The 54,736-nt window shown below is 43.8% G+C and carries 73 protein-coding genes and 2 pseudogenes (1 of these 75 cut by a window edge); 66 read left to right on the top strand and 9 right to left on the bottom strand.

Features of this window, described 5'->3' with window-relative positions; all coding sequences use genetic code 11:
* Positions 1-439: 439 nt before the first annotated feature.
* The 3 genes from PQG66_RS00005 (at position 440) to PQG66_RS00015 (ending at position 2,571) form a co-directional block, all read left to right on the top strand.
* A complete protein-coding gene (locus tag PQG66_RS00005) occupies positions 440-886 on the top strand; it encodes a DUF4279 domain-containing protein (protein ID WP_272033754.1) in 447 nt (148 codons plus the stop codon).
* A 252-nt stretch (positions 887-1,138) separates the two neighbouring features.
* Positions 1,139-1,585 carry an oxidoreductase gene (locus PQG66_RS00010; RefSeq protein ID WP_272033756.1) on the top strand — a complete coding sequence of 149 codons (447 nt, stop codon included), beginning with the start codon at positions 1,139-1,141 and terminating at the stop codon, positions 1,583-1,585.
* Positions 1,586-1,836: 251 nt separating this feature from the next.
* Positions 1,837-2,571 (top strand): barstar family protein, encoded by a 735-nt coding sequence (locus PQG66_RS00015; protein ID WP_272033758.1) that lies wholly within the window; start codon positions 1,837-1,839, stop codon positions 2,569-2,571.
* Between the two features lie 289 nt (positions 2,572-2,860).
* Here PQG66_RS00015 and PQG66_RS00020 read toward each other — a convergent pair whose 3' ends face one another.
* Positions 2,861-3,289, bottom strand: a complete 429-nt coding sequence (locus PQG66_RS00020; RefSeq protein ID WP_272033762.1) for a hypothetical protein — start codon at positions 3,287-3,289, stop codon at positions 2,861-2,863.
* 117 nt (positions 3,290-3,406) lie between these two features.
* Entirely contained in the window at positions 3,407-4,744 is a 1,338-nt protein-coding gene (locus PQG66_RS00025) for a SpoIID/LytB domain-containing protein (protein WP_272033764.1), read from the bottom strand.
* Positions 4,745-5,447: 703 nt separating this feature from the next.
* Between PQG66_RS00025 and PQG66_RS00030 the strand changes: the two genes are divergently transcribed.
* A complete protein-coding gene (locus PQG66_RS00030) occupies positions 5,448-6,089 on the top strand; it encodes a FusB/FusC family EF-G-binding protein (protein ID WP_272033766.1) in 642 nt (213 codons plus the stop codon).
* Positions 6,090-6,291: 202 nt separating this feature from the next.
* Here the strand turns inward: PQG66_RS00030 and PQG66_RS00035 are convergent, their stop codons facing one another.
* On the bottom strand, positions 6,292-6,879 hold the full coding sequence (locus PQG66_RS00035) for an NAD(P)H oxidoreductase (protein WP_272036360.1): 588 nt from the start codon (positions 6,877-6,879) through the stop codon (positions 6,292-6,294).
* A gap of 352 nt (positions 6,880-7,231) precedes the next feature.
* On the opposite strand from PQG66_RS00035, the gene PQG66_RS00040 reads away from it, so the two are divergent.
* The 12 genes and pseudogenes from PQG66_RS00040 to PQG66_RS00085 all read left to right on the top strand — a co-directional run bounded on the left by PQG66_RS00040 (position 7,232) and on the right by PQG66_RS00085 (position 14,240).
* Positions 7,232-7,561 carry a winged helix-turn-helix transcriptional regulator gene (locus PQG66_RS00040; protein WP_272036362.1) on the top strand — a complete coding sequence of 110 codons (330 nt, stop codon included), beginning with the start codon at positions 7,232-7,234 and terminating at the stop codon, positions 7,559-7,561.
* 14 nt (positions 7,562-7,575) lie between these two features.
* On the top strand, positions 7,576-8,052 hold the full coding sequence (locus PQG66_RS00045) for an NUDIX hydrolase (RefSeq protein ID WP_272033768.1): 477 nt from the start codon (positions 7,576-7,578) through the stop codon (positions 8,050-8,052).
* Between the two features lie 440 nt (positions 8,053-8,492).
* Positions 8,493-8,756 (top strand): hypothetical protein, encoded by a 264-nt coding sequence (locus tag PQG66_RS25335; protein ID WP_442954980.1) that lies wholly within the window; start codon positions 8,493-8,495, stop codon positions 8,754-8,756.
* Positions 8,743-9,279, top strand: a pseudogene (locus PQG66_RS00050) (IS1595 family transposase); the annotation flags it as partial. The gene PQG66_RS25335 and the pseudogene PQG66_RS00050, both read left to right, overlap by 14 nt.
* Positions 9,280-9,373: 94 nt before the next feature.
* On the top strand, positions 9,374-9,748 hold the full coding sequence (locus PQG66_RS00055) for an ArsR/SmtB family transcription factor (RefSeq protein WP_272033770.1): 375 nt from the start codon (positions 9,374-9,376) through the stop codon (positions 9,746-9,748).
* A 109-nt stretch (positions 9,749-9,857) separates the two neighbouring features.
* Positions 9,858-10,652 carry an SDR family NAD(P)-dependent oxidoreductase gene (locus PQG66_RS00060; protein WP_272033772.1) on the top strand — a complete coding sequence of 265 codons (795 nt, stop codon included), beginning with the start codon at positions 9,858-9,860 and terminating at the stop codon, positions 10,650-10,652.
* 479 nt (positions 10,653-11,131) lie between these two features.
* Positions 11,132-11,416, top strand: coding sequence for a hypothetical protein (locus PQG66_RS00065; protein WP_272033774.1), 285 nt, complete (start codon positions 11,132-11,134; stop codon positions 11,414-11,416).
* Between the two features lie 189 nt (positions 11,417-11,605).
* Complete coding sequence (locus PQG66_RS00070) at positions 11,606-11,740, top strand: DUF4085 family protein (RefSeq protein WP_272036364.1); 135 nt, start codon at positions 11,606-11,608, stop codon at positions 11,738-11,740.
* A gap of 38 nt (positions 11,741-11,778) precedes the next feature.
* Positions 11,779-12,255, top strand: a complete 477-nt coding sequence (locus PQG66_RS00075) for a hypothetical protein (protein WP_272033776.1) — start codon at positions 11,779-11,781, stop codon at positions 12,253-12,255.
* Positions 12,256-12,301: 46 nt separating this feature from the next.
* Positions 12,302-12,417: pseudogene (locus PQG66_RS25340) on the top strand (DUF2262 domain-containing protein); the annotation flags it as partial.
* Positions 12,418-12,674: 257 nt separating this feature from the next.
* Positions 12,675-13,064, top strand: a complete 390-nt coding sequence (locus tag PQG66_RS00080) for a hypothetical protein (protein ID WP_272033778.1) — start codon at positions 12,675-12,677, stop codon at positions 13,062-13,064.
* Positions 13,065-13,205: 141 nt separating this feature from the next.
* The gene (locus tag PQG66_RS00085; protein ID WP_272033780.1) at positions 13,206-14,240 is read left to right on the top strand and encodes a hypothetical protein; all 1,035 of its coding nucleotides are present in this window, start codon (positions 13,206-13,208) and stop codon (positions 14,238-14,240) included.
* Positions 14,241-14,316: 76 nt separating this feature from the next.
* Here PQG66_RS00085 and PQG66_RS00090 read toward each other — a convergent pair whose 3' ends face one another.
* On the bottom strand, positions 14,317-15,357 hold the full coding sequence (locus PQG66_RS00090; protein WP_272033782.1) for an anti sigma factor C-terminal domain-containing protein: 1,041 nt from the start codon (positions 15,355-15,357) through the stop codon (positions 14,317-14,319).
* A 252-nt stretch (positions 15,358-15,609) separates the two neighbouring features.
* Between PQG66_RS00090 and PQG66_RS00095 the strand changes: the two genes are divergently transcribed.
* From PQG66_RS00095 to PQG66_RS00105, 3 genes are all read left to right on the top strand, one after another.
* Positions 15,610-16,140, top strand: a complete 531-nt coding sequence (locus PQG66_RS00095) for an HAD-IIIA family hydrolase (protein WP_272033784.1) — start codon at positions 15,610-15,612, stop codon at positions 16,138-16,140.
* A 14-nt stretch (positions 16,141-16,154) separates the two neighbouring features.
* Positions 16,155-17,009 (top strand): aminoglycoside phosphotransferase family protein, encoded by an 855-nt coding sequence (locus tag PQG66_RS00100; protein WP_272033786.1) that lies wholly within the window; start codon positions 16,155-16,157, stop codon positions 17,007-17,009.
* Between the two features lie 122 nt (positions 17,010-17,131).
* The gene (locus PQG66_RS00105) at positions 17,132-17,512 is read left to right on the top strand and encodes a VOC family protein (protein WP_272033788.1); all 381 of its coding nucleotides are present in this window, start codon (positions 17,132-17,134) and stop codon (positions 17,510-17,512) included.
* A 173-nt stretch (positions 17,513-17,685) separates the two neighbouring features.
* Here PQG66_RS00105 and PQG66_RS00110 read toward each other — a convergent pair whose 3' ends face one another.
* Complete coding sequence (locus PQG66_RS00110) at positions 17,686-18,669, bottom strand: cation diffusion facilitator family transporter (protein ID WP_272033790.1); 984 nt, start codon at positions 18,667-18,669, stop codon at positions 17,686-17,688.
* Positions 18,670-19,023: 354 nt separating this feature from the next.
* On the opposite strand from PQG66_RS00110, the gene PQG66_RS00115 reads away from it, so the two are divergent.
* The 6 genes from PQG66_RS00115 to PQG66_RS00140 all read left to right on the top strand — a co-directional run bounded on the left by PQG66_RS00115 (position 19,024) and on the right by PQG66_RS00140 (position 24,283).
* Positions 19,024-19,698: a response regulator transcription factor gene (locus PQG66_RS00115; protein ID WP_272033792.1), complete on the top strand. Its 675-nt coding sequence runs from the start codon at positions 19,024-19,026 to the stop codon at positions 19,696-19,698.
* Positions 19,698-21,080, top strand: coding sequence for a sensor histidine kinase (locus tag PQG66_RS00120; protein ID WP_272033794.1), 1,383 nt, complete (start codon positions 19,698-19,700; stop codon positions 21,078-21,080). Before PQG66_RS00115 ends, PQG66_RS00120 begins: the two co-directional genes overlap by 1 nt.
* A gap of 67 nt (positions 21,081-21,147) precedes the next feature.
* A complete protein-coding gene (locus PQG66_RS00125; protein WP_272033796.1) occupies positions 21,148-22,308 on the top strand; it encodes an ABC transporter permease in 1,161 nt (386 codons plus the stop codon).
* Entirely contained in the window at positions 22,305-22,982 is a 678-nt protein-coding gene (locus PQG66_RS00130) for an ABC transporter ATP-binding protein (protein ID WP_272033799.1), read from the top strand. The genes PQG66_RS00125 and PQG66_RS00130 overlap by 4 nt, the downstream gene beginning before the upstream one ends.
* 153 nt (positions 22,983-23,135) lie before the next feature.
* Positions 23,136-23,666, top strand: coding sequence for an NUDIX hydrolase (locus PQG66_RS00135; RefSeq protein ID WP_272033801.1), 531 nt, complete (start codon positions 23,136-23,138; stop codon positions 23,664-23,666).
* Between the two features lie 110 nt (positions 23,667-23,776).
* The gene (locus PQG66_RS00140) at positions 23,777-24,283 is read left to right on the top strand and encodes a DUF4275 family protein (protein ID WP_272033803.1); all 507 of its coding nucleotides are present in this window, start codon (positions 23,777-23,779) and stop codon (positions 24,281-24,283) included.
* A 69-nt stretch (positions 24,284-24,352) separates the two neighbouring features.
* On the opposite strand, the gene PQG66_RS00145 is transcribed toward PQG66_RS00140, so the two are convergent.
* A complete protein-coding gene (locus PQG66_RS00145) occupies positions 24,353-25,177 on the bottom strand; it encodes a DUF2785 domain-containing protein (protein ID WP_272033805.1) in 825 nt (274 codons plus the stop codon).
* 91 nt (positions 25,178-25,268) lie between these two features.
* Between PQG66_RS00145 and PQG66_RS00150 the strand changes: the two genes are divergently transcribed.
* Complete coding sequence (locus PQG66_RS00150; protein ID WP_272036366.1) at positions 25,269-25,556, top strand: RNA polymerase alpha subunit C-terminal domain-containing protein; 288 nt, start codon at positions 25,269-25,271, stop codon at positions 25,554-25,556.
* On the opposite strand, the gene PQG66_RS00155 is transcribed toward PQG66_RS00150, so the two are convergent.
* Positions 25,557-26,501, bottom strand: coding sequence for a hypothetical protein (locus tag PQG66_RS00155; RefSeq protein ID WP_272033807.1), 945 nt, complete (start codon positions 26,499-26,501; stop codon positions 25,557-25,559).
* Between the two features lie 319 nt (positions 26,502-26,820).
* On the opposite strand from PQG66_RS00155, the gene PQG66_RS00160 reads away from it, so the two are divergent.
* The 29 genes from PQG66_RS00160 (at position 26,821) to PQG66_RS00300 (ending at position 44,089) form a co-directional block, all read left to right on the top strand.
* Positions 26,821-27,351: a DUF2569 domain-containing protein gene (locus tag PQG66_RS00160; RefSeq protein WP_272033809.1), complete on the top strand. Its 531-nt coding sequence runs from the start codon at positions 26,821-26,823 to the stop codon at positions 27,349-27,351.
* A 110-nt stretch (positions 27,352-27,461) separates the two neighbouring features.
* Positions 27,462-28,022, top strand: coding sequence for a GNAT family N-acetyltransferase (locus tag PQG66_RS00165; protein ID WP_272033813.1), 561 nt, complete (start codon positions 27,462-27,464; stop codon positions 28,020-28,022).
* 95 nt (positions 28,023-28,117) lie between these two features.
* Positions 28,118-28,831, top strand: coding sequence for an AAA family ATPase (locus PQG66_RS00170; protein ID WP_272033816.1), 714 nt, complete (start codon positions 28,118-28,120; stop codon positions 28,829-28,831).
* 84 nt (positions 28,832-28,915) lie between these two features.
* Positions 28,916-29,404: a cysteine hydrolase family protein gene (locus tag PQG66_RS00175; RefSeq protein WP_272033818.1), complete on the top strand. Its 489-nt coding sequence runs from the start codon at positions 28,916-28,918 to the stop codon at positions 29,402-29,404.
* Between the two features lie 66 nt (positions 29,405-29,470).
* Positions 29,471-29,728: a hypothetical protein gene (locus PQG66_RS00180; RefSeq protein ID WP_272033824.1), complete on the top strand. Its 258-nt coding sequence runs from the start codon at positions 29,471-29,473 to the stop codon at positions 29,726-29,728.
* Between the two features lie 65 nt (positions 29,729-29,793).
* Positions 29,794-30,405: a hypothetical protein gene (locus tag PQG66_RS00185; protein ID WP_272033826.1), complete on the top strand. Its 612-nt coding sequence runs from the start codon at positions 29,794-29,796 to the stop codon at positions 30,403-30,405.
* Positions 30,406-30,416: 11 nt separating this feature from the next.
* Positions 30,417-30,920, top strand: a complete 504-nt coding sequence (locus PQG66_RS00190; protein WP_272033828.1) for a DUF4188 domain-containing protein — start codon at positions 30,417-30,419, stop codon at positions 30,918-30,920.
* A gap of 43 nt (positions 30,921-30,963) precedes the next feature.
* Positions 30,964-31,473 (top strand): hypothetical protein, encoded by a 510-nt coding sequence (locus PQG66_RS00195; protein ID WP_272033830.1) that lies wholly within the window; start codon positions 30,964-30,966, stop codon positions 31,471-31,473.
* A gap of 147 nt (positions 31,474-31,620) precedes the next feature.
* A complete protein-coding gene (locus PQG66_RS00200; RefSeq protein WP_272033832.1) occupies positions 31,621-32,067 on the top strand; it encodes a LytTR family DNA-binding domain-containing protein in 447 nt (148 codons plus the stop codon).
* Entirely contained in the window at positions 32,064-32,474 is a 411-nt protein-coding gene (locus tag PQG66_RS00205) for a hypothetical protein (RefSeq protein WP_272033834.1), read from the top strand. Before PQG66_RS00200 ends, PQG66_RS00205 begins: the two co-directional genes overlap by 4 nt.
* A gap of 15 nt (positions 32,475-32,489) precedes the next feature.
* A complete protein-coding gene (locus PQG66_RS00210; protein WP_272033836.1) occupies positions 32,490-32,672 on the top strand; it encodes a hypothetical protein in 183 nt (60 codons plus the stop codon).
* Between the two features lie 21 nt (positions 32,673-32,693).
* On the top strand, positions 32,694-33,044 hold the full coding sequence (locus tag PQG66_RS00215) for an immunity protein Imm33 domain-containing protein (RefSeq protein WP_442954981.1): 351 nt from the start codon (positions 32,694-32,696) through the stop codon (positions 33,042-33,044).
* A gap of 234 nt (positions 33,045-33,278) precedes the next feature.
* Positions 33,279-33,788: a hypothetical protein gene (locus tag PQG66_RS00220; protein ID WP_272033838.1), complete on the top strand. Its 510-nt coding sequence runs from the start codon at positions 33,279-33,281 to the stop codon at positions 33,786-33,788.
* Between the two features lie 161 nt (positions 33,789-33,949).
* Positions 33,950-34,135: a hypothetical protein gene (locus tag PQG66_RS00225; protein ID WP_272033840.1), complete on the top strand. Its 186-nt coding sequence runs from the start codon at positions 33,950-33,952 to the stop codon at positions 34,133-34,135.
* The gene (locus PQG66_RS00230) at positions 34,132-34,623 is read left to right on the top strand and encodes an NUDIX hydrolase (protein WP_272033842.1); all 492 of its coding nucleotides are present in this window, start codon (positions 34,132-34,134) and stop codon (positions 34,621-34,623) included. The genes PQG66_RS00225 and PQG66_RS00230 overlap by 4 nt, the downstream gene beginning before the upstream one ends.
* A gap of 11 nt (positions 34,624-34,634) precedes the next feature.
* On the top strand, positions 34,635-35,207 hold the full coding sequence (locus tag PQG66_RS00235; protein WP_272033844.1) for a histidine phosphatase family protein: 573 nt from the start codon (positions 34,635-34,637) through the stop codon (positions 35,205-35,207).
* Between the two features lie 46 nt (positions 35,208-35,253).
* Complete coding sequence (locus tag PQG66_RS00240; RefSeq protein WP_272033845.1) at positions 35,254-36,147, top strand: PhzF family phenazine biosynthesis isomerase; 894 nt, start codon at positions 35,254-35,256, stop codon at positions 36,145-36,147.
* 22 nt (positions 36,148-36,169) lie between these two features.
* Positions 36,170-36,937, top strand: coding sequence for an aminoglycoside adenylyltransferase domain-containing protein (locus PQG66_RS00245; protein WP_272033847.1), 768 nt, complete (start codon positions 36,170-36,172; stop codon positions 36,935-36,937).
* 13 nt (positions 36,938-36,950) lie between these two features.
* Positions 36,951-37,223, top strand: a complete 273-nt coding sequence (locus PQG66_RS00250) for a hypothetical protein (RefSeq protein WP_272033848.1) — start codon at positions 36,951-36,953, stop codon at positions 37,221-37,223.
* 49 nt (positions 37,224-37,272) lie between these two features.
* Positions 37,273-37,728 (top strand): NUDIX hydrolase, encoded by a 456-nt coding sequence (locus tag PQG66_RS00255; protein WP_272033850.1) that lies wholly within the window; start codon positions 37,273-37,275, stop codon positions 37,726-37,728.
* A 111-nt stretch (positions 37,729-37,839) separates the two neighbouring features.
* Positions 37,840-38,034 carry a hypothetical protein gene (locus PQG66_RS00260; protein WP_334220742.1) on the top strand — a complete coding sequence of 65 codons (195 nt, stop codon included), beginning with the start codon at positions 37,840-37,842 and terminating at the stop codon, positions 38,032-38,034.
* 126 nt (positions 38,035-38,160) lie between these two features.
* Entirely contained in the window at positions 38,161-38,949 is a 789-nt protein-coding gene (locus PQG66_RS00265) for a hypothetical protein (protein WP_272033852.1), read from the top strand.
* A gap of 110 nt (positions 38,950-39,059) precedes the next feature.
* On the top strand, positions 39,060-39,236 hold the full coding sequence (locus PQG66_RS00270) for a hypothetical protein (RefSeq protein WP_272033854.1): 177 nt from the start codon (positions 39,060-39,062) through the stop codon (positions 39,234-39,236).
* 16 nt (positions 39,237-39,252) lie between these two features.
* On the top strand, positions 39,253-39,687 hold the full coding sequence (locus tag PQG66_RS00275; protein ID WP_272033856.1) for a hypothetical protein: 435 nt from the start codon (positions 39,253-39,255) through the stop codon (positions 39,685-39,687).
* Between the two features lie 284 nt (positions 39,688-39,971).
* Positions 39,972-40,493 carry a PH domain-containing protein gene (locus PQG66_RS00280; RefSeq protein ID WP_272033858.1) on the top strand — a complete coding sequence of 174 codons (522 nt, stop codon included), beginning with the start codon at positions 39,972-39,974 and terminating at the stop codon, positions 40,491-40,493.
* Positions 40,490-42,142, top strand: a complete 1,653-nt coding sequence (locus PQG66_RS00285) for a PH domain-containing protein (protein WP_272033860.1) — start codon at positions 40,490-40,492, stop codon at positions 42,140-42,142. Before PQG66_RS00280 ends, PQG66_RS00285 begins: the two co-directional genes overlap by 4 nt.
* A 181-nt stretch (positions 42,143-42,323) precedes the next feature.
* On the top strand, positions 42,324-43,103 hold the full coding sequence (locus PQG66_RS00290) for a Cof-type HAD-IIB family hydrolase (RefSeq protein ID WP_272033862.1): 780 nt from the start codon (positions 42,324-42,326) through the stop codon (positions 43,101-43,103).
* 107 nt (positions 43,104-43,210) lie between these two features.
* Positions 43,211-43,381, top strand: a complete 171-nt coding sequence (locus PQG66_RS00295) for a YHYH domain-containing protein (protein ID WP_272033866.1) — start codon at positions 43,211-43,213, stop codon at positions 43,379-43,381.
* Between the two features lie 45 nt (positions 43,382-43,426).
* A complete protein-coding gene (locus PQG66_RS00300) occupies positions 43,427-44,089 on the top strand; it encodes an HAD family hydrolase (protein WP_272033870.1) in 663 nt (220 codons plus the stop codon).
* A 101-nt stretch (positions 44,090-44,190) separates the two neighbouring features.
* Here PQG66_RS00300 and PQG66_RS00305 read toward each other — a convergent pair whose 3' ends face one another.
* Positions 44,191-45,378: a glycosyltransferase family 4 protein gene (locus PQG66_RS00305; RefSeq protein ID WP_272033872.1), complete on the bottom strand. Its 1,188-nt coding sequence runs from the start codon at positions 45,376-45,378 to the stop codon at positions 44,191-44,193.
* A gap of 212 nt (positions 45,379-45,590) precedes the next feature.
* Here PQG66_RS00305 and PQG66_RS00310 point away from each other — a divergent pair, with 212 nt between their 5' ends.
* Positions 45,591-46,160 (top strand): DMP19 family protein, encoded by a 570-nt coding sequence (locus PQG66_RS00310; protein WP_272033874.1) that lies wholly within the window; start codon positions 45,591-45,593, stop codon positions 46,158-46,160.
* 69 nt (positions 46,161-46,229) lie between these two features.
* On the opposite strand, the gene PQG66_RS00315 is transcribed toward PQG66_RS00310, so the two are convergent.
* Positions 46,230-47,006: a sporulation protein gene (locus PQG66_RS00315; RefSeq protein ID WP_272033876.1), complete on the bottom strand. Its 777-nt coding sequence runs from the start codon at positions 47,004-47,006 to the stop codon at positions 46,230-46,232.
* 290 nt (positions 47,007-47,296) lie between these two features.
* On the opposite strand from PQG66_RS00315, the gene PQG66_RS00320 reads away from it, so the two are divergent.
* From PQG66_RS00320 to PQG66_RS00365, 10 genes are all read left to right on the top strand, one after another.
* Positions 47,297-47,839, top strand: a complete 543-nt coding sequence (locus PQG66_RS00320) for a GNAT family N-acetyltransferase (protein WP_272033878.1) — start codon at positions 47,297-47,299, stop codon at positions 47,837-47,839.
* A 56-nt stretch (positions 47,840-47,895) separates the two neighbouring features.
* Positions 47,896-48,420, top strand: coding sequence for a YfiT family bacillithiol transferase (locus tag PQG66_RS00325; protein WP_272033880.1), 525 nt, complete (start codon positions 47,896-47,898; stop codon positions 48,418-48,420).
* Between the two features lie 71 nt (positions 48,421-48,491).
* Complete coding sequence (locus tag PQG66_RS00330) at positions 48,492-49,007, top strand: GNAT family N-acetyltransferase (RefSeq protein WP_272033882.1); 516 nt, start codon at positions 48,492-48,494, stop codon at positions 49,005-49,007.
* Between the two features lie 164 nt (positions 49,008-49,171).
* Positions 49,172-49,555 carry a VOC family protein gene (locus PQG66_RS00335; protein ID WP_272033884.1) on the top strand — a complete coding sequence of 128 codons (384 nt, stop codon included), beginning with the start codon at positions 49,172-49,174 and terminating at the stop codon, positions 49,553-49,555.
* Positions 49,556-49,799: 244 nt separating this feature from the next.
* Positions 49,800-50,495, top strand: a complete 696-nt coding sequence (locus PQG66_RS00340) for a class I SAM-dependent methyltransferase (RefSeq protein WP_442955020.1) — start codon at positions 49,800-49,802, stop codon at positions 50,493-50,495.
* A 69-nt stretch (positions 50,496-50,564) separates the two neighbouring features.
* Positions 50,565-51,287: an SDR family NAD(P)-dependent oxidoreductase gene (locus PQG66_RS00345; RefSeq protein ID WP_272033889.1), complete on the top strand. Its 723-nt coding sequence runs from the start codon at positions 50,565-50,567 to the stop codon at positions 51,285-51,287.
* A 610-nt stretch (positions 51,288-51,897) separates the two neighbouring features.
* Positions 51,898-52,587, top strand: a complete 690-nt coding sequence (locus PQG66_RS00350) for a response regulator transcription factor (protein ID WP_272033891.1) — start codon at positions 51,898-51,900, stop codon at positions 52,585-52,587.
* On the top strand, positions 52,584-53,588 hold the full coding sequence (locus PQG66_RS00355; protein ID WP_272033893.1) for a sensor histidine kinase: 1,005 nt from the start codon (positions 52,584-52,586) through the stop codon (positions 53,586-53,588). The genes PQG66_RS00350 and PQG66_RS00355 overlap by 4 nt, the downstream gene beginning before the upstream one ends.
* Before the next feature lie 112 nt (positions 53,589-53,700).
* Positions 53,701-54,456 carry an ABC transporter ATP-binding protein gene (locus PQG66_RS00360; protein ID WP_272033896.1) on the top strand — a complete coding sequence of 252 codons (756 nt, stop codon included), beginning with the start codon at positions 53,701-53,703 and terminating at the stop codon, positions 54,454-54,456.
* Positions 54,453-54,736 carry the 5' end (the start) of an ABC transporter permease gene (locus tag PQG66_RS00365; protein ID WP_272033898.1) on the top strand. It continues 1,642 nt past the right edge of the window, so the window shows 284 of its 1,926 coding nt (coding positions 1-284); its start codon is at positions 54,453-54,455; the stop codon falls past the right edge of the window. Before PQG66_RS00360 ends, PQG66_RS00365 begins: the two co-directional genes overlap by 4 nt.

Raw genomic sequence — 54,736 nt, forward strand, 5'->3', positions numbered from 1 at the left:
TATTCTATAGGAGACATTGAAGGAACCTTATTTAACTTACCTGAAAGTATATACTTTTACGATGAACTTCTTTACGTCTGTGATATGGGAAATCAACGAATATGTACTATAGATCCGAAGAGTAAAGTAATAAGTTCTTATAAAGTATTTAGAGAACCGGTATGGGAATATATAAGATCTAATAATTATGAGATCGTAAGACTGAAGTCAGGAATTTTTCGGGTATAACTGTCCGCATCGCCTAACAAAACATTTCTGCATCGTCGCCTACGCTCCTTGGTCGCCAAGAGGAATTTTCTGAGAAGTGAATCAGGCGACACATCCAACCGGCTAAGTCTGACGACCCGGTGCATTGCACCTTAAGCCACTTGAACGTCAGAAATGCAGCAACGTTATATGAAATCTACGTAAACATTGATCTGAGTATGAGGTGTATACATTGGAGAAATCAAATTCAAAAGTATACTTTAGTATGTTTGGTGATCATTTTCCGATTGATTTAGTATCTGATCTTTTAGGTTTAAAGCCAACTTGTTCATATTATAAAGGTGAATTGATACCTGAAAATCCAAATATAAGACGTATTAAAACAATGTACAGGAAAGAGACCATATGGGAAATTGGAACAAACTATGAAGAAACCTACGATATAAATGATCAAATAAATCAAGTGATAAACCAACTGAACAATAAAGAGCACACGATAATAGAACTTTGCAAAGAGTTTAAGTTGCAATGTCTTTTTATGATTGTAATGATTATTAATGAAGGTGAAACACCGGCTACATATATTAATAAGCAATTTATAAAGTTAGCTAATATGCTTGATGCTGAAATACATTTTGATATATATGCGAATCCTTATAAATCAAGCTTTGAAGATTAATTGTCAAGAGATTCGAAGAAGGCAGGGACATCTTAAAACACAATATTCACACATCGGACAATTCGCCCTCGGTCCGATACGAAGTCAGAAGTGGAATCGGAGAGGCATTTCAATCTCGAGGAAGCATATTCAGCCGGACACATCCGCACCGACTAACCGCATCGCGGCCGGCTCCTGGCGGAGCCTTAAGTCGGTGGGACGTCGTGAATACGATAACGTTATGTGAAATCCCTACAAGTCAAAAGGAGAAAAATGAAACCAATCAATCGATTACAAACAAAACTTGCAAGTCGCTTTAATGATCTAGATCCAGATAAAGAAGGTAATAAAAATACAAAATTTGCTGATCTGATTATTGATGAGAAATCGCTTTATCAGACACTTAAACAGCATGATTTAGTTCCTTCCCTTGGATGGGGAAGTGAAGAGTGGCAAAGGCAAATGATTGATTACTTTTTACTTAAAGAGACTCATCCATACTTGTACTATAGATATCCAATATTAGTTTGCCCATGGTGCGGTGATGAAGAATGTGGTTTTATTTCAGTCTTTATTGAAAGAGAAGATGAATTGATTATCTGGAGGGATTTTAAACTAGAACCAGATAATAAAACAATTGATATAGGACCATTTTATTTTAAATGGGAAGACTACGAAAAAGAGATCAACAAAACATATAGAACAGCAGGAATCCAATAGTATCCCTAAGGGATCTCGAAGAAGGTGGAGACATCACAATAACACAGTGTTCAGGCTGCGCGAGCTGAAGCTCCCTTGGTCCGGACCGAGGATTTTCACGGAAGCATATTCAGCAGCAACCCTACGAGCCTAAGTCTTCGACCGTTCACTTCGCTCTCTTAAGGCTCTCGAGTTCGTGAATATCAGAACGTTATATGAAATCAGCGTAAAGAGTAAACCCATAATTAATGCATATACATAGGAGTAAATCTATGAATTTCAAATATAGTCTATTCGACGAGGATGGCAGTATAATTATCGGACATTGTGATAATATTGGTGGATTATTAGAAACAAACATTAGTGAAACTGCGGATGAGGATTACTACGATCTCCGTTTTATTAATTTTCATTTCAGCCCTGAGTTTAAAAAGATTTGTTCAAACCGAAAGTATCCCGTAAGTAATTTATACATACTTATTTTAGATCATTGTGGTAATAAGATAGGTGATTATTATTTTGTATTGAATACTAAGAAAGTATTTACCTCATCAGATTTAAAAGATGGGCGAGATGTTAATATTGCTGGTTATCTTCCAATTGCTCTTTCTATGGAAAGTCTAAGACTCTGGGATCTTGGTAGAGAGTTAAAACAAAAAAATATTTGGTCTCAATTTACTAACCACCAGCGCGAGATCTGGATGGAGATAATCAGAAATCGATGTAAAATCTCCAGTAATATTCAGGACATAAGTAATCAAATTTATTATGTTGATGGTCGATATATCACAGATAAGATTTCTTTTTATTTTGCGCTGGGTGAATCCATCAATGGTCCTGGAGGTTACTTCGGCGGATGTCTGGACAGCTTGTCAGATTGCTTGTGTGGAGGCTTTGGTGTGAAACCACCTTTTACGATTGAAATCAATGGATTTGCTGATAAATGCGAAATAATTGAGAAGATTTTAGAAGTGCTTAACGAATATAATGTTACAATCAAACTTTAAAACAAAAAAAAAGATTTTTTGAAGTTAATCTAAGAAGACACCGACATCTTCATAATATTCACACTGCGGACATGCGTCCTTGGCCCAGCGTTCGCCGGACATCCCTCAAGATCTGAGATGGTCTTCGGAGCACTGTACGCCATGCCTTATATGAATTTGAACAAAAAAAGAGAAGCTGCTTTCCAAGATTAAATAGTTCAGAGACAACTGGATAATTAACAATGGACGATCACCTACAGTGGGCATCCATTGTTAATTATATCTTCCTTAACTATGATCTAAATCAAACTTACTCATTCGTAATATTTATCGTTTCATCAGTGATCGTTTTCCCATCACTTCCTAATGCTTGAACCACTAGACGATTGTGTAATGACTTACCCGCAATATTCCACGTTATTTTCCAACCATCGTTTCCGTTGGTATCATATCCGATTAGTTCTCTTTCTCCCCACGTCTCTGTCCCTGTTGGAACGGACCAGAAAAGAAGTGTTTCCGCGTTGGTCGCCTCTACAGTGACAGTTAAATCAGTACTGTTTGCAGGGACTACGACCCAACCTTCATTTTCAGGGAAGTTAGTCTTAATACTCGTGATCACAGGTGCAGATTCATTTCTTTGAACATCCTTAGTCTCATTATTTTTCGCAGAATCTTCTGAAGTACATGCAGTGAGAAGAAGAAGGAAAAAAAGAAGCAGGTAGAATGCTTTTTTTGTCATTACCATCACCTCCTTCTATAATTTTGAATGAATAATTTATATTATAGAAAAAATTAAATGAAATTCCAAAAAAAACGCCAAACGTTACGTTTGACGTTTTTGATCTGAACTAAATGATCAATAGTTCCCAGTTTGGATGTATCCACTACTTTTATCAGAAAAACTGTAATAATAGCTTAGTATAGTGTAGTAGTCATACTCTGGGTAATTTTGTGCAATATATTGTGTGCCCCATTGACTTAACACTCCACCCCAAGCTGTACCAATATCCCCTTCTGTTCCTGCTCTATACTGAGCGTCAAAAACTTTGCCATTAGAATTGACCATGAAAATTCCTGATACAGCATTAACGGCATTGTTTGTAGTTGTTTGACCAGAATTTGGAACGTAGTGTTGGTAATTTTGCCAGCGGTCTGTCAAGTGTGCCCCATAATCTGTTGCAGGTTTTCTTGGATAAGTGGCGTTATACCATGCATATGTCTTAATTGTTACTGCTCCAGCTTTCAATGACTCTGATTTCCATGATCCGTACCACTCGTTTGGCAATACATTCTTAGCGTAAGTGTCAAATCCGATATTAGTGATTGTTTTGGAACTAGTAATATACAATTTAAATGTTGATGGCGTACTCGTAGCACTTAGAGGTCGGATATCGTCCGAATTACTTTGAGCGTTACTTCCGTTCTTAGCCTTTTCCAGATTCAATTGTTCTCGTGGTTTCTTAATTGTAGTCGTTTCAGGAAGATCCTGATTGAGATCTATAGTATTTTCTTCTACTGTTTGATTTAATTCTGTATGTTGCGCATCTTCATTAATAGTGGTTTGCTCGATAGATTTACTCTCAAAGTTTACAATATTGCCTTGTTCTCGTTCTTTAACTACGTTGTTGGCTTTTTGCTCAGCTGTTGAATTAAAGGCATAACCAAGAGCTTTAAGCTCATCAATATTATAAACATTTTCGTGACCAATAATATATTCTTGTCCATTTAGATTCCCTGTTGCAATTAACTCATATTTAACACCATTGTAGAAGAATTCACTTTCTTTGTTGACTGTATAATTAAATCCTACATAGTAATATCCGATATCCGTATATGCTGAGCTGATGTCAGCAAAATAGGGCTCTACTTTTAGTATATTGTTGGAAGGGAGTTTTTTAGCCTCGAATACATTGATAGATTCTACAGATAAAATACCGGTCTTATTTTCTTCTTGTTCTTTACTTGGAAATCCTTGATAAAATTGTTGTCGATCGGGCGAATAAGATTGAACAAACGAATCCCAGTCTTTGTTATTGATTGCGTCAACATAATCAGAGACAACGGCAGGCAATATACTGTCAGATGCACTGATGGTCTTAACCGTGTCAGTTGCAAAGGCGTTACTTGCAAGTGGAATTGTTAGAATCGATACCATGCAGCATGAGACAAATACGGATTTGAACATTTTCAACATGAATGTTATTCCTCCTAGTTTTTCATAATGGATAAACTATGATAGTGCTTTGAAAGAACTTTTAAATATTGAATGAACTTTCATTAATCACCACCTATGAATTCAAGCTACTCCCGAATAAGAATCTCTATAAATCTCGGCTCTTTAAAGGATGTTATTAGCGGAAGTATCGTTGAAATTATTTCTACTATTTTCCTTATGTTGAATCTTGATACAATTACTATTTTTACCTATTGATCTCTAAATTGTCAATGATGTTTTGTGAAATTTTCGAAGTTTATATTTTATAGCTTTACTAAACTAACAATCTATATTAACAGAAAGAAAAAGATTGGATTAATAATATAGTCATTGATCCGGGAGCAAGTCATACCTTGATTTCAGAGGATGAAGTAGATGATATTGGCATTTAAGTTGGGGGAGAAGTTATTTTTGAATTGAGGGAACGAAGCTCGTTGCCTACACTATACTGTCCTGCTATAATTTCCGTATATCGACTGTATTGGGGGTTATGACGTGGCAATATGGATGATGCCGGATTGCTCGTTCGCTAGAAAGCCTTACGCAAAGCCTGAATAGGGGCGGACTTTGTGTAGGGCGCGATAAAATGAGATCGTGTGCCCTGAAGACAACAACATCATGGTTCAACCCGCAGGCTTTGCACCTTATTTGCTTGACCACTATAAATAAGGGGCTGAAAGCCATGCAAACACCATTTATTCAGAATCATCAATATAACTATATTTATAAACAAGCCGAATTTCTGCTGAAAACGCTGCGCTCGGTCGTGGACCCCAAAGTGTTGGATACGGTCCGGTATACCGTCAGTACGAATGCCGTTGGCCTCTTCCAGGAACTGACGCTAGAGCAGAAACAGCTGCTGGAGCAGCTATCCACGTATAATACGCTGCATGACGTGCAGCAGTATTTGAACCAGCTTGAAGGTCATCTGATTGCATTCCCAGAGGTATCTGCCAAGCAGATTCAAAAGCTGTTCCCGAAAGCCAAGAAGCTCAAAGTGCCCGATCTCGAATCCATCGATTATGCACATACAACCTATCTGAGATGGACGGACATTGCGACGAGCCGCTTGTTCATCGTGTACCCGTACGAAGGCAGATTCCTTGGTATTGAGGGACGGATTACAGCCGCGAACAAGAAAGGGTACTGCATGTTCTGTCATCGTCACCAGGAGCTCGGATTCTTCAACGTGAAGACCAAGGCTCATTCGCCGGATAACTTTTCTTCCATTGGGCAGTACGTATGCATGGATCATGCGGCTTGCAACCATAGCATTACCGATATCACTATGCTGGAGAGGTTTCTTCTCTCGACAGTAAAATAATGCAAACACGCAGGCAGGGTCGCTCTTCGGAGCGACCTTTTTGTCGTATACAAGCGAAGTGCTTCTCTTACCATAAACGCGAGAAGGTTAGCGTGCTGGTCAACATGATCTATTTTCTACTTAGAAGACCTTAAGCTACAGAGATTGAAACAGGTTTTCAGACTTTATATCAATGCATAAGATGATTTAAGCCGTAATACCGTTATAGCGTAGAGGTATAAGTGGCATAATTCAGTCCCAAGTGATGCGCCTGGTTCAGCAGTGTCTCATAATGCTCAGGCTTGGCTTCCAACGTTTCATATAAAAATTCGACCCTTGATTGGGACACGCCGCAATAATCGGCAATCCCCACATTGAGCAGATTGGCGATAGATTGACCATAGTTGCGCTTTTGCATCTGTTCTTCCGTTACGCCCGAAAGAGCGATCCACAATATCTGCTGATGAGGAAGTTGGTTCGCACCGTAGGCAAATCCGTTGTTCATAACACGATCCACATAGCCTTTCAGCATGGCTGGCAGATGCCACCACCAGAGAGGAAACACAAAAGCGACAGCATCGTACTTCTTCAATCGTTCCATCTCCGTTTCAACCTCAGGCGAGAATACCTGTTTTTCTTGGGTATAGTCCGGTTCATCCATGTCACGTAGAATCGGATCGAACCCAATCCCATGCAAATCCAATATCTCATAACCGTGACCAGCCTTGGTAAGACCTTGTACAAAACGATCAGCCACTTGAAAGGTCAAGGAATCTTTTCTTGGGTGGGACACGACAACGAGCACGTTCATCTTATCTTTCACTACCTTTCTGGATTGCGGTTTTGTAGCCATGAATCGATGGCTGATGCTATTATAAACAGAGATGAGAACATCTGGAAGTACGCACTTTGATGTTCTATAGGAAGAATGAAGTGCTATAGGAACATCAAAGTACCCTAAATAGATGCCTCGAAATGGGCTTAAATTACGGATAAAGAGAAGAGAGAAAGTAAGAGTATAAATAAGTTAGAGGAAAGAAGCATGAAGATCATGTTTATAGATTAGTCATAACTTGATGAAGGAGGGAACAACGGTGACGGAACATGGACAAACGGACGCTCCCAAAAAGTATAAGGTCGGCGTGGAGGCAGCCTTGGAAGTGATGGGCGGAAAGTGGAAGCCTTTGATTATTTATCATTTGTTTACAGGTCGCAAACGGACCTCGGAGCTGCGGCGGCTGATCCCTGACATTACGCAGAAGATGCTGACCACTCAGCTCAGAGGTCTGGAAAAGGATGAGATCGTGCAGCGCAAGGTGTATTCGGAGGTTCCTCCCAAAGTAGAATATGAGTTAACCGCCTACGGTTGGGGACTCAAGCCTGCCCTGGACCATCTGTGCTATTGGGGAGAAGAGCATCTGGAGAAGGTGTATGGGGATAAATTCAAGGTATTGGAGGACTTCGATTCTGAAGAAAAGGGGGCGAAAAAGTGAATGGTGCAGAGCACATGAAACAGGTAGTCCCTATTCGTTGTGAAGGAGTGGCTGTAGTTCTGTTGAAGAAGAGCCACGATCAATACCGTGTACTGATGCTGAAGCGGGCTGGCCGTATGTTGCATAACGAGTGGTGTTATGTGGGTGGTGGGATAGAGAAAGGAGAGAAAGCATGGGAAGCTGCACTCAGAGAAGTCCATGAGGAAACAGGTGTTACGGAAGTCCGTTTGTACTCTGCCAACCAATTCGAACAATATTATTCACCCATGGAGGAGTATATCTATATTGCTCCTGTATTCGTAGGATATGTGGATGAAAGCCAGCCTGTCCGGTTAAATCATGAACATACCGAGTACCAATGGATGACGTTTGACGAAGCCAAAGAAAATGCGGCATTACCCGGAATCGATGACATTTTGGATTTTGTTGAAAAGCATTTTGTAAAAAAGGCCCCGTCCAAATGGCTGCGGATTGACGGGAAGGTTAAATAGGAGGGATACCTCATCAAATATACGACTACATATCCACGGGCCAAGTTGAATTTAATGCCATGCTGTTCGTTGAATTTATGTATATTCGGAATTTTACTGTTAGCAACAACGCTATATTCCAGTTCATAATGCTGTTGATAATGGGCGTTGTTTTACGTATATCATTATTCTGATCAAAGGATCTTTTTCACCAGACCGAGCATGATGCTGGGAAGCGATTATGTGATATCTACGAAAAATCGGAAATATCAAGCATCTCAAATGGAGTGCATCTACACGGGTTACAAGCGGATTGGCATCAAACTCCATGGGCGGCGGTTAGTCCCTATAGATTTATGTTTTTATTTTGAGGCTATGTTAAACTTTGTTGTTGATATTCGATGATTACGAACAAGTGTTCTATAATGAGGGCGATATAACTGTTCGGAGATGATTTGCCCATGGATTTAAAGGAACTGAAAAAGCTTGCTGATACGTTGGACGATAATGGTAAGCGAGAACTTATCTACTTTTTGCAGTCCCGAACCAAGGGAGTGGCACTTCCAGTTCGAGCGATTGATGAAATTCAAGAGCAGAAGCATAAAGATGGACTAGTTTGCCCGCATTGCAAAAACCATTCTGTTGTTCGATTTGGAAAGTACGCTGTAAGAACACGCACTGGAGAGGTTAAACGTCAATGTACCGTTGTAACGCAAGCCACGTAAACGTGGCGGCAAAGCGAAATATCGTGGTATAAGTCACGATCAAGTGTGCGTGCTTGTTGCCCGTGACCGTCAGAAAATGACTTACTCTGGCGTACTTGGGCGTGGGCGTATTCGGACTACAAAATTAGGCGAAACGATTGGTGGTCATCTATCTGACTCAAACGTGTTATGCACTGATTCATGGAGGGCATTTAGCTCCTATGCGAATTCAAAAGGCATGACTCATTACCGATTCAAATCCGACGGAAAACAACGTGTGAAAGGCGTGTACCATATCCAAAACGAAAACAGCTACCACAGTCGGTTGAAGAAATGGATGGATCGTTTCAATGGTGTTGCAACAAAGTATTTGCAGAATTACTTGGCGTGGTTTCGTTACTTAGACAGCAAGGAATATGAGAATACCGCATCGAACAAGAAAAATATGTTGGTCAAATCGTGCCTGTTTACTGTGACCGACATGAACACCAAACTTCGGCTTTTGCTTATTCTTGTTAAGCTAACGGGCAGATTAGTATTATAATATCTTTTCCAGCAGTCTTGCGTTTTAAAGTGTAACCTTTTATAATAACAAAGTAATCAAATATTTAATCGTTTGAATTTATTGAGGTGTAAACATGGAAATTGATCAGAGTAGTATAGATATACCGAGCGAATTGTTGGAAAAGAAACATGCTCTTCTGCAAGAGATTCGTCAATCCACAGAGATTTTTAAGGCGATGGCAGATCCTATTAGACAAGATATTTTAATGATGTTTATGTTAGTAAAACGAATGAATGTTGCACAAGTTGTTGAGAAATCTCATCTGTCAAGACCAGCAGTCTCCCATCATTTGAGAATTCTTAAGCAAGCAGGTATTCTGAATTCAACAAAGGAAAGAACCGAGGTTTATTACAATCTTACTTTTGGTGACACGGTTATTGAGCGACTTAAAATGTTAGTACAAAAAGCTGAAAGTTTATTAGATGACCCTGCAAAAGTACATGAATAAAATATAAAAGGCTTTCTTTTTGATCCAATGAAGAAAGCTTTTTATTTAAACATAATAATTAAATGATTAATCATTTGATTAATATAAAACTAAATTGGAGGCTGCATATATGAATTATGCAAATAAAACAGCCCTCGTCACAGGGGCTTCATCAGGAATAGGGGAGGTTTTCGCAAAGGAGCTCGCCAAAAAAGGATGCAATTTGATATTAGTTGCTCGGTCAGAAAAACCGCTCAATGAAATTGCAAAAAAACTACAAAAGGAATATTCAATTAAAGCTGTTTCTCTCCCGGTTGATCTTTCAGCTGGGAATGCAGCTGAAATAGTGCAACAAAAAGTTGAAAGTTTAGGATTGGAGGTAAATATTCTAATCAATAATGCTGGATTTGGAACTTTGGGGATCTTCAATGAAATTCCTGCTGCACGTTTGAATCAAGAGATCCAATTAAATATAACTTCCTTAACTGAATTGACTCATAAATTTATTGGCTCTATGATTAAGCGAAATGAAGGTGTTATTATCAATGTTTCTTCGATGACAGCATTTCAGCCGGTACCGTATATGGCTGCATACGGTGCAACAAAAGCGTATGTCCTATCGTTTACGGAAGCCTTATGGGCAGAATATAGAGATAGTGGACTACGTATCGTTGCATTGTGTCCAGGAGAAACGAAGAGTTCATTTCATGCTGTATCGGGTTCTGCGAATTTGAAAAGCAAACGGATGGAGCCAATTGATGTTGTAAATGCAGCATTTAGGGCGGTAGAAAAAGACAGAGGTTACATAATAGCTGGAAAAAATAATTATTTAATGGCCCAATTACCCCGGTTTTTACCACGGAGTGTTGTTGTGAAATTTGCAAGACGTTTATTTCAATCAGCTTTGACCTCAAATAAACGTTAACCTAACGGGTACGATAGCAATAAACCGCCTTTTCAACGAAGGCGGTTTTCTTATGGTCAAATATCAACATTAGAATTTAACATAGCCTATTTTGAAAAAAGCCAGGAAAACGCAGCTTTAGATGAACTAAGTGAGTGGGCAGCACGTCATCAAATAGAAGTGAAGCACAAATTTTTCCAAACATTAATGTAGGACTGTTCGTTTATTTTTAGTATAGTAAATCAACTGGAGAGATGCACATGAGATATCTAACGAAAGAATGGTATGAACTGTGTCAGCAGACCGGACTTCATTTTGGGATGAGGGTGCATAGCGGAGCTTATGAATTGGATGAGAATCTTTTTCTGCGGTTGTATAAAAGAAAAGGAAAAAGAGCGTGTGAATCTGGAACACGAACTATATGATCTGGACCCCGTTTTATGCTAGAGCGAGATGGTGAAGTGTTCATAAGCTTAGACACAGCTTTCAGTGGGGGAGAGGTGGGCGAAGAGGACCAGATGGTGTATCATATGCCGCATATCGAGAAGCTCATTGCAGAGTATGATGCCCGTCCTCCATTTGACGAGAAGAAATGCAAAGAAGAATTCAAAGAAATGATGGAGTGCAGTTTCCAAGACCAGGTGAAGCGTTTACCAAGAGGAATCTATGATCAGATTGCAGATATCCGAGTGTTTACGTTAGGGTATTGCACGAGAGAAGTTATGCGTCAACTGAAGAAACAGAGCGCAGAAAATACGAAACTGATGGATCGGGTATTGAAATAAAACAGGGAAGTCATTGCGGCACAGGATATTCCAGATGAAATACAGAGCCGGGTTCAATTTCATGATTGTACAGTGACGGAACTGCTGACAGGGGACGACGTTGTCATTCGCTTTGACAGCCGTGGAGGCTTCACCAATGTGAATAAACTCATGCTGGTTGCACCCCAAATCATCAAGCAATAAGGTGATATTGTAGGCAGTTACTGGCTGTATCAAGAGCTGTATCGGATCGATAATGGATATGAGCTTCATGTTCTATATGATGGAGAAAATATGCCTGAATGGATTGTTCGCTGTGCTGATATTCTCGTAGAGGAAGAGTGAGGCAGACCCTGGAAGGAACGATGTTTCCTATAACGCCTATGACCAATACAGCAACTTCCGTGTTTATCGAAATTTTAGTACTCAATGGTTCACATATTGCTGAGACAGACCGGGAAAAGGAATTTGTGATTTGGCTAGCGCAGAGAGATCAGAATGCGGTTGGGCGTGGGACGGTAGGATTCGGTCTTGAAGAGATGCCATGGTTGGATATTGATGTTGAATCGATGAAGCAGTTTATGTTGAGTATGATTCATGGAGCAAGAAATAGAACCCAGTGGCACATCTTAGATTATGAGCCTGGTGAGGAGTGGACCCATAGGACTCTTAATCATTTCGTCAACATGATTGAGTCGTTCAACCAAAACCATGTTAATGAACAACATTACATAGAATGGACCTCAATTGACGATGAGGATGATTATGAACCAACAATTCCTGTAGGTTATCCAAAATGCAAAGAACATGGAGTCTATCTTTCCTCTTTGGGTTGCGTTATTTGCAATTCCTTAGATTGAGAGGGGGGATAACCTATTAAGAGAATCACTTCATTGATTATAATATGATTTTTGGCCTGAATACGATGAAGATGATGAGAACCTAATTTGGGATGAAGTAGATGCGGGAATTATGACGTATCTATGGAAGACTTTGAAAGAGTCATAACGAAGAGCAATATATGAATGAACTTATTGACGAGTTCTGGGAGGAAACATGGGTTGTGTCTGTAATATTCTCTGTTGTTGAAGATGGGTGAATACGGTAAAGTATGATTCAGGCCCATCTCCAATATGATATAGAGAACAAACACATGAAAGAGACCAGCAGCTGCATGATCCGTCATAAGGAGTATTGAATCCACCGAAGGGGGCTGATTGATTATATACTGGACGTTCCAAGAAATTAGCAGAAGAACAGATACTATAAAGATAGGGGCGTGGTCCTGATCGTATTAACGTCAGCAATCATATTCACCGTCCTCATTCTGATCGTCATCCTCTTCCAGATGGCCTTAGCTGCAGGTGTGCCGTGGGGAGAATATGCAATGGGTGGGAAGTTTCCCGGGAAATACCCTATAGCCATGCGCTTCGCCTGCTTGTTTCAGATCGCCATATTGGCATTCATCGGTATCATAGTCTTAAGTAAATCTGGATTATTATTACCTGAATGGTCTGCATTTGCGGATATAGCGATCTGGTTTATCGTCGCGTATATGACTCTTGGTACGATTTTGAATCTGATCACGAGAAGTGTATGGGAACGGAGAATCTGGGCGAACGTCACGATCGTAATGCTTATAACCAGTATAATCATAGCCACTTCATAACGATGAGCAACAACGAAATCTATAAATCTAGAGCCCTGGCATGTATGCCAAAGGGCTCTTTAATAGTTGCTGGTCGTCCTTTATACTAATGGGAGTTCGACCCATACAAAGAAATGATCAACGGAGAGGAGAGGCTTTATTATGCCGATCTACTACATCGCAGCAATTTTATTGGTTATCGCCGTATTTTTGGTTCGACGTAAGCTCAGGATTTTCCGCCCGGCAGGAAGACGCAGGAGACAGACGAAAGTTACATACAGACGAAAAAAAGCACCATTAAATCTTGGACTTCGAGAAGAAGTCTCCTATACACAAACCATTCTGCAATTGGAAAAGAGCTACAATAAGCATTTTGCAAACAAACTCAAGACCCGAATGCAGCAGGAACATCCTTACATGAAGCCGGCGGAGTATCGATGGAAACTGATAGAGCTGAAGCGATACTTCATTATGGCTTCATTACTTAAGCAGGTGCCTATGTTCAGTGATGAGGTAGATGATTTGTGGCATGAGATGCTGATGTTTACGAAATCTTACGCTGACTTTTGTGCAGAATTTATGGGTTCCACGGTACACCATGAGCCGGCAATTACCCGCCGCGAAACGCCAGGAGCACGTGCATGGTTTGATTGGGTGTACTGTCAATTATTCGAGTTCACTCCCTACAGTGCTGCAATCTGGGGTGATTTCTTCGCCTACCCATTATCCAGTGATGTACAGAAGCTGATCGCACAGGGAGATCGATCTGAACTGGTGAATGAACTGTTTCATGCCAGACGCATGAAGGAAAATCCTGAAGCTGCGCAGGTGATTAACTACTTGATTGATCAGCTACAACGATCGGCAACGCTAAGTGAAGAAGAGCTATCTTCGGCATCTTCCGGTAATAGCGATGTAGCTCTCGTCATGGCTAGCGCCATGGTGTATTACTCCATGCATCATGAGGCAACATATGGGTTGCATATGGGCCGACTGGAGCAGGAAATTCTTCCACAGGAAAAGGCAGGCTATGGTTCTTCGTCAGGTAGTGGCTGCTCAAGCGGTTCCAGCTGTTATGCGGATCATTGTACTGACAGTAGCAGTTCCTCGGGAGGATCTGGATCTTCCTCGGGATCATCTTCCGATTCTTCTTGCAGCTCATCCAGCTGTTCCTCTTGTGGTGGCGGCGGAGATTGATGGAGGTGCAATGTAAAAAGAGATCGTGCCTAATCAGACATAGGCACGATCTCTTTTTCAATGAAAGTCTGTATTGCTAATCCCAATTCCACACCTCGACTCGATTCAGATAAACATGTTGAAATTCCGGATTTTCTATCAATTTCTGCAATTCACGTACAGGACCCGTTATAACGGCGCCGTATACTTGCACACCATTCTTTTTCAGATAAATTAGACGTTTTTGATCTAGTTCGGCACCGCTATATTGAAGATTGCTTGATAATATCCACTCCAGATCAGACATCATGAAATCAATTTGTTCCTTCATCGTGCCTTGAGACTGTTCCTGCTCTTCCGATTCAGTAGGAAAATAATTAAACCATCTCCCTCCGCCGTCTTCCATTTGATACAGTGGTTTCAGGGTCAAGTGAGGAATAATATAGTCGTACATGCCTGCTCTTGAATACGAAAGATTCTTTTCCTGCATTTCTCCAGAATAGACCGGCATGGCCGTTACTCCGACATCGTACTTGGAAAGGAGCTGCATGAGCTGCTCGGGAGATTTCAGATTTTTCAAAGAGATGGACATCTCGGCAACATATCCTTCATCCATCTTACGCAGCCTCTTGATGACGCCATTCTTCTCAGAGTCATCATATGAAGCCGGGCCATCGACCAGAGTATAGGGAAGATAAAACGGACCCGAATCGTTCCCATTCAAATACGAGCCCGTCTTTGACAAGCTGTAACTGAACTTTCCTGTAATACTAAGCTCGGCCTGAATTTCACCAGTAATGACTTCCCATGATCCGACCAGACGGTATACCTTAAGGGTTGCCTTCTGTGTAAGGAAGGGTGTAACTTCAAATGCCGAACGGTTCGTCTTGTCCACGCGTAGCCCGTCACCATTCATCTCGACCACCGAAACAATAGTACGCATAAACTCATTACGCACCTTCGACTGATCAAAGTACATATGCAGAGCATAGATATAGACATGATAAAGTAAAAATATTAAAAGAAGAGTTCCTCCAGCATTAACGAAGAATTTCCACCTTGTTCTCCACACCATTCGCTCGAACTGCTTGTGACTCCATTCAGAGCGCTGATCTTCAAAATCATTTTGATGAAGCACATGCTGCTCATCATGTTTCGTTATTTTTGATATGATTCATCTGCCCCTTTCATCTGCTGCATCTCTTCTCTATAGGGAGGACTGGTACTGTTTGAATAGTTCCGCATATAAATCACCTTTCATTCCAGATTTCATCCTCCTTCTTTTAAAACAACGGGTGAAGTTAAAAAATGTTACAATTATTTTGAAAGTTTAAAAATCAAATCCATTATGGCTGCTTTAATCCAACTTTATCGGGAGTGAACATATTTGATGTATTCAAATCGAGACGTTCATGCTGTTTTTATCGACAGAGATGGCACGATTGGGGGTACAGGGCATTTTATTCATCCGAGAGATTTTGAATTATACCCGAATGCACAGGAAGCGATTAGGCTATTAAAGGAGACGGGGACGAAGGTATTTGCATTTACGAACCAATATCGGATTTCACGCGGACAAGCAACGATTCAGGAGTTTGAGACGCAGTTTCGGGAGTTTGGCTTTGATCAAGCCTATATCTGTTCACATGACGAAGAATGCAACTGCCGCAAGCCCAAGCCGGGAATGTTACTTCAAGCGGCAGCAGAGCATGATTTGGACTTGACCCGATGTATCGTTATTGGCGATGTAGGCGACACCGATATGCTTGCTGCCCATGCGGTAGGAGCGACCAAGATCATGGTGAGAACAGGATGGGGCGAAGCCTCTTTAACGAAATTCAGAGATAAGTGGGCGGAGACTGAACCGGATTATATTGCAACAGATATTTTGGAAGCGGTACATTGGATTGTCAGCAGATAAGATAGGAGAAGGATATGAACAACAACCGAAGCATCAAGGACATGAACATGCTTTTTCAGAAACACAGAATTCAAGAAGAGATCGTGGAAGCAAAACAGTTGTCAGGTACCACGGCAGGACGGGTGTTCAGGCTCCGCGCAGACTCGGGCGAGCAGTACATTCTGAAATGGGATGATCCCGAGCAAGTTCGTATTACATGTGATTTCCTGAACATATACAGTCATGTACCGCTGCTACAGAAGATTCTTTTTAAGGATCTGGATGATACCTATCTGGTATATCGTTATGTGGAAGGTGAGACTCATTCCAATCGGGGAGCGAAGAAAGTGTGGTTAACCCGGCTTGTAAAAGAGGTGTTTAATACATATGTCCGATTGCCGGATACAGAGCCATGGGGAAGACCTGAATACCCAAGAGAGACATGGAAGGTATTCAATCAGATTAGTATTGACGAGGCCAGAGAGAATCTTGGGGATGTGCTTGGAACGGAAGATTATGATCGGGTTCAAAAGGTAATCAATCGTCTGTTTCAGAGCGATGAGGGGCCAAGGTTCCTTTTGCATGGGGATGCGGGTGTTCATAACGTTGTGTTTAAGCAAACGGAATTGATTGGGTTAATCGATCCCTCTCCAATGGCGGGGCCTGTCTTTTATGACTTTCTGTACGCCTTTTGTTCTTCACCAGATGATCTTGACCCGGATGTGCTATGGGATGTATTTGAGCATCTTGAACAAGTAACGATGGATAGATCCAGGTTAATGGAAGAAGCACTGGTTCATTTATATTGCCGAATTGGGCTCAGTAACAAACATCATCCGCAAGATTTGCCTACGTATCTCCAAGCGTGGGAGTTGTGGAAACGGGTATGAGAGGTAGATAACGATATGGTTTACTGAAAATTTAGCTAGATTTGTTGATCTACTCTCTATAAAATAAGATTATATAATGAAACTGCGTTTCGTTAGATGAAACTTGAAAAGGAGTAGATAACATGTCTTTTCATTTCAATGGTATTGACCATGTTCAGCTGGCAGCTCCCGTAGGGTGTGAGACGGAAGCTCGACATTTTTTCAATGCAATCTTGGGCTGGACTGAGATTCCAAAGCCCGAAACGTTACAGAAACGTGGTGGGGTCTGGTTTCAATGTGGTGAACATCAGGTTCATATTGGTGTGCAGCAAGATTTTGTGTCCGCCACCAAAGCTCATCCAGCGTTTCATGTGCAGAACCTGGAACAGCTTCGTGAGCATCTTCGTACCCACAACATTCCAGTCGTAGATGATGTAGCTAGAGCAGAGGAGGGCGTACAGCGTTTTTATGTGAATGATCCCTTCGGGAATCGGCTGGAGTTTCTAGAGTGGATCTCGGCATAAAGAGCATACAGTGAATGCCATACGGATCGCATACGGCAATACTACCATCACAATTAATACCCATAGTGCTATTAACGTTGCAACGAAAACAAAACAGGACGCTCCCCTAACGGAACGTCCTGTTTTGTTTTGTATCATTAAATCGAAGCAAGTGCCAGCTATACTGCAATAATTCAATGATGGTGATGCGCATGTGCATCTGGGGCGTCACCTTTAACGGTGCAGAGGACCGAGGTGTCGTGAAGATGTTTTTCAGACTCCACCTGTAAGGTGACATGTTTGATCTCTTTATGCGCCAGCAGATGTTCAATTTTCTGTACCAGAGTCTCGGAGGCATAGACATCCATCGTTCCATCCACGACGATATGGGCGGTGAGTGCGTTCAGATTGCTGGTGATCGACCAGACGTGAACATCATGTACCCCTTTGACACCATCGACCTGCTGGATGGTCTGCACCAGATCGTTGACATCCACGTTGGCTGGTGTACCTTCCATTAGAATGTGCAAGGAGGATTTAGTGACATAGAATCCACTGCGCAATACAAGTACAGCAACAATAACACTTGCCAGCGGGTCAGCCCAACCCCAACCGAAGAACATCATGAGCAGAGCAGCGGCGATGGCTCCGATTGATCCCAGCATATCACTAATGACGTGAAGGTATGCGCCGCGCATATTGAGGTTATTTTCCGTATCGCTACCGCGCATCATGAGCCAGGCGACTAGAATGTTCACAAGCAATCCGATTGTGCTGATGATCAGCATGCCCATCGTTGCAACTTCAGGTGGGTTAATAAAACGACCGATGGCCTCGTAGAAAATATAAAGAGCAATGGCAATTAACGTAACACCATTCAATGTGGCTGCGAGAATCTCAAATCGTCTGTAGCCGTAAGTTTTGCCCGTGTTGACTGCTTTTTCTCCAAAAGTGAACGCCAGCAGAGCAATCCCCAGTGCAATGGAGTCCGAGAGCATATGGCCTGCATCGGAGATGAGTGCCAGGCTGTTGGTGATAAATCCCCCGAAGGCTTCCACGATCATATAGGTAGTAATGATAATGAAGGAAAAGAGTAATACTTTTTTGTTATTGGTGGTGTGAGCGTGATTGTGTCCATGGTCGTGCCCTTGATGATGACTATGTTGGTGTTCTGACATTGTAGATCCTCTCCTTAGGAGACTGGCTCCGTTATGTAAGTTGCATAATAATAACATCTTGCGTGTAACATGTGCTCTGTGGCAGATTTTTATGACTTTTCCTGTTGATTAAATGATAGATACTATAGGTTACAAAGTTACCGCCGAAATGTTCATCGAACGATTGCCTTTAACATGAATATATGAGCAATCATTCATATGTAATGGGTTTATTATAATTCGGTCTCATAATAGTGTCAACCAGGTTAGCGCACATATAAACAATAAACTTGGCAAAGTGCAGACGTGCTGGTAATTGGCTTTCTTTTTATGCTACCATCGGGGCATGATCACAATAGAAGGGCGGACACCAAGATGAAACATTTGCTAGTGGCAGACGATGATGCTCATATTCGCGCACTGCTGCGCCACGTCATGACGAAGGAGGGATATCGAGTTCATGAAGCGCAGGACGGTGTGGAGGCAGTCAAAATCATACAGGAGACACCCATCGATCTTGCAATTCTTGATGTCATGATGCCCGGTATGGATGGACTTGAACTATGTGATTTCATTCGTCAGCATTACGACATCCCGATCATATTGCTGACCGCACGGGATCAGCTGTCAGACAAGAAAGAAGGGTACTTGCGAGGTACGGATGAATACGTGACCAAGCCATTTGAACCCGAGGAACTGGTGTACCGGGTCAAAGCTCTGTTTCGCAGATACCATCGAACCTCCAGTGATATCATTCGTATGAACCGGATTACGATTGATCGCAACAATGTGGAAGTGAGTGACGGACAGTCGATTCTTTTCTTGCCGATGAAGGAATTTGAACTATTGTCCCAGCTTGCACAGTTCCCTGGGCGTCTGTTCTCGCGGGACGAACTGATTCGGCTCGTTTGGGGTGCAGATTATGAAGGGGATGACCGTACAGTGGATGTACATATCAAGCGGTTGCGTGACCGATTTGCTGATTATGCGGATGATTTTGTAATTCAGACGGTACGGGGAATTGGATACAAGATCGAGGTGAAATCCTAGTGAGAACGTTGTACGTTCGGGTATTTCTCATTACGATAGCGGTGATTATCGTCAGCAGTGTGCTGGGCTTTTTGTTCTCGAATATCTATTACCACGCCAAGCTTAAGGCGTTTAATGATGAGAAGCTGGTGGGCATTGCGATGGACATGAAGCAGTTCGCCGAAGAGCAGCCGGATACGATGGATCGTTATCTGATTAATGCCGCTTCTCTCGGGTACGAAATCTATGTCACAGATGGCCAGGGACATGAGCAATTCTATGGCCGTGAATTTCGTGAGAAGGATCTGGACAAGCAAGCTGTAGAGCTTGTTCTTGGTGGTGAAGTATATCATGGGGTGGCTCAGTTTCCAAGCAAACCGTTCGTGACTGGATTTTTCGATAACCAGTTAAGCAACACGGTTGGTGTTCCGTTGCAGGTGGGCGGTACACATTATGCTATGTTCATGCGTCCAGATGTCATTCTGCAATTCGGAGAGCTGCGGATTTTCTTTGCGCTTATATGGGCTCTAACAGTCGGCGTCAGTGTACTTATCTTTCTATTCAGCACTCGTTATCTGGTGAATCCGATTGAACGACTTTCCGAGGCAACCAAGCGCATTGCACAAGGGAATTATAAGGTCAAACTAAATACGGCAAGACGTGACGAAATCGGACAACTTGCCCAGCACTTCATGACCATGAGCCGTGAATTGGAGCGCGTGGATCAGGCACGGCAGCAATTTGTATCCAACGTATCTCATGAGATTCAGTCACCGTTAACTTCGATTCAAGGATTTGCTCAATTGGTGGCGGACAGAGAACTGTCCGAACAGGAACGAGAGCATTATGCATCCATTATTGAAAAGGAGAGCCGGCATCTCTCATTGCTCAGTAAACAATTGCTAGTACTGTCTTCCCTGGAACAAGGACATGATGACATGACTCCAACCGAAACTACATTCTCCCTAAGAGGTCAATTCCGGCAGGCGGTTCAAGTGCTGCAATGGCAATTGGAAGAGAAAGAGTTGCTGCTTCGTATGTCTGTTCCCGAGTCCATACAGATTACGGGCAATGAAGTGTTGCTGATGCAGGTCTGGATGAACCTGCTAGGCAACGCGGTACAGCATCTGCCGATAGGCCGTAGCATTGAGATTCGCGCGGAGCAGACGGATACAGCGTGTGTCGTTCATATTTCCGATACAGGAGATGGGATTCCAGAAGAGCATCTGCCGTTCCTGTTTGACCGTTTCTACCGGGTGGATGAGGCGCGTGAACGTTCGTCTGGCGGCACCGGGCTTGGGCTGGCCATTGTGCAGAAGATTATCCGGATTCATCGGGGCACAATTGAGGTATCCAGTTCTTCTGAAGGTACAATCTTCAAGATAACGCTTCCGCAGATGTAATGTGTTGTTCATGTTCCGTTCATTTTGACCTCCTATACTTGGGTTATCAAGAGGGAGGTCAGAGCATATGTACTTAGCTATACGAGAAATGAGATTTGCAAAGGGACGCTATGCCTTAATTGCTACAATCATGGTGCTAGTTTCGTTTCTGGTACTGTTTGTAACTGGACTTGCACAGGGGCTGTCGTATGATAACGCGGCTTCGATTAAAAATATGGATGCAACTCATTTTGTACTCGAACAGGATTCGAATCATCGATTCACCCGGTCACAGGTAGGTCAGCAAGAGCTGGACGAGGCGCGGTCTGTCGTTGGGCAGGATCATGCCGAGCCGCTTGGTATTCGAATGACGACTGTTAGCCCGGCGAACGACACTATAAAGATCGATGTCACTCTTTTCATGGTGAATCCGGGCAGTTGGTTGACACCAACCGTTACCGAAGGTCAAGCGATTAATGATCAGTCCACGGGGCAGGTCGTCGTAGATCAGAAGCTGGAAAAATCGGGCGTAACGATCGGCACGGTTTTGGTGGATCAAGCCTCGGGAACAGTGTGGACAGTGAGTGGTTTTGTGCAAAATGAATCATTCAGTCATGCCCCGGTGGTGTTCATGAACGAGCAGGAATGGCTTGCGCTGCAAGCTGGATCACGCACGGCGGAAGCCGCATCTGCAAAAAATGGAGCCGTTACAGAAACGGGCACTGATGCTGGGCGTACGCCAGTCTATAATGCCATTGCCGTCAAAGGTGCGGAAGATCAGGTGAGCAGCCTGAGTACTGCCTTGCCGAAGACAGAGATCATCACCAAATCGGAAGCCGTATCCGCTATTCCGGGTTACAAGGAAGAGCAGGGCTCACTGCTGATGATGATTGCTTTTCTATATGTCATCTCGGCATTTGTGCTTGCGGTATTCTTCTACGTGATTACGATTCAGAAGACCAGTCAGTTTGGCATTTTAAAAGCAATCGGGACACGTAACGGTTACCTGGCAGGCAGTGTTTCGCTACAGGTGCTGTTGTTATCTGTAGGCAGTCTGGTGATTAGTGTGCTGCTTGTACGGCTGTTCGAATCTGTGCTGCCTGCATCAATGCCCTTCGAATTAGGATTATCCACGCTCGCATTAACTTGTGTGTTTTTCATTCTAATGTCGATGGCGGGTTCATTGTTCTCGGTGTGGAAGGTTACCAAAATTGATGCACTGGATGCGATTGGGAGGACGGCAGCATGAGAAACCGACTGGTATTACAAGGGATTACACAGACATTTGATGATGGCGGCAGCCCGCGTACAATTCTGGATCAGCTCGATCTGCAGGCGGCAGAAGGGGAGCTTGTCGCTGTGATGGGCCCTTCGGGTTCGGGTAAAAGCACATTCCTGTCCATTGCAGGTGCGCTGCTTGAACCAACGGGTGGAGAGGTATTGCTCGATGGTACTTCTATTATGGGTAAAAATAAAACGGACATCTCGGATGTGCGGCTGCGCCAGCTCGGATTTATTTTTCAAAGTGCGAATCTCATCCCGTACTTGAAGGTGGAGGAGCAGTTAATGGTCGTGGCCAAGCTTGCGGGCATGGATAAAAATAAAGCCGAGCGCCGTGCAGGTGAACTGCTGGATACGGTGGGCCTGTCCCACCGCCGGAAAGCATACACCGACAAGCTTTCCGGTGGGGAACGCCAGCGCGTTGCCATTGCGCGGGCGCTGATGAATGATCCGGCTGTGCTACTGGCGGATGAACCAACGGCCAGCCTGGACGCGGAGCGCGGGCTGGATATTGTAAGCACGATTGCACGGCTCGTCAAGGAGCAGGGCAAGAGTGCCGTGATGGTTACGCATGATGAGCGGATTTTGCCGCTCTGTAGCCGGGTTCTTTTTTTAGAAAAAGGAAAGCTCGCTCAGCACTAGACGATTCTAGGATATACGAGGTTGTAACGTGGAAGCTGAAATGTCAACGAAGGTCACAACTCCTGCTGGGGAAGTGGCCTTCTCTTTGTGTTTTCGACTATAATTGGAAGCATATAAAGTGAAAGTCATGGAGCGGATGGAAGGATGATCAGCATGAATATGGAACAATATCCGGCACTGAGCACGTCGATAGACTGGGGAATAATTGAGGCGGAGTTCAGGCTGGGAGAGCATGTGGATGAGACGCTGGTGAGTAATGTGAGTATTATTCCATTTATCGGGGACAAGTGTGTTGTATTTCAACTGGATAATGGACTGTGGGAACTGCCCGGGGGAACGTTGGAGGTGGACGAGCCTTATATGGACGGATTGAAGCGTGAGTTGATGGAAGAGTTAGGAGCAGAGTTACGCAGCTATCAGGTTTTCGGGCAATTTCATTGCACATCCAGTGCACCTGAGCCGTATCGGCCGCACATTCCGCATCCGCATTTTGTCAGGGTGATTGGTTATGGTGATGTGGAGTTGGTCAGCGATCCGCTCAATCCGGAGGATGGAGAGCAAGTGGTGGCGGTTGAAATGGTTGAGGTGGATGAAGCGGTACGACGTTTCCGTGAACAGAACCGGTATGATATTGCTGAGATGTACAAGCTGGCATATGAGCTGCGGGAAGGAGACAGACGCTGAGTAAGTGGTCAGAGCTGTTGGAGTCCAGTTCGGTTGTAGAATGGGGCACATAAATGTGTTCCTGTAGAGTATATAAGTGTTTCTATGACCTACATAAAGGAGGATTGCCCTTGGTTCGGGAGGAGATTAATCGTATGCTGGATGTGCTGCCAGAAAGTGAACTCAACATGGCGTACTCACGGATTGCAATGGTGTACCGCAAATATATGTATGAGAAAATGATCGCAGACAAGGGTGTGAAAGTGACCGAGTTCTGCGAGGAGTCGGAGGAGATGATTCAGCGCTGGGATGACGTATTTGCACATAACCTGGATGATATTTTAAAAGAAACCATCCATTACAGCCAGTACAAATGGCATATGTTCAGTTACGAACAGCAGGAGTGTTTAGAAGGGGAAGCAGCGCGAGTGGCCTTCGATGCGGAGGACAAAAATGATTTGTATGTGATGTACCAGCACTCGCCATATGTACAGATCTTTGAGAATGCCAGCGCTATCGTCGCAGCTGATTTTGATGAGCAACAGGATATCTATATCTTTGACAAGGCGTTCACCTGGACGTATGTACATACACATGAATCGATGTGCGGACCGTATTTTTATAAAATTGAGGCGTAAAGAGGAGGGAGTTCGGTTGCAGAATTCAACATCCAGAAGTCCCAATTCAATACAGATGCAGCTCACCCTTCAGGATGAATAGTAAACAGGTTCTATTTTATATAACGTTTGCTCAATGGTTGAACATAAGGTAGCTTCATGGATTCCAGTATGCTTAAGTCTGAAATAAAGACTCTTGAGAAAGTTTTTCATGTTGTTTTTTTGCCTGAAACCATCTAGGAACTCGGTCTCCTCTTCTGTACCAAAACGCTGAATCCATTGTTGGATATAAGTGAGACTGAGGATGTTTCGTTCTAAGATACGCATGACAGGACTGACCATTCTTTCGTCTTCACCATCGGAGTAGACCCGTTCGGTTATCGTCATTTTCTCGTAGACCAGATCCAGGATCGTGGACAGATCATCTGCATTTAATTCGTTACATTGAGCCAGATCGTCCAGAGCATCCGCAGCATGAGCTATTGCGTGTGCCCAGCCTTTGGTTTCGTCATATCCTCTGTAGTCCCTTTCTTCTCGAACATTGTGAAAGACAACGTCTTTGATCTGATGAATACGCTCACTCGACAGGAAGGGCGTGTCTCTATGTCGTATTAAAAGAAGAGGAATAACCAGCATAGAAAAAGAACGTGTGAACACGGAATCCGAATGAGATTCACCCAGTTGGTATAGCAGATGTTGGTCATCTAATATAATGGTTAAAATCTGTTCTAATTCGTATGTATTCAGGGCATGACTAGGAATCCAGTGGGATAAGGTTGTGTAGATCAACTCATCACGCAGTTGTGCATCCACGGCACCAATGTTATTCAGCATTTCTTGTACGATGGCGAAGGGATCCGGGGGTGCTTGATATTCATTTTCTCGAATGAACATCAGCTTTTCTTTCAAATTCATTACATACACTCCTACAAATCAGATTTTCGTTCTAGTGAACCTGGCTAATGCATGATTATACCATTTTCTGAGGAGGAAAGCCCATATGACGATGAATAGAGCAACAAAGCGGACATGCGAGAAGGGACATACTTTTTATAAAAAGAGTGATTGTTCCACTTGTCCCAAGTGTGAAGCAGAACGGAAACCGAAAGAGGGGTTCCTGAGCTTAGTGTCTGCCCCTGTCAGACGTGCGCTGGAATCAGAAGGCATTACGACATTACCGAAGCTTGCCGAGTACACGGAGAAAGAAATACTCAAGCTCCACGGAATCGGCCCTTCGTCTATCCCTACGCTTCGTAAATCACTGGAGGAAGAGGGATTAGCGTTTAAGGCATAACTATCCGATAACAGCTAACATTTCTTCCATTGTGATCTGATACAAGAGGTTTCCCTCACCCAGCAGCAGGCGATCCTGACGTAAATCTTGCCATGGCTGCTGAAATGGGCGGTTTTTTTCGTTCCGTAGTGATATTTTCGTTCCTTTGGTCAGGCTACCGGGTTTTTGCATTTTTTTGAGTACAAAGGTACCGTGCTTGCCGTATCCTGCATCGAATAAGAAGTGATATCCATCTGTACAAAAACCGGAGGAACCTGATAGTTGGGGATTCGCAAATGTGACATTAATTTGCTCGGAACCAACTTCGCCTGAGACGCATCCTAATCTAAAATCACTGTAATAGTAGAACCAGACTTCCTGTTCGTTCACTACATTGAGTGCGTAACAGTCGTAAATATCGGCTACGGTATTCTTATAGATAACATGTCCGTAGGCATCCCAAGCCAGCAGTCCATTCGCTCCAATGGGTTCATTCCAACCATAATTACCGAAGATCCCTTCATCGAAGTAGCTGGTCCAGATTGTTCCACGCTCTGTTACCTGTACACTTTGAATTCCATCCCCAAGCAAAAATTCACGAATCGTGGTGCCTTTCATATCACATACTTTGGCGTTTAGATCGAATTGATCTTTCCCGTAATAGGTACAACGTGCCCCAACCAGCAACAGATGTTCTTGAAGAGGCTGTACATAATGATAGTGAAAATGTTGCCTCCTAATCACAACTTCCTTCACCTGTTGATCTGATATAATCAGTACTTTATACGTATAGGATTCGTTTAGTTTGGTTTGCACAAACATATGTTGTATTCGTTCAGGTACTTTATTGATGAGCAACACATACGCAAGACCGTCGTATCCCCACTGTACGGAAACAATATTGAAACCTTCGGTGTAACTGGAGATGTCTGCAAAAGGTAGCAATTTTAATTTTGAATCAGGCATTGCTAAGTCCTCCTTCATAATCATTAGTAATCGTAAGCAGTATCCACAACTGCTTTGGTTACGTTGAATTATGACATAAGCATACTGGACGGAACATGGCGAAAGTATAACGAACCCGAAAAAACAGGGGCTGAAAAGGGGTACACCTCTATTCTTTCCTGTAGTACAATAAGGAAGTTGTGTCAATTTTTATAGGGGAGGGTAAGCTAAGGCAACAGCATCATAGAAAAAGCACGAATAGAATAGAGCCGTAGTTATACATATGAACGTTCATCATCTCGTTTCAACAACATGAGAAATAGAAAAGGAAGTGTTAGAAGTGCAAACACCTGAACATGAACCTCTACAAGACTCTTATCGTGAGTCAACGAGGGAATATCGGCCACTTGGCGTGTCTGGACTCGGAGGATGGCTTATTCTGACGCAGATTGGATTATTTCTATCCTTGATCTTGCTGGCTGCGCATCTTAATGAGACGAGGTTACTTGTTTTAAACACAGAGACGTGGACGCTTTTAACGTCCGTAGAATCTGATTTTTATCACCCGTTATGGGGCCCAGTCATTATATATGAGTGTGTATACAACCTGTTTATCCTTGTATTTAGCGTGTATACCATTATCGCTTTTTACAAGAAGAGAGCCATTCTTCCTCGCCTTATGATTATTCTTTATAGTGTTAGTCTTGCAGCTGGTATCGTGGATTATCTACTACTCTATCAGATTCCTATGGCAAGAGAGGTCGAAGATGGAAGTTCAATTCGGGGTATAGCACGTTCTGTCATTGCTTGTGCCATCTGGATTCCGTATTTTATGAAGTCAAAACGTGTTCGTAACACATTTGTTCGTTAAAAATGAAGCAGGAAATGACCGAGCTTGGATCGAAGAAGTGATCTGGGATCGGTTTTTTTATTGGAAACAATTTACGCCTTGAATTTACAGGCTTATAGGGGGATGGCGTTATGAAGACCATTGAAAACTACTTCGATCCATTTCCCGTACTGGAAACGGAACGATTGCTTCTTAGACCGTTGACTTATGATGATCTGGAGGATATGTACAGTTATTGCTCGGTACCCGCTGTTGCAGAATTTACGACATGGGATGCGCATCAGAGCAAGGAGAATACAAAAGGGTTTCTGGATTTTGCAATGAGCCGTTATGAGAATGATATCTTAGGGCCATGGGGCATTGAGGATAAACGAACAGGAAGACTGATTGGTAGCTGCAATTATTTAGATTGTCACAACAATGATCTGAGAGTGGAACTGGGATATGTACTATCCAATCAATTTTGGAACCAAGGTTTGATGACCGAGGCAGTGAAAAGAATCATTCAATTTGGATTCGAGGACGTGGGTCTGGAGCGTATTCAAGCCAAATGTCTGGTGGGCAACATCGGCTCAGCCAAGGTCATGGAGAAAGCGGGTATGCAGTTTGAAGGTGTGCTGAGAAAGTACATGAGAGTGAAAAATGAGTGGCAAGACTTGAAGATGTACGCTATTGTTCGAGAAGATGTATAGAGGGATATAGATATATAACATCGTGACGCCTTGCCGAAGATCCTTCGCTATAATGATAGAGAGCAGCTGCATAGATTCAATACAGGAGGTGGACCATGTATCTTCGTAGTGTTGAATTAATATCAGACAAGATTGAACAACACGATCAGTATCCCTTTAATATTCCTTCGATCCAATCCTTAGAACGACTTACGTTCAGCAATAATGTTACTTTTTTTGTTGGTGAAAATGGATCAGGCAAATCTACGTTGCTCGAAGGAATCGCTCATCAATGTGGATTCAATACGGCCGGAGGCGGGCGAAATAATGTGTTTGAGACACACGCATCGGAGTCTTCTCTTGGAGATTATCTGAGACTGGCCTGGCTGCCTAAAGTGACGAATGGATTTTTCTTGCGATCAGAGTCATTCTACCAGTTTGCATCACATGTCGATGAGATGCCGGAGTCCCTTCCATATTACGGAGGGCGTTCATTGCATGAGCAGTCCCATGGGGAGTCTTTTCTTAACTTGTTCATCAACCGCTTCAGCTCGAAGGGCATTTATCTGCTTGACGAGCCAGAGGCAGCTTTATCCCCAGCCCGTCAACTCTCGTTGCTGAGAATTCTGCATGATTTATCGAGTAATTCGCAATTTATTATTGCCACACATTCGCCTATTCTACTTGGGTATCCGGGGGCGGAAATTTTAAGTTTTGATGACGGACATATTCAGCAGATGAAGTATGAAGAAACAGATCACTATCAGATCACTCGTAGTTTTCTGGAGAACCGGGATCGCATGCTGCATGAATTGTTTCGAGATGATTAATATGTAATATGTTAACGACAAGATGAAGTAAGAATGAAGGAAAAATAATGAACCGAAGAATTGAACAATTGAAGGGGAGAGCGAATGAAAACAGGATTGATTATTGTAGATATGCAAGAGAGCATTGTACGACCAAAGATGGATCAGAAAGCGATAGACCATGCCTGTGAGTATATTAATCATGTAGCGAATGTGCTTCGGTCCCATGATCATGTGGTGGTGCATATCCAGGATGTGGAGGGTATGGAGGGGGCAGATCCCGAACTCTATCAGATCATTCCTGAGATTGATGTGGATGAGAAGGATATAAAGCTCACCAAAGAGAGCTCCAACGCATTCTGGCAAACGGATCTGGAGCAGATGCTCAAAAGTCGGGGCGTTGAACTGCTCATCGTGTGTGGTTTTGCCGCAGAAGAGTGTGTCCTGTTCACATACAATGGTGCGATGGAGCGTGGATTCAGCCCTGTTATGCTACAGAACGGTATTCTTAGCGCACATCCGGATGCCGTAACCTCCACCTATAGAGACCGTAATGTGATCTCGTACCCGGTAGTCGATTACCTGATCAGATAGATAGTGTCATAGGCGGGGCTAGTGGTACGTCAAAAGTAGATTATATTTTCAAAGGGGGCAAAGAGGATGGAACAGTATAACAATGCATTCCTACTACTTCTCTCTTTCATAGGTCTAATCTGGACGATTAAAGGCATGAAGAAGAAGTTGCGGCTTATGGTGTTTTTCGGAGTGATCCTGATTTTGGCACCTATTTTGATCATGATGGGCAGGATGACTTGGTTACCTTTTATAAGTTCGGTTGCATTCGGTGCTTCCTTGCTTGTACGAAAAGAGGGGAATAAAGGAAGGATGAGCAACCCTGTAGATGAGAGGAATGTATAATGTACAGGACTCTGTATTGTACACCTTGGTATTTTATTATCTCTTGATTAAAAGGAGGACTTTACTTGCCTTGGCCAATGGTTCATTTTGCAATTGCATCCGAAATCGTTAAACATCCATCTCCATCGTTATTACTGGGAAGCCTGGCGCCGGACTCCATTCATGTGAGAACCAACATACGTAGTGAAAAGGCGAAGACTCACCTGATGCCTGAAGAACATGAATTTGCAACAGATGCTGATTTCAGGCAGGTTATTGAATCGAACAGGCATCGGATGCAGCAAAATCCTCAATTTACAGAATACCTACGCGGATATATCGCCCATATCTATACCGACCGTGAGTGGACTTTTCAGATTTATCCTCCTTATGAAGCTCATCCGAACGGAAGAAGTGTGTACACCCATGATGTGAAGAAGCTGGAGTTCAGGATTTTGCGAGAATACGCTGGTGCTTCGGGATGGTTGGATCAGTTGAAAACAGCAAAGGCATATGAATTTGGCGGTCTGACGGAGCAGGAGGTATACCAGTACAGGGGAGAAAAGCTGGATTTCTTCATGACTCAGGAGAATGAGCCTGTGGATGATCTACATGTGATAACGATGGATGGCATATCGGGGTTTATCCAGAAGACCGCCTCAGATTTGAAAGACAGATTCAAGGAATGGCAAGTATAAGGAGGCTTAACGTGGCTTACATACATAAGGGAAGATACACCGCTCAGATGGAAGGAGAATTCGTTGTTTTTATTATTGGTATGAGAATTAACCGACTGTGGGCGATTCATAAGTGGCTGCCTGTTTTTAACTCAATGGGGCCGATGATTAAAGAATTATATCAGAATCCGGATACCGGATTTCTGGGTACAGAATTTTTCGTGACCTGGCGTGGTGTAACTCTACTGCAGTATTGGCGTTCATATGATGAACTGGAGAAGTATGCGCGTGGCGGATTGCATCTGGAGGCTTGGAAAAAATTCAACAAGTCGATTGGCTCAGATGGTTCCGTGGGTGTATATCATGAGACGTATAAGGCTCAAGCCGGATCGCATGAGACAATCTACGCCAACATGCCGAAATTCGGATTAGCTAAAGTGTCGAATCATGTGCCTGCAACAGGTCAGATGGCAACATCCAGGCGCAGAATGGGCGGAGAGAACGAACCTGCAGTACAGACACCTGAGAATCCATAAAACCAAGAGCTAATAAATCTACAGTAATAGAGAGGAGCATGGAATGAAGGCTGAGATTCGAAAAGAAGATTTGAATTCCCCAAAACTAAGCTGGCTCTGTATCGAACCGATGTTGCTCTCCGTCCGCGGACAAAGCTTGAATGCCAAAAAAGAGGTATACCAGCAACTGAACGAAGGGCAACAAGCTCTGTACCTGTTTTACTCATATCACAATCATACCCGAAGTCTGGCGGAGTTTTATTGGTTCTCGGCATATAACATCATCGATTTGCAGAGCTGGAATGGAATTAGAAAAGGGCTGCGGTTCTTTCATTTGATTGAATTGATTCATGTTCTGGATGATATCGAAGTTCTTATAACGGATGCCAAAAAATCTGGAGAAACGTGGCAAGAAGTATCGCCCACCGATCTGGAGCATAACCTTCAGTTGCTTCAGCGAATAGAGCCATTATATGCAGCGTACCAGAAGGCCTCGCAGGAAGCGATTACGACAATGAACGAGTGGGCTCTACAGCATCAGGAGATGTTTTTGGATGTTAAAGAGGGACTTTGAAAACGAGATGATCATGTGTGGAGACTACTCAGAAGAGTAGTTTTTTCTTTTTATTGCAACAAAACTGCAGCTTCATGCAACAAAACACAAAAGAGTGGGAAGTGTCTCTTCGGGTCTGTAATATGAGTGATGAGAGGAGGGCAACACGTGAAAGTCGTATTTGAAGAAAATCAGGAAATGCAGCTTAATGAAGCAAAAGTAATCACCCATCCTGGAGAAAGTTCAAAATGGGATCGGATCCGGGAAGCGATTGGTCAGTCCGAGACGGAGCTGGTTGTGATTCAGGCCAGCAACGATCGTCATGTGAAAATCAAGCTAAGCTCTATCATGGCCATCGAATCAGAGGATCGCATGTGTGGTGTGCGCGTGATTACAGGAGAGGGTTACTTACTGAATCAACGTCTAAAATACGTGGAAATAGAACTAGAGAATACACCATTGATACGAATTAACAATCAGACCATCATTAACACCCAGCATATCAGTAACTTTTCAGCTGCCGAACATGCCAGAATTCAGGTTAACCTGATCGATGGCTCTAGCTATTATGTGAGTCGATTTTATATTAAAAATTTTAGGAGGAAACTATTATGATGAATCAACTTAAACAATCATTTTTTCAAGTATTTACGGTAACGACACTCTGGGTAACACTACTGCTGACGCTTTTTTTCCGCGACCAGCCGATTCATATGGCATATCTGTGGAACGTGGCGGGGATTTCGCTCATAGCAGCTGTGCTGTTCGGAGTCATGTACAGTACGCTGTGGAATCATTTAACATTAAAGCCGGTATGGAATATCGTCATTTCTTCTACATGTAACATTGCAGGTGGCATGGCTATGGTTTGGTTGTTTTCCAGAGAGATGTTTGAGTTGATCGCGCCTTGGTTCCCGGGAATGTGGCTACTTTCTATCGTGCTGCACGTCATTGCGTTTTATTTTTATGCTAGAATAGATAGCAGGAAAAAAGCGGAAGAGTTAAACGACATTCTGAAGTAAATTAGGTGAACAGGAATGAAGGAAGATGAGCTTCTGTGCGGTGCAGGTGTTGAAGAGACGATATCCTATCTGGAAAAAAGGGGCGGCGAACAAGCACGCAAGCAGTTGCTATATCTTGAACAGTGCCAACCGGTCGACTTGGTGGACTTTTCCAAAGACCAATGGTTATCCGGGTACATAGCCTATTACGGCGTTTGATCCCAAGGATGGAGGGATAATGTGAAGCAGGAGAGCGCTATACACGTACAGAAGCAGGTGTGTGCGAAATACAATGCAGACTATGTCCCGAGTGAACCCCACTTTAAGGTGGGGATTGCCTGGAACGTGAAGAAGAAGCTTGAACCGATTCATGGGATGCGAATTCAGCCAGAAGGCGATACGACGGGCTGGTACATTTGGGCCGAGGAATATTCGGCAGCCGATGATTTCTTTGTACCGCTACACGTTGCACATATCGATGAATGGGATGAGAAGATTAATCGATATCTCGGACTTGCTCCGGGGTGGAGGTTCTTGATTGCCGAGGATTATGAGGATGTATGGTTTGATGAAGGACTGCTCAATCGATAGGTTGCATTAAGCTTTGGCAAGATGATTTGTAAATTAAATTAGCGAGTTATGGCGCTACTTTACATGGATAACTCATGTAGGGTAGCATTTTTTTATTAGGAAGGGATGTAGTCTGGAAATTAACTTGTTTCCATAGCATTCGCAAATCCCACATTATGGGTTATGATGTACCTGGGAGAAAATTTTACAGGGACAGGAAGTCATGGGTTAAAAACGAACCGGGAGTGGAGTGGAATGGTACGTAAGTTAGCCTTGATCCTCGGTGTTATGTTGTTACTTGTAACGGCTTGTCAGAGTAAAACAGAACCTGAGGATACACCGAAACCAGGCATCTCAGGTACGAATGACGAATCATCCGTGGATGAAGAAGAACCAGCAGTCTCTTCGCCACAAGGGGAAGTTGTCCCGCCTGAATATGTGGATGAGAGCAAGTATTCCGGTGATGAGCTGGAAATTGTCAAACTAATGAACGCACGTATGCGTTATTTATATGAACAAGATGAAAAGGGTTATATGAGCCTGTTCGCGCCGGAATCTCCGGTGTCAGGCATGCCAAATATTACAGTCCGCAAAATCACTTCCATGGGCGACATTACGATTACGGAACAAAAAAAGATCTATCAAGGTGTCGTCATCATTACGGAGTTGGAAGAAGGCGACATCGAGTCCAGCCCCATCATGGTGTTTTGGAAAAAGAAAGCGGATGGTGATGCTGCTAAGTGGATCATTGCGGACATCGATTAGCTGACTGGGGGCAGGAATCCATTAATGGATTAACGCATTATGAGAAGCCCGATAACCCCTGAAAGCGATGTGTTTAGAAAATGTATATGTTCAAATTTTATGAGTGAGTAGTAGAACTATAAGCAACTAAGAAATATACATAAACGGAGGATTTAGACATAATGGAATTTTTAGAAATAGGTTTGATTGTTGTAACAGTAATGCTGTTCGTCATGGGCGCGGTAAGCAAACGTAGAACATTTTTTAGGTGGGGGATCGCAAGTCTCCTTCTTCTGATTGTGGTGTTTATTCCGTCGTTTGTGAACGGATTTCAGGATGGATTTGTTGAGGGATGGTCCGCCAGATGAGTGATGTAGTAAACCAAAATATATCGTATACGCAAGGCAAAAACCGATTTAACTTTCGTGTAGCTGGTATTGTAATGGATGTAGATAGGGTTCTTTTGCATCAGGCAAAACAGGATGATTTCTGGAACTTGCCTGGCGGGCGTGTGGAGATGAATGAGTCAACTGAGGCTGGGATCCAGCGAGAGATAATGGAGGAGCTTGGCGTTTTCGTTCAAGTGGAGAAGCTGGCTTTTATTTGCGAAGACTTCTATGAATACGATGGTGTGAATATGCATGAGATTGGATTCTATTATGTGATCTCTCTGCCCGAAGGGCATTCCTTTTATAAAGAACCTCAGTTCAATGGTTTGGAGCAAGAAGGTAATTTAACGTTTCGCTGGTTCCCCATTCAAGAGACCGAGCAGATGGAGCTTTATCCTGTTTTTTTGCGAAAAGAACTCGTTAATCTTCGTGATGCCAGCGGCATCAGACACTTCATCCAGAAATAGAGGGGTAGCCAATGGATATTACATTTATTCGTCATGGTCACGCGGAGCATTTGTTGAATTATCCGAAAGAGCTTAACCGATTACACCCGGGTTTGACTGAACAGGGGAAGGAACAAATCGTAGCCTTACGAAAAAACATCAAGGTAATGCCTCACGATACCATTGTGGTAAGTCCAACCAAACGTACTCTTGAGACGGTAGAACTACTAACACCGAGAGAGCGTAGTGGGTTGGGAATCAGTCCCCTGGTTGGCCCTAGAATGTATCCTCAAGATCCGAAGTTGGCTCCATTAGGCTGTGACCAAATCTATTCAATGGCAGAACTCAGCGTACTATATCCAGATAAGCCATACATAGATGTTGGATTAGAAGCCTGGGATGAAAGTATAAATCAGATGAATCCGCAGCGGTTTACGCGATTAGCAGAGCAACTCCTGGCTTGGTGCAGAAAACAGACGGGGCATACGTTTATCGTGTCTCATGATGGTACGATTACGAATTACAGAATGTTGTTAGGTGAGCATGATCTAACTAGAGATGATTTTCTGGGAGAAGCAGGGTACTACACTGCCCGCAATGTTTAGCTTGAGAAGGGTCAATTCCCGCTTTATAAGAGAGGATGAAGAGTAGATGCGTACCATTCAAGTGTACCACTATGAAGCTTTTTCAAGTATTCCAGGTAAAGGCAACCCTGCGGGTGTCGTTTTTGATGCGGATGATCTGACTGAAGCCGCAATGCAGCAGATTGCTCATGCCGTTGGTTTTAATGAGACGGTATTTGTATTGAAGGCTGAAACGGCCGATGTTCGGCTGCGTTACTTCACACCGGGACATGAGATTAATCTGTGTGGTCATGCAACCATGGCGGCAATGTATGGGTTGAAAACGCGTGGTGTATTAGAAGAGAAAGACGCCGTCACGATTGAGACCAATGTAGGCATACTACCGATTGAATTCGAGGTACAAGATGGGACATGGGTTATGGAGATGAAGCAGGATCAACCGCGCTTTGTTCCCTTTCAAGGAGATGTGGAGAAGCTTGCTGAAGCGATTCATCTGACAATGGGTGATTTGGATCTAAGCATGCCTATTGTGTATGGAAGTACAGGTACGTGGACGTTGTTAATTCCGATTCGTCATCTGAGCGCTTTTGCGAAAATGAAACCGGATTCATCTGAGTTCCCTAGTATTCTAGTGGAAAACCCCAAGTCCTCATTACATCCCTTCTGTCTGGAAACGCGCGATTCAGATGCCATGATGCATGCCAGACATTTCTCTTCACCGTACTCAGGCACAACAGAAGACCCCGTAACGGGTACCGCATCAGGAGTGATGGGAGCCTTCTATTTAACGTATGTGGATCAGGACACTCAGGAAGTTGATTTTATCGTGGAGCAGGGCCATGAGATTGGCCGAGATGGCAAGGTTCAGGTGAATGTGCGCCGGGAGCAGGATGGAATGGATGTGCGAATCAAGGGTACAGCTGTTTATGTTCGCGAGATGACGGTGGAGATCGGCAGTTAAGGTTATGACATGAGGTGAGAATATGATGGATGAAAAAGCCGTCTTACACAGGCTTATCGACACACTCAAAGAAGAGTTAACGGATGCGCTGACAGGTGTATATTTACATGGCTCCATGGCGATGGGCTGTTTCCATCCTAAGCAAAGTGATATCGACATTCTAGTCGTATGCAGAGAGAAACGTTCTTCTGAGACATACCGCAGGATCGCCGACCAGCTTATAGGTATAGAAGAGGAGATGCACATTCCAAAAGGATTTGAACTTAGTATTGTGCTAGAGTCCACTGTAACAGAAAATTTATATCCTACGCCTTTTGAATTTCATTATTCTGCTTACCACCGGGAGAAGTATAGAAATGATCCCACGTATCTCTGCGGTGGTCATGAAGATCCGGATGTTGTTGCACATATGGCGGTTATCTATGACCGAGGTGTTGTGCTGTATGGCAAGCCGATTAAGGATCTTTTTCAACCTGCTAATCGTAAACATGTGATCGATTCCATCACTTCGGATGCAAGTTCAGCTTTGGAGGAAATCGTAGATAATCCGGTCTATTACGTATTAAGTTTGTGGCGTGTGTTGTTGTATATTCAGGAATCGGTGATCTATTCCAAGCGAGAGGCCGGAGAGCGTGCGTTGGCAGAAGCTTTGCCTGAATATAAGGAACTTCTTTCGCAATGTCTGGCGAAGTATAACGGGGAACTGGAATCCGTCAATGTGGATGCTGCACACTTAAGAGATTATGCTGAGTATATGCTCAAGCATATTGATAAGGCCCTGCAAGCGTAAAGGAGGAATATAGATGAAAGAATCACAACGGATCAAATGGGAGAAACAATTGAAACAAGGCAAGAAGCATCACATTTTAGTACGAGGCGTTCTAGGCTGGGGTCTGCCCCTTGCTTTTGTATACACGTTGTTCATGACGTCGTGGGGTGGTCAGGGTCTTACGATGGATGGTGAGTTTTATGTAACCTTGCTGACTGCTCTCGTTCTGTTTCCAGCTGCGGGCATCTGGTATGGTGTCTGGACGTGGAAAATTTTGAAAATGAAAGTCGAGCAAGGAAGAAGATAGATTGGGATCGTGAGCATATTCTCTGATGTTGTTGAACAGGAGGAGCTACATGGGGTATATCACGGATTTACGAAAATTGGTGGGCACACGACCCTTGATTATGGCAGGTTCCTGTGTACTGGTGTTTAATATGCAAGGCCATCTGCTGCTTCAAAGACGAACGGACAGTTTGGATTGGGGCACGATTGGTGGTTCGCTTGAACCGGGTGAATCGTTAGAAGAGGCTGCTGCGCGTGAACTATATGAAGAAGCCGGGCTACGGGCTGACACGTATAAGCTGATTACCGTTTTCTCAGGACAGGATATGTATTACCAGTATCCCCACGGAGATGAGATCTACAATGTGATGGCGATTTACGAAGCAGAGGGCATTACAGGCACCCCGACAGTGATGGACGATGAAGGTTTGGAGCTCAGATACTTTGATTTAAATCAACCGATTCCTGAGATTAATCCGTTCACCCAATATGTACTGTCGAAAGCAGGGTATATTCAAGTCCAGTGATGAAGTCTAGTCCGTAGACACAGATGAGTTTATTGTGATGAGGTGCGTAGCTTTAGGTAAGGGCTCTTAAATTTCACACGTCATTGACCTAAGAAATAGGGGGAAGTAAAAATGGATATGATGTTTGATTCAGGTATCGGTTTTGGTTTTGGTATAGGTTCGTTGATCTCTATTTTTGTTATTCTAGTGAATTTATTGTTATATGGCTTGGGTGCGTATGCATTAATTCTATTTATTAGACTTGCCAAACGAGGTATTCAGGCATTGGATATTTATTTATATGAGAAACGTGGCGGACGATATTAGTCATGAACGCTGTTATCCTTTTTCAGATCGGTAAGCCCGCACAAGATTATCATTTTTCTCTCAGTGATTTGCGGATGCTATTTTAGTATGATAAAGATATCATTTTGCAAAGAGAGAGGGTTAGACATGGATACGTTTTTGCAGCAAATTAACGAGTTGAACGAGCATCAGAGAGAATTGGTCAGCCTGCATCCTTTTTTTGCAGAACATCATCCGGTTGTTGTAGCGCACGAATCGTTGTTATATATCTATGATTATTCATTGAATACTGAGCAATATGAATGGGTCAAAACCGTACCAGACGACCTATATATTCCCGATGATTGTCTAAGCACAATGCCTGTACACCATCTGGATAATCGCATGTGTGCCATTGTCACGGCTTCTGTTTTCGAAAATGTAGAGCAACAGATCTTGTTGCTTCATGAGTATGTGCATTGTTCTGTCTATAGGAAATACAATGAGAAGATCATGAATCGTCTGCAGATTAAACATAAAATGACCCAGTTGAAGCGAGGAACTTGGGAGATGCATTATGAATTTCCATATGAAGATGAGAACGTTGCTGCGGGAATTACATCTCTTCTATCTGCTCTGAAGAGCGAGGATCTCCAGCGAATTCAGGCCGCGCGCACAGCATTGTTTGAATCCCTTACAGAAGAACAGGCCGAATATTGGAGCTGGCTGGAGTGGAATGAAGGTTTTGCACGATATATCGAGAATCGGATTCGGGCTCATTATGGATTAGAACCCAACCATGTTGGTAATACAGCACCGTTTAACCACCTCGTATTTTACGAGTGTGGGTCTGAATATATTCGTTTGCTAGTACAGGAACAGCCAGCTTATCATACAGAACTAGAGCAATTGTTTGACCGGATGCAGGTGGAGAGACTGGCGAGTTTGGTGGGCTAACGAGAATGTAAACTAACCAAGAGACAGATCAGGTTGATTTCAATCTGTTTTATGATGCAAGCTGGAGCGAGGAAGTATGGTCTGCATTAAAGGAAGAGTCGGGGTATGAGATGAGGGACCGTTTAACAACGGATGAAATCATACGCTGGCGGGACCGTACGTTTTCTTTTTTTAAAGGCGAGGAGCCGGGCATTACTCCGTGTTACATTACTGAAGAGGTGGTGCAAGCTTTTGTTGAAAAAACAGTATTCCGCCTACTTGAGTTGTTGTCGGTATGGAGGCAGTAAGATAAGGCCTATTGGAGTGCTGTTTCTAACTCTCCTCGTCCTATTCATTACAGGCTGCGGCAGTAGCAATTCAGATGTGCTGGAATCTAAAGGCGTTCAGAGGCTAGAAGAAAAACAGGAAATACCTGTGTTAATCACGTTATCTTGTAATCAAGCTCGCCCCTCAAGTCCGTGCCGGAATGTGGAGTTCGACCGCTCTGACGAGATTCAGATCGTCACCGAAGCCATATTCAGTGCCGAGCGTATGCAGGGGATACTTGACTATGCTGCTGAATACAAGATGAACATTACATACGCAGACGGCTCCGTAATTCGGTACGATCTGTCACTGGGTACAGATCCGGAGATGCAAGGTTTGCTTGTAAATCAGGAGGATACGATGATAGGATATTCGATCCCTCTGGAGAACGCGAATCAACTGAGACAAGTCATTCAGCGACGTACAGATTAATGAAACCAACGACAGCAGTTATCGAATAGCACAACAGAAGTGGAAGCGGAAGTTCGGTGAGCCGTATGTTGTAGTGAAGGATTACTGGAGCAAAGGCAGTAAAAATATGGTATGGTTGTGTGAAGTGCAGGATTTTGCTGTCCAATAACCAGAATTGAGAGATGACCGCCTGCACGGAAACAGGAGTCATCTTTTTTGTATTATTCTTTTTGCTGCATCGATAACAAAGGCTTCAACGTATAGTGTATGGACAAAAGAGAGAGAGAAAGGAGCGAGGGGATAACATGACAGAAACAATGAGAGCAACAGGAATCGAGGAGTGGAGTACACCGCAACAAAAGCTTTCTCCTCATGCCATAAGTCTATGGAGAGTCAGCGCGATCATATCCAACGTCATCGGCTTTGTTGTACTGGCGGTGCTACTAATCCTGGACTCCGTTTACGATTGGAAAACCTGGATTGGATGGATTTTGTGGGGATTCACGGCCCTATCCGTCGGTTATGCCATATGGGATGTTTTTTTACGGCCAGTGTGGCTGTACCGACATTGGTTTTATGGTGTTAACGCGGAATATTTGCAATTGAAGCATGGTGCGCTGAACAAGGTACATCAAGTCATCCCTATGGCTAAGGTGCAATCTGTATCCACGAATCAGGGGCCATTAATGAGAAAATACGGATTGTATTCGGTCTCCATCGGTACGATGGGTACATCTCATGTCATACCGGCCCTGCCAGAAGAAGTGGCATTTGCACTACGGAACCAGATCGCAGACTATGCTCAAATCAATGAGGTGGATGAATGACGGATTTAAAACGGCATCATGCACTCAGCTTATTATGGAGTCTAGGTAATCTGATCAAAAACAACTTTGCCTTCGTTCTGTTTCTGTTCGTTTTTCGTGGGAAATCAGATTCGACATGGATCTTCTACGCCAGGATCATTTTTTATATCGGTATTTCCCTTGGTCTGGTGACCATTGTTTGGAAATGGTTCGCAACACGTTATTCAGCGGATGAGAAGGCTATCCATATCTACACAGGGGCTTTCAGCCGAACTCGCAGAACAATTCCGTATACGAAAGTGCAAAATGTAAGCCGGCGTACTAGTTTTTTCCATCGTTTGTTCGGGGTGACCTCCATACGTTTTGAGACAGGAGTTAAGGATGGAGACGCGTCATTCCAACTTCAGGTGGTGTCCATCGCTGAAGCGGAGCAGTTGGAAAAGCAGGTAACCCGTCATTTGTCCGAAGTACAGGTACAAGCGGGGGAAGAGTTGCCGGATGAAGAGGCTTCAAGGAATGAGCTAAGCCCTGATCAAGAGCTTTTCGGAACGCAAGATCAAGCAGGCAGCAATAGCATGGAGATGGATAAGTCTAGTGAAATGGGAAGTAGAGCTTCAAGTGAAGCGAATAAAATAGTTGATGATGAAGATACAGGAAAGATCCTTAAAGGTACGACCCCAATACCTGATCAGCGGGTTGTCCACTACCGTTCTACTCGTAGAGATGTGCTCAAAGCATCGTTTACTTCACTCAGTTTTCTAGTGCTGATTCCGATTCTGGGCTCTCTCTATTCAACAGTTAAGGATTTTTTCCCTGATGAAACGGTAACCGAAAGTTTAGTGCTATCCTGGCTTGAATCGTGGTGGGTAACAGGTCTGATCATTCTGATCCTGATCCTTTTGTCCATCGGTCTTGGAATAGCACGAACCTTTATAAAATATGGAGATTTCCAGATCACATCCGATGACAAACGGATTTATATTACGAAAGGCATGCTGGAAAAGACGTCTTTCTCGATCCAGAAAGACCGTGTGCAGGCCGTCAAGATTACACAATCACCAATGAAGAGAATGCTGAGACTAGCCGAGGTAGAACTCACCACTGCAGGCAGCTTAGGTGAGTCTAGGCAGGAAATAAATTCACTGTATCCGTTTCTACCCGTGAACGAAGCCTATCGAATAATTGAAGAGATTCTGCCCTCCTATCATGTTACTGAGGAGATGAACAAGCTACCTCGTGTAGCGCTATGGCTGCGACTACTGAAACCGAGCTGGTTTTGGGTGATCGCTACAGGTGTGCTTGCTTATTTCCAACCGGTTCTGATTGGTCTGGAGCAGGCTTGGTGGATTCTTTCATTGCTGCTGTTGCTATGTATTGTAACGAGCAGATTGATCAATTTTTATCATACCCGATATGTACTGAACGATCAGTTCATACAGTTTCGCTCAGGTGCGTTGACTTCGACACTTTTTGTCTCCAAGCGGGAGAAGGTCATTGAAATCAAAATTACTCGTCATCCCTTGCAGCGTAAGCTTGGACTGGCTTCAATCCATACCGTAAATCGCGCCAAACCTGTTATGCATCATCAAATTCATGATATACCGGGTGACGTGGCAGATACTTTTCAGATGTGGTACATGAGACGTTCCGATGAGGTGCAGACCTGGTAGATACAAATAGATAGACGAATATAAGGAAAGCGAGTAAAGACAGACCACGTACATCATAAGGTTTATCTTGACTCGCTTTTTTTCTGAATTTTCAGTTGCAGGAGATGTTAACGTGAGTAAAATGAATCAGACCTGAAGCATTTCGTGCCCATAGACGATCAGCAGTGGAGGAGGATGACGATTGAGGATAAAAGCCGTATTTTTGGATGTGGACGGTACACTGCTCAGTGAAAAAGATCGAAGTCTCTCTCAGCGTACAGAGGAGTCGATCCGCAGATTAATAGAGAAAGGAATTCATATCATTCTTGTGACGGGCAGACCACATCAATATTGTGAAGAGTTCATGCAACTTGGCATTGATACAATTATTTCAGCTAACGGAGCTTTGATTACTTGTGGTGGTGAAAGGATTTATAAATCCGTTCTTTCTTCACCAATGATTAGAGAGTTCAGTCATTTTGCAATATCTCAAGGACATGCGCTCTCCTATTTTACGGAGTCATTTGCCATGAATGGAGTTTGCCGGACGGATAGCCGTGTGACAGATGCCCTTCGAGAGACACTTGGATTGATTGAATATCCCGATCAGATGGTAACGTTGGATAACGAGATGTACTGTATGTGTTTATATGCGAACGAGGAAGAAACGAACAAGTATCAAGCACAGTTTCCCTCATTGCGGTTCGTAAGATTCCATCCGTATGTATGCAATGTGCTTGAAGTGAGTGAAGTGAGTAAATATGTGGCAGCACAGGCAGTTATTACATATATTAACGTATGCAGGGAAGAAACAATGGCTTTTGGTGATGGAGAGAATGATATTGATCTCTTAACCTATGCAGGTGTAGGTGTTGCTATGGGGAATGGAGGAGCAGTGGTTAAGCAATGTGCGGATTATGTCACCCTGAAAGCAAGTGACGATGGAGTCACTCATGCGTTGAAACACTTCAAGGTTATATAACCAAATTCAATTTAGAAAGAAAATATATCCATATTGTGGATTGTTATGTAAAATGAAATGAAGTGACAAATCCCTAAAGCATAGGGTATGAAAGGGTGGATTTTAATATGAAAAAAGGGTTTATTATTATTTTCTCGCTGGTCATGCTTATCGGTGTATCCTCGTCGGCGTATGCACATCCAGGTCGATTGGACAAAAATGGCGGACACAAGTGTTCTGCAAAATCGATAAAAAAAGGTCTGTGTACAGGCTATCACTATCATAAAAAGAAAAAGTAGTTTTGAATCCTGAATCATTCGAAGATGAACGGAGGAACATGCTGCGTGGAGCATATCAAAGCTGTTATTTTTGACTTGGACAACACCATTCTAAATCGGACAAGGACGTTTGAAGGTTTCACACAAAGTTTAATCCGCACATATTTTGGACATGTGGAGTCCACTGAACAGATACAACAACGGATCATCGAGCTTGACGAAGATGGTTATAAGGACAAACCTCAGTTGTTCGACGAATTATTAGAGGAATTGCCTTGGACTGAGGCGCCGCCGCATGAAGAACTTATGGCTTTCTACGGTAGGGAATATGTGCGAAATTCAGTCTTGATGGATGAGGCGAGAGAAGTGGTGCAGCATCTGAAAGGCCGTTATATGATCGGTTTAATCACGAATGGTCAAACACAGATTCAATATGGAAAGATCGATCAGCTTGGGATTCGAGAGGATTATGATCACATTATTGTGTCGGAAGAAGTGGGTGTGAAAAAGCCGGATCTACGTATATTTACACTTGCTTTTGAACATTTTGGTCTGAAGCCTGAGCAATGCATCTATATTGGCGATCATCCACTGAATGATATACGAGGGGCGGCAAAGGCAGGCATGAGCACAATTTGGATGAAAGTAAACCAACCTTGGCCAGAAGAGATGGAGGTAACACCGCTACATACGATTCAGCAGCTTCGAGAATTAAAAGCCTTGCTCTAGCAAATTTTTGATTGACCCTGCCGCCCTGTGTTTATCCGTACTGCTCGAACATCCTCGTAACGTCAGTTTTAACACATAAAAAATCCCCTGTTATGCCAGAACTATGCGGTGTGGGTTCGATCTTTTGTCTGGCGATGGCGGTGCTCAATGGCTTCTTCGTAATCTTCAATCAGATTGTCAAAAATGTGTTCCCAGGAACGTTCTTCAGCCAGTTTCCGACCCTCAAGCCCCAACTTCTTCAGCGAATCAGAAGCATTCGCACGTAGGCTGATCTCACGTATGAACGCATCTGCCATACCTGGCTCGACAAGGGTGCCGCTGCGTTGATGAACCACGATGTCCTTGACCCCGCCGGCGTTCGCTGCCAGAACAGGCAGACCCGATGCCATCGCTTCCAACACCACATTGCCAAAGGTCTCTGTATACGAAGGAAAGACAAACAGATCCGCTGATGCATACATCGCTGCAAGCTCTTCCCCATGCAAATATCCTGTAAAGGTAACATTCTCTGGAGCCTGCTGCCGCATCTTGGGAAGAGCAGGCCCGTCACCGACGATGATCCAGTGTACTCGTGCTTGTATGTCTTCTGGCAAATGTTGCATGGTGGCTGTAAGGGTGGCGATATCTTTCTCTGGGGAGATGCGTCCAACGTAGAGTAGGATGAGGGGTGCAGTGATCTGATACCGTTCGCGTATGTTCAGGTTTCGTTTAGAGGGAGAATAGAGGTTGCAGTCAATACCGCGTGACCATAGCTTGAGTCGCTGAATCCCCTGAGTCTGTAAGGTGTGCATCGTGTCTTGGGACGGGACAAAGGTGGTGTCACAGGTGCGATGGAACCACTTGATGTATTTCCAATAGAGTGGAATGAAACTGCGAAGCTTGTAGGAGTCGAGATAACGATCAAAATGAGTGTGGTAAGAGAGGACATGTGGCAGATGGAACTTGAGCGCATACCTTAGGCCAAGCAGTCCCATGTTAAATGGTGTGGCGATGTGCAGCAGATCCGGCTGGAATTCCTGTAACTGCTTATAGGCACTTATTCTGCTTGGGAATGCAATTCGACATTCTGGATACAGGAAAAAGGGGATATTGGTTACGGAGCTTACGGGAGCTTCAACATTTCCTTCCATGATGGACTGGGACGTATACAGCAGATGTTCTATATTTCTGCGATTCAGATGGTTACTGAGACGGTGGAGTGTGCCTGCGACACCATTGGTTTCCGGAAGATAGGTATCTGTGAACAAGGCCAGACGCATCATTACCCCTCCCCAAACTTGTGATGCCAAGATCATAACAGGGAACTATTTTCCAACAGTCAAATGCATGTTAACTTCAGGCGATTTCTTTTTTTATACTGCAAGTATTTGCAGTTACTTCTGGCAGGACTGAAAGTTCTGGCAGTGTTTCTGTTTGTACAGCATATTCTGGTATGATGGAAGACGTCTCGGCACACAGATCAAGACAAAGAGTTATAGAGAGATACAGGAGGACAAGAGAGATGAACAAGTTACAGGAAGCACTGGCAGAGCTACTACCGCTGGCGGATCTCGAAGGAATGTCAGGTGAGGAGATTGTGGGCAGCATTGCGATGGATATGTACCGAGCTGAATTCGCATCGATAATGGAGCGTGTCTCGGAACTGCCTACGGTGCTGCGGGATGTGATGTTGATTATTGACCTCGACACCGAGCTCACGATGAATGGGATGACCGGTTACTTGGAGAATGCAAGTGGCCAGCATCTGAGAGAGGCCATCGATGCGTTGATTCGGAGTGGCAATGAGGCAGATGCGATGATTTTGAAAAAGGTGGAACAACTCTTGGTGGAACAAAGTATCAAGCCAGAGCAACTAAGAGAAAATGTGGAACGTCTATCCGAACATGACATCACCACAAGCTTGCAGACCCATGGACCGCAGATCCATGAGCTATTACAGCAGGTGGAGCAAGAGAGTCACAATTTAAGTTTTGTCACGGATAACGAAGAAAGTTTCGACTTGCTGTACCAGTATGTAGATGAGCATAAAGATGAATTAAAACAGCAGTTAGAACAGTTCCTCGATGTATAACAAATAAAGAGCAGCCCTTGCACGAGATTGATGCATATCAATGGGCTGCTCAAATTGTTGATGCGGTATCTATCCGAGATGCTCTGAAATAATATTTTCGAGGTCTTGCGCGACTGAGTGCGCACCACGCTCTAGCTGTGTCTTGTGCAGTTGCAGACGCACATAGGTCTCATCTGTACCCATAGCTTCTGAAAGCATTCCCCTAAGACCACGTGCACGGCGGTCAATCTGTAGCAGCAGTTCCAAGGAATCTCCCATTGGATAAAAAAGAACTTCTAATTCGTCCAAATATCCGCGGAACTTGCTGGTGGGTACAAATTCGAATTCTTGTACAAATGGCAGGTTGCCACCAAGCCTTGGTGCATAATCATTGGTCACTTCACGTAGTTTGAACCCCAATATATCGATTGCTTCCAGCACGATGTTCATCTCTCTGGAAGGCACAACATGTATACGATCCCGATCTGAGGGGTCCACTGCGCTGGAAATATCCAGCCCTGTCTCCACCCATACATCCGCACGGTGCAGGGTGATGGGTAGATTTTGCGGCAGATCGAATTGAAAGTTCTTCTCCAGTTTTGCGCCAGGCTGTAAGGTGAATCCATCTGTCAGCAGGTATTTGGCCACAACAGCAGTTTCCTTTACTTTGCGATCGTTACTCTCCCGAATGTAGTTCGTTTTGATTAATAGATAGATCCGATCAATCTCCTGAATCACATCTCCACCCTGAATGTAGACAATTCCTGAAAGAATCCCGCCTGGCATAACTTCTGTAGTATGTAATTCCGTATTGACTTTTGCAGCACCTACACCAACACTTGCCAGCATTTTTTTGAAAAATGACATGTTAGCGCTCCCCCGAATCTAATGGATTTTTGAAAAGTAGATATGACTTCGACCATAATACGGACGTTGGAATCGATGCGTTTCAATTTTTGAAAAAACAGGGGATTCAGCATCGTTATGTAGAATATGGGTATAGTGAGAAACCTAAAAACAGGAGGATGCCTATGAGCATGGAGTGGTATGATATGATCGCGCTGCGTAATGGTGGATACCGAAGCCGGGCTCGATACATATGGAAAGCGGTAAAGGCATAAGGGAGCTGGGGGGCACATCGTGAAGGAGGGAGCTGAGTGACAAAAGTATACCAAACGGAAGAAATTACGGTTCGGTCACTCGAAACGAAGGATGAGACATTGCTGGTTAAATGGTTAACGGACCCGGTAGTTTTACAGTACTACGAAGGACGCGATCAGCCGCATGACCTTGAGCTTGTGCGAGCCCATTTTTACAAACAGGATGATAGAGCTTCCCGCTGTATTGTAGAGCATGATGGAAGGCCGATCGGATACATTCAGTTCTATGAACTTGAGAAAGAGGAGCGGGACGTCTATGGTTACACAGACATCGATGAGGTAATCTATGGGACGGATCAGTTTATTGGCGAGACGGATTGCTGGAACAGAGGGATAGGCACACGACTGGTACAGTCCATGATAGCGTATCTAATCCATGAGAGGCATGCCCGGAAAATTGTCATGGACCCGCAAGCCTGGAACGAAAGGGCGCTGGCTTGTTATGAGAAATGCGGCTTCAGACGGATCAAACGTCTGCCACAGCATGAACTGCATGAAGGCGAGATGAGAGACTGCTGGCTGATGGAGTATACTCCTTAAAACAAAGTGAGCAGTATCAAATGCAGGGCCATAAACGAATGAAAGGGGAAAAGGAAATGGACTATAGATATCCTATTGGGCAGTTTACATATGCAGGTGAGGTAACGCGGATTCAAAGGCAGCAATGGATTCAAGATATTGCAGACTTGCCTGACCGTGCAAGAGAGGCCATACACGGACTGAATGAAGAACAGTTGAATTTGCCATACCGGGAGGGTGGCTGGATGTTGAGACAGGTTATTCACCACATGGCAGACAGTCATATGAACAGCGTCATTCGTTTTAAGCTTGCACTGACAGAGGATACGCCTGCAATTCGACCATATTATGAAGAGCGCTGGGCGGAACTAAGCGATTCCAGAGATCTGCATGTAGAATATTCACTGCAACTTCTAGATGCTCTGCATCGCCGCTGGACGGTGCTATTGAACACATTATCTGATGAAGATTACGCCAAACAGTTCTATCACCCGACATCGAAGGAAACGATGAGACTCGATCATTGTTTGGGAATGTACGCATGGCATGGTAACCACCATACGGCACAGATCACTTCGCTACGAGGTAGACTGGGAATTTAAATGAGCTTCAGCGAACTTTTTTGTCATCAGGTGTTAAGGATAAGAATTCATTGAATTCAAGGGGGAATACGATGAGCCAAGTGCATATTCGACATTTAAGCCAAGATGATGCGCAGGTCATTTCACAAGCGTTTCAGGATCAGGGGTGGCACAAACCATCGGAATTATATGAACGGTATTGGGAAGAACAGCAGAACGGGAAGCGTGTAACTGCGATTGCTGAAATGGATGGGCAATTTGCCGGTTACGTCAATGTGATCTGGACATCGGATTACCCATCATTCCAGGAGCAAGACATTCCGGAAATTAATGATTTCAATGTGCTGATGAAGTTCCAACGCCAAGGAGTGGGCTCGAAGCTAATGGATTATGCCGAGAGTGTGGTTCGGGAACGCTCTGATGTGGTGGGCATTGGTGTAGGCGTATATGCGGATTATGGAAAAGCACAAGTGTTATACGCGCATCGTGGGTATATTCCAGACGGAAGGGGTCTTTATAGATATGACCATTACCTTCAGCCCGGTGAAGAGACGATTATTGATGATGATGTTGTGCTGTATTTGACCAAAAAGCTGGGGACCATATAGGACAGCCAAGGTTCAGGAAAATATGGATTGCTGATCGTCTTGCTTCAACTTCACTAAGATAAATGTTTACCCAGAGCAGGACATGCGTGTTATATTCAACTGGAATATGAGGCAATCTAATTAGATGTACGCGTAAACGATTTGATTAGAGGAGTGGTGAATGAATGTTTAGTAGAGTAGGCCAAATTATGTTATACGTCAACAACCAGGATGAATCACTGGCGTTCTGGACGGAAGTGGCTGGTTTTCATATCGTCGATGAGGTCATCCTTGATGAAGGTATGCGGTGGATTGAGATCGCACCTGCGAAGGATTCACAGACAAGTATCATTCTGCATGATAAAGAGGTCGTGGCACGTATGTCGGCAGGTGTGAACCTGGGGACTCCTTCGTTAATGTTTTTCACAGATGACCTTGATAAGTTATACTCCGATTTATCAGCTAAACATGTAACGGTTGGAGAGATCGTTGAGATGCCAACAGGACGGGTCTTTAATTTTGCAGATAATGAGAAGAACTACTTTGCAGTGATGGAGCGAAAAGGATAATATAGCGATACAGCTTTTGTACAGCGGTTGTTTTATCGTTGGACTTGCAAGCGAGGGACATGAGATGTCGCTCGCTTTTTTGTATGGAAAAAGAAATATATTATACAAAAAATAAACATCTAAAAAAGAGAATCAATGGTTAAAAATGTTATAATAGAGGGTGTCTAACTTCCAATCATAGCGGTGAAACAGGAGGAATACGAGTTTGGAAAAAACGATAAAATGTGTGCAAGATCTATATGATATGCTTGATGCAGATTTCAGATCGGCCAAGCAATTTTGGGAGCCGTTTTATGAGAATCGGGACAGACCAATTCCCTTTTTTCCAAACAAACCGGATGAAAATCTGGTTGCTGAAGTCCAGGCTGGAAGGTTAAAAGGTGGGAAGGCACTGGAGCTAGGGTGTGGCCCAGGACGGAATGCATTGTATTTAGCTCGTCAGGGATATCAGGTGGAGGCTTATGACCTGTCAGAGACTGCAATTGCATGGGCCAAGGAGCGAGCTGCTGAAGAACAGCTGGATGTTCATTTTGAGAGTCGATCGGTGTTCGAACTAACGCTGAAGCAGGAATATGATCTCGTGTACGATTCAGGATGTTTGCATCATCTCTTGCCACATCAGCGTATCTCTTACATCGAAATGATTGATCAAGCGCTGAAGCCGGGAGGATATTTGGGCTTGACCTGTTTTGCGCCGGGATATGGTGGTCAAGGTGGGCCTGAACTTGTGATGGATGATTGGGACGTATATCGAGAGAAGTCGATGCGGGGCGGACTTGCTTTTACCGAAGAGAAGCTTCGTTATATCTTGGGGGATGCTTTCGAGTGTGTGGAATTACGCCCAATGAAGGCGATGGGTCCAGATGATGCGTATTTTGGCCTGCCTATATTGTGGGTGACCTTATGGAAGAAACCTGAAGTTCAAGGCTGCACTGATTAGGATCAATAGCTATTTTACATGTAGTTTATCAGTGTATTGAGGTTTGAGAATCAGAGAGGTGGCGAACCTATGAGGAACAGATATTTTATAATCACAGGCACATCCAAAGGCATTGGCAGGGAGCTTGCGAAGTTATGTTTGGAAAAAGGAGACGTAGTCTACGGTATATCTCGCGGTACATCGGATTTAGAGACTATGTATCAGTGGTATACTCATGTTCAGTATGATCTTAAAGACATTCATCATATCGATGATCTAGTCGCAGGCATATTGAAACCGATTTCCCAGCTGGACGTGGAGTGTATCGGACTTATCAACAATGCAGCGATGCTTGAACCGTTGAAACCCATTGATCAATGCCTTGCGGATGAGATTAGCGCTCATCTGAATATAAGTTTGGCGGCGCCAATGATTCTTACGTCATCTTTTATCCGTTACACCAACCATATGACAGCACGTCGAAAAATCATAAATGTAAGTTCCACATCGGGCAGTTATCCTGCGCCTTCTATGGCAACGTACTGTACATCGAAGTCTGGAATTAACATGTTTACACAATGTGTAGCCATGGAACAAGCTTCGCAGCCCAATCCGGTAACGATGATTGCTTTCGATCCGGGGATGGTGGACACCGAATTGCAGGCAGTAGCGAGAGGGAAAGATGCAGCGGAATTTGTGTTGTCCGGCGTATTTCGGGAAGTCTATGAGACAGGTCAATTAAAATCTCCGCGTGAAGTGGCACTGGCCCTGTTGGAACAGTTGGAGGAGCAGACTGTTTCTGTGGAAGAGTGAATCGAGTCCATAGGATCGCACTCTTATTTCAAGAAGAATCTTACACCTGAGTATTAAGCACCCATATCAAACTATTGGATCGGATTAGGAAAGAGAGCAGAAGCTCTCTTTTTTTAATTTTGTCAAAAGAAAACCATACGCTATGCGTATGGTTCAGGATAGCTTTCAGCGATGTATGAAAAAAAATTCCTCCTAATGTTACAATAAATTTGGTTCGCCAACCGAATTTATCGACAATAGGAGGAATACAGATGTCATCTGATGTGAACAGTTTAGCACATACAAAATGGAATTGCCCTTTTAGGGCTGGCCAGTAACAAAGGCTTTCAGCCGCAGAACAAACCACCCGTTATACGGGTGGTTTTGATTGAAATAAGCCTATATTCACGAGAAGAAAAGTGCAAGAACAATAGAGGAGAAATGGGAAAAATATTATAATATAGTGTGTCATCTCATGCCGCTTGGGAAGTCCGGTTTCATTGTCAGTAGGGATACCCTTTGATATAAGCTCATCTTCCCTGTACACTAATAACAGCGATCGGAAGAACGATTCGTACCCGTAACGGTCTTCTGCTGAAGCATTAGAAGAACAGAAACGTGGTGAATTCACTTGTTTAAAATTATGCTTATCGAAGACGATGAATCGTTATTCAGTGAAATCAAGGAACGATTGTCCCAGTGGTCGTATGACGTGTATGGTGTGCAGGATTTTGGCAAGGTTTTGCAGGAGTACAGCGTGATTCAGCCGCAACTGGTCATTATTGATGTTCAGTTGCCCCAATATGACGGGTTCCACTGGTGCCGCATTATTCGTTCACACTCCAATGTGCCGATTATCTTTTTATCCTCACGGGATCATCCGGCGGATATGGTCATGTCGATGCATCTGGGTGCAGACGATTTTATCCAGAAACCTTTTCACTTCGATGTATTGATTGCCAAAATCCAGGCAACTCTGCGGAGGGTATACAACTATAATACCGAGCGAATTGAGCTCCGAACCTGGCGTGGAGCAGCTATTGAATATGTGAAAAGCACACTGACCTGCGGGGAAGAATCTGTCCTTTTGACCAAAAATGAGATGTTTATCCTTAAAGTATTGGTCGAACATAAAAATCAGATTGTCACTCGTGAAGACCTCATCCGAAGCTTATGGGATCATGAGCATTTCGTGAGCGACAACACGCTGACGGTTAACGTGAATCGGCTTCGCAAGAAACTTGAACCCCTTGGACTGGATCATTATATTGAAACCAAAGTGGGTCAGGGTTACATGGCAACGGAAGAGGCAGAAGTATGATTGGCAAGTACATACGTGAAAAGGGAAGCTGGCTATGGTTACTTGTGAGCATGCAACTCATCATTTTGTTAGTGGCCTACATGGATTCGTCCATTCCATTCCAATCTGCGTTGTATATCGTAGCGCTAAATGTGTTGGTATGCTTGGTGTTTATCTGGGCGAGATATCCGAAGGAGACCCGCTTTTATAAAAAGTTGAGCACCTGGGATCATACCTATGATCTGGGGGAACTCGACATCGCCGAAAGTCCATATGAGCAGATCATCCACGAAGCTGTCAGCTCCCAGACGCAGCGGTACCGGAAGGAGTCCTCACATCATTTTATTTCGTTGGAACAGGAGAAAGATGAGATGTTGTCTTGGATTCATGAAGTGAAGACACCTCTGACAGCATTACAACTGATGATCGAACGATTGCCAAATGACAAGTTACAGAGCCAGATGACGTATGAATGGCTGCGAATACAACTGTTGCTGGATCAGCAACTTCACCAGAAGCGTATTCCGTTCATGCATAATGATCTGTTCGTCGAAGAGACGGAGCTGGAACCCGTGTTGAACGGCGAGATCCGAGCATTGAAGTCCTGGTGTATATCGAAAGGCATCGGTTTTGATGTGTCGCTCTCGGCTACACATGTGCTGACAGATGGCAAATGGTTAGGCTTTATAATTCGGCAGTTGCTAAGCAATGCGGTGAAATATAGCGATTCATCGGATATCCTCATTGACAGTCGGGAACAGAATGGACACATCGTTCTAATGATTCAGGATCACGGGCGTGGGATTGAAGCTCAGGATCTGCCACGTATCTTTGATAAGGGATTTACGTCCACCCGTGGCAGAATGGAGGGCTCAGCTACCGGAATGGGACTGTATTTGGTGCATCAGGTGGTCCAAACGCTTCTTATGACCATTCATGTAGAATCTTCCCCTGGCGAGGGCACAACCGTCACACTTACTTTTCCGCGAAAAAATGACATGGTGCATCTTGCAGGCGTGTGACAACAATGTCACATGCTTTTTCGTTTTGTTCGGTGAATCGCAGGATTACACTTGCCATCCCGCCTATGATATAGACATGAGCATTTGCAGAACTAAGAGGAGTGAGTGGGATATGTGGATACTGGAAGCCAAAAAAATTCATAAAGTCTACGGTAATAAACTAAACAAACAGGAAGTGCTGAAGGGAATTGATCTCGGGGTAAACAGGGGAGAGTTTGTCGGTATTATGGGGCCTTCGGGTTCGGGCAAAACAACGCTGCTTAATGTTCTTTCCTCCATCGATCGGGTAAGTCAGGGGACGATTGATATCGAGGGTAAGGAATTCACCGGGATGAAAGAGAAACAGCTCGCTGAATTCCGCAAGCATCATCTGGGATTTATTTTTCAGGAATATAATCTGCTGGATACCCTTACGGTGAAGGAAAATGTATTATTGCCGCTCTCGATCACGAGCATTCCAAAGCAGGACGCACACCGGAAGTTTGAACAGATTGCCCGTGAACTGGGGATCTACGAGTTGAAAGACAAGTATCCATCTGAGATTTCAGGTGGTCAAAAGCAACGGACTTCAGCAGCACGAGCATTTGTCCACGAGCCAAGTATCATATTTGCAGATGAGCCAACAGGGGCTTTGGATTCCAAGTCTGCTTCAGACCTGCTTGGCAAGTTAAGTAGTATGAACAGCACACGGAAGGCCACTATTATAATGGTTACCCATGATCCAGTTGCTGCGAGTTATTGCAGCAGAGTGATCTTCATTCGTGACGGCCAGATCTACACCCAACTGAATAAAGGAGACGAATCACGGCAATCGTTCTTCAACGACATTATCAAAACCCAGGGCGTGTTGGGTGGTGTGCAGCAATGAGTTTGAGCCACATTATCTTCCGTAATCTGAGGAAAAATCTGAAAAATTATTATCTGTATGTATTTGCGCTCGTGTTCAGCGTGGCCTTGTATTTTTCCTTTGTGACGTTACAATTTGATCCTTCTATGGATGAGGTAGCTGCTTCCACAAAAGGTGGCGCGGCCATAGGGACATCTTCCGTACTATTAGTCGTTATTGTGGGCATCTTTCTGCTCTATGCCAACACGATCTTTATCAAGCGGCGAAGCCAAGAAATTGGATTGTTTCAATTGATCGGACT

This window comes from Paenibacillus sp. JJ-100 (assembly GCF_948329825.1).
Classification (GTDB): Bacteria; Bacillota; Bacilli; order Paenibacillales; family Paenibacillaceae; genus Paenibacillus.

What these genes read in the sequence shown, in the direction of transcription:
- PQG66_RS00220 (WP_272033838.1), top strand. Translation starts at nt 33,279, where the DNA reads ATGGTACGTAAGTTAGCCTTGATCCTCGGTGTTATGTTGTTACTTGTA.
- PQG66_RS00265 (WP_272033852.1), top strand. Translation starts at nt 38,161, where the DNA reads ATGGATACGTTTTTGCAGCAAATTAACGAGTTGAACGAGCATCAGAGA.
- PQG66_RS00270 (WP_272033854.1), top strand. Translation starts at nt 39,060, where the DNA reads ATGAGGGACCGTTTAACAACGGATGAAATCATACGCTGGCGGGACCGT.
- PQG66_RS00240 (WP_272033845.1), top strand. Translation starts at nt 35,254, where the DNA reads ATGCGTACCATTCAAGTGTACCACTATGAAGCTTTTTCAAGTATTCCA.
- PQG66_RS25335 (WP_442954980.1), top strand. Translation starts at nt 8,493, where the DNA reads ATGGATTTAAAGGAACTGAAAAAGCTTGCTGATACGTTGGACGATAAT.
- PQG66_RS00340 (WP_442955020.1), top strand. Translation starts at nt 49,800, where the DNA reads ATGCTTGATGCAGATTTCAGATCGGCCAAGCAATTTTGGGAGCCGTTT.
- PQG66_RS00150 (WP_272036366.1), top strand. Translation starts at nt 25,269, where the DNA reads ATGAATAGAGCAACAAAGCGGACATGCGAGAAGGGACATACTTTTTAT.
- PQG66_RS00335 (WP_272033884.1), top strand. Translation starts at nt 49,172, where the DNA reads ATGTTTAGTAGAGTAGGCCAAATTATGTTATACGTCAACAACCAGGAT.
- PQG66_RS00285 (WP_272033860.1), top strand. Translation starts at nt 40,490, where the DNA reads ATGACGGATTTAAAACGGCATCATGCACTCAGCTTATTATGGAGTCTA.
- PQG66_RS00345 (WP_272033889.1), top strand. Translation starts at nt 50,565, where the DNA reads ATGAGGAACAGATATTTTATAATCACAGGCACATCCAAAGGCATTGGC.
- PQG66_RS00105 (WP_272033788.1), top strand. Translation starts at nt 17,132, where the DNA reads ATGTCTTTTCATTTCAATGGTATTGACCATGTTCAGCTGGCAGCTCCC.
- PQG66_RS00135 (WP_272033801.1), top strand. Translation starts at nt 23,136, where the DNA reads ATGAATATGGAACAATATCCGGCACTGAGCACGTCGATAGACTGGGGA.
- PQG66_RS00035 (WP_272036360.1), bottom strand. Translation starts at nt 6,879, where the DNA reads ATGAACGTGCTCGTTGTCGTGTCCCACCCAAGAAAAGATTCCTTGACC.
- PQG66_RS00280 (WP_272033858.1), top strand. Translation starts at nt 39,972, where the DNA reads ATGACAGAAACAATGAGAGCAACAGGAATCGAGGAGTGGAGTACACCG.
- PQG66_RS00030 (WP_272033766.1), top strand. Translation starts at nt 5,448, where the DNA reads ATGCAAACACCATTTATTCAGAATCATCAATATAACTATATTTATAAA.
- PQG66_RS00230 (WP_272033842.1), top strand. Translation starts at nt 34,132, where the DNA reads ATGAGTGATGTAGTAAACCAAAATATATCGTATACGCAAGGCAAAAAC.
- PQG66_RS00175 (WP_272033818.1), top strand. Translation starts at nt 28,916, where the DNA reads ATGAAAACAGGATTGATTATTGTAGATATGCAAGAGAGCATTGTACGA.
- PQG66_RS00045 (WP_272033768.1), top strand. Translation starts at nt 7,576, where the DNA reads ATGAAACAGGTAGTCCCTATTCGTTGTGAAGGAGTGGCTGTAGTTCTG.
- PQG66_RS00025 (WP_272033764.1), bottom strand. Translation starts at nt 4,744, where the DNA reads ATGTTGAAAATGTTCAAATCCGTATTTGTCTCATGCTGCATGGTATCG.
- PQG66_RS00095 (WP_272033784.1), top strand. Translation starts at nt 15,610, where the DNA reads ATGTATTCAAATCGAGACGTTCATGCTGTTTTTATCGACAGAGATGGC.
- PQG66_RS00015 (WP_272033758.1), top strand. Translation starts at nt 1,837, where the DNA reads ATGAATTTCAAATATAGTCTATTCGACGAGGATGGCAGTATAATTATC.
- PQG66_RS00310 (WP_272033874.1), top strand. Translation starts at nt 45,591, where the DNA reads ATGAACAAGTTACAGGAAGCACTGGCAGAGCTACTACCGCTGGCGGAT.
- PQG66_RS00155 (WP_272033807.1), bottom strand. Translation starts at nt 26,501, where the DNA reads ATGCCTGATTCAAAATTAAAATTGCTACCTTTTGCAGACATCTCCAGT.
- PQG66_RS00085 (WP_272033780.1), top strand. Translation starts at nt 13,206, where the DNA reads ATGCCGATCTACTACATCGCAGCAATTTTATTGGTTATCGCCGTATTT.
- PQG66_RS00130 (WP_272033799.1), top strand. Translation starts at nt 22,305, where the DNA reads ATGAGAAACCGACTGGTATTACAAGGGATTACACAGACATTTGATGAT.
- PQG66_RS00315 (WP_272033876.1), bottom strand. Translation starts at nt 47,006, where the DNA reads ATGTCATTTTTCAAAAAAATGCTGGCAAGTGTTGGTGTAGGTGCTGCA.
- PQG66_RS00225 (WP_272033840.1), top strand. Translation starts at nt 33,950, where the DNA reads ATGGAATTTTTAGAAATAGGTTTGATTGTTGTAACAGTAATGCTGTTC.
- PQG66_RS00195 (WP_272033830.1), top strand. Translation starts at nt 30,964, where the DNA reads ATGAAGGCTGAGATTCGAAAAGAAGATTTGAATTCCCCAAAACTAAGC.
- PQG66_RS00255 (WP_272033850.1), top strand. Translation starts at nt 37,273, where the DNA reads ATGGGGTATATCACGGATTTACGAAAATTGGTGGGCACACGACCCTTG.
- PQG66_RS00060 (WP_272033772.1), top strand. Translation starts at nt 9,858, where the DNA reads ATGAATTATGCAAATAAAACAGCCCTCGTCACAGGGGCTTCATCAGGA.
- PQG66_RS00170 (WP_272033816.1), top strand. Translation starts at nt 28,118, where the DNA reads ATGTATCTTCGTAGTGTTGAATTAATATCAGACAAGATTGAACAACAC.
- PQG66_RS00360 (WP_272033896.1), top strand. Translation starts at nt 53,701, where the DNA reads ATGTGGATACTGGAAGCCAAAAAAATTCATAAAGTCTACGGTAATAAA.
- PQG66_RS00355 (WP_272033893.1), top strand. Translation starts at nt 52,584, where the DNA reads ATGATTGGCAAGTACATACGTGAAAAGGGAAGCTGGCTATGGTTACTT.
- PQG66_RS00205 (WP_272033834.1), top strand. Translation starts at nt 32,064, where the DNA reads ATGATGAATCAACTTAAACAATCATTTTTTCAAGTATTTACGGTAACG.
- PQG66_RS00180 (WP_272033824.1), top strand. Translation starts at nt 29,471, where the DNA reads ATGGAACAGTATAACAATGCATTCCTACTACTTCTCTCTTTCATAGGT.
- PQG66_RS00295 (WP_272033866.1), top strand. Translation starts at nt 43,211, where the DNA reads ATGAAAAAAGGGTTTATTATTATTTTCTCGCTGGTCATGCTTATCGGT.
- PQG66_RS00055 (WP_272033770.1), top strand. Translation starts at nt 9,374, where the DNA reads ATGGAAATTGATCAGAGTAGTATAGATATACCGAGCGAATTGTTGGAA.
- PQG66_RS00245 (WP_272033847.1), top strand. Translation starts at nt 36,170, where the DNA reads ATGATGGATGAAAAAGCCGTCTTACACAGGCTTATCGACACACTCAAA.
- PQG66_RS00010 (WP_272033756.1), top strand. Translation starts at nt 1,139, where the DNA reads ATGAAACCAATCAATCGATTACAAACAAAACTTGCAAGTCGCTTTAAT.
- PQG66_RS00325 (WP_272033880.1), top strand. Translation starts at nt 47,896, where the DNA reads ATGGACTATAGATATCCTATTGGGCAGTTTACATATGCAGGTGAGGTA.
- PQG66_RS00040 (WP_272036362.1), top strand. Translation starts at nt 7,232, where the DNA reads ATGGGCGGAAAGTGGAAGCCTTTGATTATTTATCATTTGTTTACAGGT.
- PQG66_RS00100 (WP_272033786.1), top strand. Translation starts at nt 16,155, where the DNA reads ATGAACAACAACCGAAGCATCAAGGACATGAACATGCTTTTTCAGAAA.
- PQG66_RS00330 (WP_272033882.1), top strand. Translation starts at nt 48,492, where the DNA reads ATGAGCCAAGTGCATATTCGACATTTAAGCCAAGATGATGCGCAGGTC.
- PQG66_RS00260 (WP_334220742.1), top strand. Translation starts at nt 37,840, where the DNA reads ATGGATATGATGTTTGATTCAGGTATCGGTTTTGGTTTTGGTATAGGT.
- PQG66_RS00110 (WP_272033790.1), bottom strand. Translation starts at nt 18,669, where the DNA reads ATGTCAGAACACCAACATAGTCATCATCAAGGGCACGACCATGGACAC.
- PQG66_RS00145 (WP_272033805.1), bottom strand. Translation starts at nt 25,177, where the DNA reads ATGAATTTGAAAGAAAAGCTGATGTTCATTCGAGAAAATGAATATCAA.
- PQG66_RS00235 (WP_272033844.1), top strand. Translation starts at nt 34,635, where the DNA reads ATGGATATTACATTTATTCGTCATGGTCACGCGGAGCATTTGTTGAAT.
- PQG66_RS00165 (WP_272033813.1), top strand. Translation starts at nt 27,462, where the DNA reads ATGAAGACCATTGAAAACTACTTCGATCCATTTCCCGTACTGGAAACG.
- PQG66_RS00115 (WP_272033792.1), top strand. Translation starts at nt 19,024, where the DNA reads ATGAAACATTTGCTAGTGGCAGACGATGATGCTCATATTCGCGCACTG.
- PQG66_RS00020 (WP_272033762.1), bottom strand. Translation starts at nt 3,289, where the DNA reads ATGACAAAAAAAGCATTCTACCTGCTTCTTTTTTTCCTTCTTCTTCTC.
- PQG66_RS00210 (WP_272033836.1), top strand. Translation starts at nt 32,490, where the DNA reads ATGAAGGAAGATGAGCTTCTGTGCGGTGCAGGTGTTGAAGAGACGATA.
- PQG66_RS00075 (WP_272033776.1), top strand. Translation starts at nt 11,779, where the DNA reads ATGACCAATACAGCAACTTCCGTGTTTATCGAAATTTTAGTACTCAAT.
- PQG66_RS00250 (WP_272033848.1), top strand. Translation starts at nt 36,951, where the DNA reads ATGAAAGAATCACAACGGATCAAATGGGAGAAACAATTGAAACAAGGC.
- PQG66_RS00125 (WP_272033796.1), top strand. Translation starts at nt 21,148, where the DNA reads ATGTACTTAGCTATACGAGAAATGAGATTTGCAAAGGGACGCTATGCC.